Origin of the sequence: Streptomyces sp. AK08-02 (assembly GCF_033795085.1) — a bacterium.
GTDB classification, from domain to species: Bacteria; Actinomycetota; Actinomycetes; order Streptomycetales; family Streptomycetaceae; genus Streptomyces; species Streptomyces echiniscabiei.
In genome coordinates this window covers 115,343-172,439 of record NZ_JARAZV010000017.1, presented here as the reverse complement: position 1 = coordinate 172,439, position 57,097 = coordinate 115,343, and the positions used below count along the sequence as shown (strand labels likewise).

Annotated in this window: 54 protein-coding genes and 1 pseudogene (2 of these 55 cut by a window edge); 37 read left to right on the top strand and 18 right to left on the bottom strand. The window is 70.6% G+C overall.

Annotated elements, in window-relative coordinates; translation table 11 throughout:
• The 4 genes from PV734_RS33145 to PV734_RS33130 all read left to right on the top strand — a co-directional run.
• A protein-coding gene (locus PV734_RS33145; protein ID WP_319293339.1) for a TraR/DksA C4-type zinc finger protein crosses the window boundary here: on the top strand, positions 1-496 show its 3' portion. It extends 338 nt beyond the left edge of the window; only the last 496 of its 834 coding nucleotides appear in the window; its start codon lies off the left edge, out of view; the stop codon is at positions 494-496.
• Between the two features lie 99 nt (positions 497-595).
• Positions 596-1,168 carry a signal peptidase II gene (gene lspA, locus PV734_RS33140; protein WP_319093578.1) on the top strand — a complete coding sequence of 191 codons (573 nt, stop codon included), beginning with the start codon at positions 596-598 and terminating at the stop codon, positions 1,166-1,168.
• Positions 1,169-1,235: 67 nt separating this feature from the next.
• Positions 1,236-2,180 carry an RluA family pseudouridine synthase gene (locus PV734_RS33135; RefSeq protein WP_319093579.1) on the top strand — a complete coding sequence of 315 codons (945 nt, stop codon included), beginning with the start codon at positions 1,236-1,238 and terminating at the stop codon, positions 2,178-2,180.
• Positions 2,177-2,647: a GNAT family N-acetyltransferase gene (locus PV734_RS33130; protein WP_319293337.1), complete on the top strand. Its 471-nt coding sequence runs from the start codon at positions 2,177-2,179 to the stop codon at positions 2,645-2,647. The genes PV734_RS33135 and PV734_RS33130 overlap by 4 nt, the downstream gene beginning before the upstream one ends.
• 108 nt (positions 2,648-2,755) lie before the next feature.
• Here PV734_RS33130 and PV734_RS33125 read toward each other — a convergent pair whose 3' ends face one another.
• The gene (locus tag PV734_RS33125; RefSeq protein ID WP_319093581.1) at positions 2,756-3,871 is read right to left on the bottom strand and encodes a mechanosensitive ion channel family protein; all 1,116 of its coding nucleotides are present in this window, start codon (positions 3,869-3,871) and stop codon (positions 2,756-2,758) included.
• A gap of 126 nt (positions 3,872-3,997) precedes the next feature.
• Between PV734_RS33125 and PV734_RS33120 the strand changes: the two genes are divergently transcribed.
• On the top strand, positions 3,998-4,567 hold the full coding sequence (locus PV734_RS33120) for a dienelactone hydrolase family protein (RefSeq protein ID WP_319093582.1): 570 nt from the start codon (positions 3,998-4,000) through the stop codon (positions 4,565-4,567).
• A gap of 43 nt (positions 4,568-4,610) precedes the next feature.
• Here the strand turns inward: PV734_RS33120 and PV734_RS33115 are convergent, their stop codons facing one another.
• The 4 genes from PV734_RS33115 to PV734_RS33100 form a co-directional block, all read right to left on the bottom strand.
• On the bottom strand, positions 4,611-6,284 hold the full coding sequence (locus PV734_RS33115; RefSeq protein WP_319093583.1) for an alkaline phosphatase D family protein: 1,674 nt from the start codon (positions 6,282-6,284) through the stop codon (positions 4,611-4,613).
• Between the two features lie 136 nt (positions 6,285-6,420).
• A complete protein-coding gene (locus PV734_RS33110; protein WP_319293335.1) occupies positions 6,421-7,269 on the bottom strand; it encodes a thioredoxin domain-containing protein in 849 nt (282 codons plus the stop codon).
• A gap of 112 nt (positions 7,270-7,381) precedes the next feature.
• Positions 7,382-8,083 carry a hypothetical protein gene (locus PV734_RS33105; protein WP_319293333.1) on the bottom strand — a complete coding sequence of 234 codons (702 nt, stop codon included), beginning with the start codon at positions 8,081-8,083 and terminating at the stop codon, positions 7,382-7,384.
• Positions 8,084-8,190: 107 nt separating this feature from the next.
• Positions 8,191-9,516: a DUF2252 domain-containing protein gene (locus PV734_RS33100; RefSeq protein WP_319093586.1), complete on the bottom strand. Its 1,326-nt coding sequence runs from the start codon at positions 9,514-9,516 to the stop codon at positions 8,191-8,193.
• A 237-nt stretch (positions 9,517-9,753) separates the two neighbouring features.
• Here PV734_RS33100 and dnaE point away from each other — a divergent pair, with 237 nt between their 5' ends.
• Positions 9,754-13,293 carry a DNA polymerase III subunit alpha gene (gene dnaE / locus PV734_RS33095; RefSeq protein ID WP_319293331.1) on the top strand — a complete coding sequence of 1,180 codons (3,540 nt, stop codon included), beginning with the start codon at positions 9,754-9,756 and terminating at the stop codon, positions 13,291-13,293.
• A 104-nt stretch (positions 13,294-13,397) separates the two neighbouring features.
• Here dnaE and PV734_RS33090 read toward each other — a convergent pair whose 3' ends face one another.
• The gene (locus tag PV734_RS33090) at positions 13,398-13,571 is read right to left on the bottom strand and encodes a hypothetical protein (RefSeq protein ID WP_006383047.1); all 174 of its coding nucleotides are present in this window, start codon (positions 13,569-13,571) and stop codon (positions 13,398-13,400) included.
• 237 nt (positions 13,572-13,808) lie between these two features.
• Between PV734_RS33090 and PV734_RS33085 the strand changes: the two genes are divergently transcribed.
• The 4 genes from PV734_RS33085 to PV734_RS33070 all read left to right on the top strand — a co-directional run bounded on the left by PV734_RS33085 (position 13,809) and on the right by PV734_RS33070 (position 17,818).
• Positions 13,809-15,029, top strand: coding sequence for an NYN domain-containing protein (locus PV734_RS33085; protein WP_319293329.1), 1,221 nt, complete (start codon positions 13,809-13,811; stop codon positions 15,027-15,029).
• A 120-nt stretch (positions 15,030-15,149) separates the two neighbouring features.
• Complete coding sequence (locus PV734_RS33080) at positions 15,150-16,121, top strand: ABC transporter ATP-binding protein (RefSeq protein WP_319093895.1); 972 nt, start codon at positions 15,150-15,152, stop codon at positions 16,119-16,121.
• Positions 16,122-16,242: 121 nt separating this feature from the next.
• A complete protein-coding gene (locus tag PV734_RS33075) occupies positions 16,243-17,067 on the top strand; it encodes an ABC transporter permease (protein WP_319293327.1) in 825 nt (274 codons plus the stop codon).
• Positions 17,068-17,101: 34 nt separating this feature from the next.
• Positions 17,102-17,818 carry a hypothetical protein gene (locus tag PV734_RS33070; RefSeq protein ID WP_319293325.1) on the top strand — a complete coding sequence of 239 codons (717 nt, stop codon included), beginning with the start codon at positions 17,102-17,104 and terminating at the stop codon, positions 17,816-17,818.
• A 199-nt stretch (positions 17,819-18,017) separates the two neighbouring features.
• Here the strand turns inward: PV734_RS33070 and ybaK are convergent, their stop codons facing one another.
• From ybaK to PV734_RS33050, 4 genes are all read right to left on the bottom strand, one after another.
• A complete protein-coding gene (gene ybaK, locus PV734_RS33065) occupies positions 18,018-18,518 on the bottom strand; it encodes a Cys-tRNA(Pro) deacylase (RefSeq protein ID WP_319093591.1) in 501 nt (166 codons plus the stop codon).
• Between the two features lie 13 nt (positions 18,519-18,531).
• Complete coding sequence (locus PV734_RS33060; protein WP_319093592.1) at positions 18,532-19,272, bottom strand: LON peptidase substrate-binding domain-containing protein; 741 nt, start codon at positions 19,270-19,272, stop codon at positions 18,532-18,534.
• Between the two features lie 11 nt (positions 19,273-19,283).
• Positions 19,284-20,360, bottom strand: a complete 1,077-nt coding sequence (locus PV734_RS33055; protein WP_319293377.1) for a hypothetical protein — start codon at positions 20,358-20,360, stop codon at positions 19,284-19,286.
• A 119-nt stretch (positions 20,361-20,479) separates the two neighbouring features.
• On the bottom strand, positions 20,480-22,078 hold the full coding sequence (locus PV734_RS33050; RefSeq protein WP_319093593.1) for an oxidoreductase: 1,599 nt from the start codon (positions 22,076-22,078) through the stop codon (positions 20,480-20,482).
• Between the two features lie 206 nt (positions 22,079-22,284).
• On the opposite strand from PV734_RS33050, the gene hisD reads away from it, so the two are divergent.
• Genes hisD through hisF form a run of 8 tightly spaced genes read left to right on the top strand, consistent with a single transcriptional unit; the run spans position 22,285 to position 27,998 of the window.
• The gene (hisD, locus tag PV734_RS33045) at positions 22,285-23,610 is read left to right on the top strand and encodes a histidinol dehydrogenase (RefSeq protein WP_319093594.1); all 1,326 of its coding nucleotides are present in this window, start codon (positions 22,285-22,287) and stop codon (positions 23,608-23,610) included.
• Positions 23,607-24,716 carry a histidinol-phosphate transaminase gene (locus PV734_RS33040; RefSeq protein WP_319093595.1) on the top strand — a complete coding sequence of 370 codons (1,110 nt, stop codon included), beginning with the start codon at positions 23,607-23,609 and terminating at the stop codon, positions 24,714-24,716. Before hisD ends, PV734_RS33040 begins: the two co-directional genes overlap by 4 nt.
• Positions 24,713-25,306 carry an imidazoleglycerol-phosphate dehydratase HisB gene (gene hisB / locus PV734_RS33035; RefSeq protein WP_006377508.1) on the top strand — a complete coding sequence of 198 codons (594 nt, stop codon included), beginning with the start codon at positions 24,713-24,715 and terminating at the stop codon, positions 25,304-25,306. The genes PV734_RS33040 and hisB overlap by 4 nt, the downstream gene beginning before the upstream one ends.
• 4 nt (positions 25,307-25,310) lie before the next feature.
• Positions 25,311-25,475 carry a hypothetical protein gene (locus PV734_RS33030; RefSeq protein WP_006377507.1) on the top strand — a complete coding sequence of 55 codons (165 nt, stop codon included), beginning with the start codon at positions 25,311-25,313 and terminating at the stop codon, positions 25,473-25,475.
• A complete protein-coding gene (gene hisH, locus PV734_RS33025; protein ID WP_319093596.1) occupies positions 25,466-26,122 on the top strand; it encodes an imidazole glycerol phosphate synthase subunit HisH in 657 nt (218 codons plus the stop codon). Before PV734_RS33030 ends, hisH begins: the two co-directional genes overlap by 10 nt.
• A gap of 3 nt (positions 26,123-26,125) precedes the next feature.
• Positions 26,126-26,851, top strand: a complete 726-nt coding sequence (gene priA, locus PV734_RS33020; protein ID WP_319093597.1) for a bifunctional 1-(5-phosphoribosyl)-5-((5-phosphoribosylamino)methylideneamino)imidazole-4-carboxamide isomerase/phosphoribosylanthranilate isomerase PriA — start codon at positions 26,126-26,128, stop codon at positions 26,849-26,851.
• Positions 26,848-27,246, top strand: coding sequence for a RidA family protein (locus tag PV734_RS33015; protein WP_319093599.1), 399 nt, complete (start codon positions 26,848-26,850; stop codon positions 27,244-27,246). Before priA ends, PV734_RS33015 begins: the two co-directional genes overlap by 4 nt.
• On the top strand, positions 27,243-27,998 hold the full coding sequence (hisF, locus tag PV734_RS33010; protein ID WP_319093600.1) for an imidazole glycerol phosphate synthase subunit HisF: 756 nt from the start codon (positions 27,243-27,245) through the stop codon (positions 27,996-27,998). Before PV734_RS33015 ends, hisF begins: the two co-directional genes overlap by 4 nt.
• Before the next feature lie 97 nt (positions 27,999-28,095).
• Here the strand turns inward: hisF and PV734_RS33005 are convergent, their stop codons facing one another.
• Positions 28,096-28,731: a TIGR03085 family metal-binding protein gene (locus PV734_RS33005; RefSeq protein WP_319093601.1), complete on the bottom strand. Its 636-nt coding sequence runs from the start codon at positions 28,729-28,731 to the stop codon at positions 28,096-28,098.
• A gap of 83 nt (positions 28,732-28,814) precedes the next feature.
• Between PV734_RS33005 and hisI the strand changes: the two genes are divergently transcribed.
• From hisI to lgt, 11 genes are all read left to right on the top strand, one after another.
• Positions 28,815-29,240, top strand: coding sequence for a phosphoribosyl-AMP cyclohydrolase (gene hisI, locus PV734_RS33000; protein ID WP_319093602.1), 426 nt, complete (start codon positions 28,815-28,817; stop codon positions 29,238-29,240).
• 11 nt (positions 29,241-29,251) lie between these two features.
• The gene (locus PV734_RS32995; RefSeq protein ID WP_319093603.1) at positions 29,252-30,730 is read left to right on the top strand and encodes an anthranilate synthase component I; all 1,479 of its coding nucleotides are present in this window, start codon (positions 29,252-29,254) and stop codon (positions 30,728-30,730) included.
• Between the two features lie 127 nt (positions 30,731-30,857).
• Entirely contained in the window at positions 30,858-31,505 is a 648-nt protein-coding gene (locus PV734_RS32990; protein ID WP_319093604.1) for a TIGR02234 family membrane protein, read from the top strand.
• A 153-nt stretch (positions 31,506-31,658) separates the two neighbouring features.
• On the top strand, positions 31,659-31,913 hold the full coding sequence (locus PV734_RS32985; RefSeq protein WP_319093605.1) for an HGxxPAAW family protein: 255 nt from the start codon (positions 31,659-31,661) through the stop codon (positions 31,911-31,913).
• 93 nt (positions 31,914-32,006) lie between these two features.
• A complete protein-coding gene (locus tag PV734_RS32980; RefSeq protein WP_319093606.1) occupies positions 32,007-32,456 on the top strand; it encodes a DUF2752 domain-containing protein in 450 nt (149 codons plus the stop codon).
• Between the two features lie 165 nt (positions 32,457-32,621).
• Positions 32,622-33,431: an indole-3-glycerol phosphate synthase TrpC gene (gene trpC / locus PV734_RS32975; RefSeq protein WP_319093607.1), complete on the top strand. Its 810-nt coding sequence runs from the start codon at positions 32,622-32,624 to the stop codon at positions 33,429-33,431.
• A gap of 22 nt (positions 33,432-33,453) precedes the next feature.
• Complete coding sequence (trpM, locus tag PV734_RS45930) at positions 33,454-33,627, top strand: tryptophan biosynthesis modulator TrpM (protein WP_415924305.1); 174 nt, start codon at positions 33,454-33,456, stop codon at positions 33,625-33,627.
• Positions 33,628-33,811: 184 nt separating this feature from the next.
• Positions 33,812-35,095, top strand: coding sequence for a tryptophan synthase subunit beta (gene trpB / locus PV734_RS32970; RefSeq protein WP_319293323.1), 1,284 nt, complete (start codon positions 33,812-33,814; stop codon positions 35,093-35,095).
• Positions 35,092-35,910 (top strand): tryptophan synthase subunit alpha, encoded by an 819-nt coding sequence (gene trpA, locus PV734_RS32965; RefSeq protein WP_319093609.1) that lies wholly within the window; start codon positions 35,092-35,094, stop codon positions 35,908-35,910. The genes trpB and trpA overlap by 4 nt, the downstream gene beginning before the upstream one ends.
• Positions 35,911-35,999: 89 nt before the next feature.
• Positions 36,000-36,776, top strand: coding sequence for a DsbA family protein (locus PV734_RS32960; protein WP_319293321.1), 777 nt, complete (start codon positions 36,000-36,002; stop codon positions 36,774-36,776).
• 136 nt (positions 36,777-36,912) lie between these two features.
• Complete coding sequence (gene lgt, locus PV734_RS32955) at positions 36,913-37,905, top strand: prolipoprotein diacylglyceryl transferase (RefSeq protein ID WP_319293319.1); 993 nt, start codon at positions 36,913-36,915, stop codon at positions 37,903-37,905.
• A 64-nt stretch (positions 37,906-37,969) separates the two neighbouring features.
• Here the strand turns inward: lgt and PV734_RS32950 are convergent, their stop codons facing one another.
• The 6 genes and pseudogenes from PV734_RS32950 to PV734_RS32925 all read right to left on the bottom strand — a co-directional run bounded on the left by PV734_RS32950 (position 37,970) and on the right by PV734_RS32925 (position 45,013).
• Complete coding sequence (locus PV734_RS32950; RefSeq protein WP_319093612.1) at positions 37,970-38,824, bottom strand: CoA ester lyase; 855 nt, start codon at positions 38,822-38,824, stop codon at positions 37,970-37,972.
• Entirely contained in the window at positions 38,821-40,068 is a 1,248-nt protein-coding gene (locus PV734_RS32945) for a CoA transferase (RefSeq protein ID WP_319293317.1), read from the bottom strand. Before PV734_RS32945 ends, PV734_RS32950 begins: the two co-directional genes overlap by 4 nt.
• Entirely contained in the window at positions 40,065-41,477 is a 1,413-nt protein-coding gene (locus PV734_RS32940; RefSeq protein ID WP_319293316.1) for an ADP-ribosylglycohydrolase family protein, read from the bottom strand. The genes PV734_RS32945 and PV734_RS32940 overlap by 4 nt, the downstream gene beginning before the upstream one ends.
• Positions 41,465-42,640, bottom strand: a complete 1,176-nt coding sequence (locus tag PV734_RS32935) for an ADP-ribosylglycohydrolase family protein (protein WP_319293314.1) — start codon at positions 42,638-42,640, stop codon at positions 41,465-41,467. Before PV734_RS32935 ends, PV734_RS32940 begins: the two co-directional genes overlap by 13 nt.
• 8 nt (positions 42,641-42,648) lie before the next feature.
• Positions 42,649-43,827, bottom strand: a pseudogene (locus PV734_RS32930) (ADP-ribosylglycohydrolase family protein); the annotation flags it as partial.
• Positions 43,828-43,921: 94 nt separating this feature from the next.
• Positions 43,922-45,013: an ADP-ribosylglycohydrolase family protein gene (locus PV734_RS32925; protein ID WP_319093617.1), complete on the bottom strand. Its 1,092-nt coding sequence runs from the start codon at positions 45,011-45,013 to the stop codon at positions 43,922-43,924.
• 282 nt (positions 45,014-45,295) lie between these two features.
• On the opposite strand from PV734_RS32925, the gene PV734_RS32920 reads away from it, so the two are divergent.
• The 3 genes from PV734_RS32920 to PV734_RS32910 all read left to right on the top strand — a co-directional run bounded on the left by PV734_RS32920 (position 45,296) and on the right by PV734_RS32910 (position 52,466).
• Complete coding sequence (locus PV734_RS32920; protein WP_319093619.1) at positions 45,296-46,027, top strand: VIT1/CCC1 transporter family protein; 732 nt, start codon at positions 45,296-45,298, stop codon at positions 46,025-46,027.
• 363 nt (positions 46,028-46,390) lie between these two features.
• The gene (gltB, locus tag PV734_RS32915; protein WP_319293310.1) at positions 46,391-51,013 is read left to right on the top strand and encodes a glutamate synthase large subunit; all 4,623 of its coding nucleotides are present in this window, start codon (positions 46,391-46,393) and stop codon (positions 51,011-51,013) included.
• The gene (locus PV734_RS32910) at positions 51,006-52,466 is read left to right on the top strand and encodes a glutamate synthase subunit beta (protein WP_319093621.1); all 1,461 of its coding nucleotides are present in this window, start codon (positions 51,006-51,008) and stop codon (positions 52,464-52,466) included. The genes gltB and PV734_RS32910 overlap by 8 nt, the downstream gene beginning before the upstream one ends.
• Positions 52,467-52,605: 139 nt before the next feature.
• Here the strand turns inward: PV734_RS32910 and PV734_RS32905 are convergent, their stop codons facing one another.
• On the bottom strand, positions 52,606-53,445 hold the full coding sequence (locus PV734_RS32905) for a chitosanase (RefSeq protein ID WP_319093623.1): 840 nt from the start codon (positions 53,443-53,445) through the stop codon (positions 52,606-52,608).
• A gap of 90 nt (positions 53,446-53,535) precedes the next feature.
• On the opposite strand from PV734_RS32905, the gene PV734_RS32900 reads away from it, so the two are divergent.
• The 5 genes from PV734_RS32900 to PV734_RS32880 all read left to right on the top strand — a co-directional run.
• Positions 53,536-54,255, top strand: coding sequence for a VWA domain-containing protein (locus PV734_RS32900; RefSeq protein ID WP_319293308.1), 720 nt, complete (start codon positions 53,536-53,538; stop codon positions 54,253-54,255).
• Positions 54,256-54,326: 71 nt separating this feature from the next.
• Complete coding sequence (locus PV734_RS32895) at positions 54,327-55,112, top strand: SDR family oxidoreductase (protein WP_319093625.1); 786 nt, start codon at positions 54,327-54,329, stop codon at positions 55,110-55,112.
• A gap of 16 nt (positions 55,113-55,128) precedes the next feature.
• A complete protein-coding gene (locus tag PV734_RS32890; RefSeq protein WP_319093626.1) occupies positions 55,129-55,743 on the top strand; it encodes a TetR/AcrR family transcriptional regulator in 615 nt (204 codons plus the stop codon).
• A gap of 51 nt (positions 55,744-55,794) precedes the next feature.
• Positions 55,795-56,952: an acetyl-CoA C-acetyltransferase gene (locus PV734_RS32885; protein ID WP_319293306.1), complete on the top strand. Its 1,158-nt coding sequence runs from the start codon at positions 55,795-55,797 to the stop codon at positions 56,950-56,952.
• Between the two features lie 116 nt (positions 56,953-57,068).
• Positions 57,069-57,097 carry the beginning of an SDR family oxidoreductase gene (locus PV734_RS32880; protein ID WP_319198788.1) on the top strand. 721 nt of this gene lie beyond the right edge of the window, so only the first 29 of its 750 coding nucleotides appear in the window; the start codon lies at positions 57,069-57,071; its stop codon lies beyond the right edge, outside the window.

The following is a 57,097-nucleotide window of genomic DNA, read 5'->3' as shown; positions in this document are numbered from 1 at the left end:
AGCCACGACGGTGGTTGCGAAGAAGACTCCTGGCACGGCCACGGCGGCGAAGAAGGCCGGCACGGTGCCCAAGGCGCGGATCGTCGCGGCGGTGGAGCCGGGTGAGCTCGCCGTACGCCCCGGTGAGGAGCCATGGACCCCGGCGGAGGTGGCGGAGGCGCGCGCCGAGCTGCAGTCCGAGGTGCTGCGGCTGCGCGCCGAGATCACGACGTCCGAGGAGTCGCTCGTGGGTCTGATGCGGGACTCCGGGGACGGCGCGGGTGACGACCAGGCCGACACCGGCACCAAGAACATCACGCGCGAGCACGAGATGGCGCTGGCGGCCAGCGCGCGCGAGAGGCTCGTCCAGGACGAGCGGGCCCTGGAGCGGCTGGACACGGGCACCTACGGCCTGTGCGAGAACTGCGGCAACGCGATCGGCAAGGCGCGGATGCAGGCCTTCCCGCGCGCGACGCTGTGCGTCGAGTGCAAGCAGAAGCAGGAGCGGCGCTACTGACCCCTGGCGGATCCGCGCCGTGCACCTCCTGCGCTGCGGTGTGCCAGGAGGCGTGTCGTACTCTCGTCCTCAGTCAGGAACCTAGGTTGAGGGACTCACGTGGCAGAGGCGGAGCGCATCATCGGTACGCCGGACATCCCAGACGCGGCGGGAGCCGAGCCGGAGACGCCGGACGGGCGGCCCCGGGGCAAGCGCCGGATCCTCGTGCTGTTCACCGTCGCCACGCTGGCGTACGCGCTGGACCTCGTCAGCAAGATGATCGTGGTCGCCAAGCTGGAGCACCACGCGCCGATCGAGATCATCGGGGACTGGCTGAAGTTCGAGGCGATCCGCAACGCGGGTGCCGCCTTCGGTATGGGTGAGGCCTTCACCGTGATCTTCACGGTCATCGCGGCTTCGGTGATCGTCGTGATCGCCCGGCTGGCCCGCAAGCTCTACAGCCTGCCCTGGGCGATCGCGCTCGGGTTGCTGCTCGGTGGCGCGCTGGGCAACCTGACCGACCGGATCTTCCGCTCCCCGAGCGTCTTCAAGGGCGCGGTCGTCGACTTCATCGCGCCCAAGCACTTCGCGGTCTTCAACCTGGCCGACTCGGCGATCGTCTGCGGCGGCATCCTGATCGTCCTGCTGTCCTTCAAGGGGCTCGACCCGGACGGCACCGTCCACAAGGACTGAGGGGTCCGAGGGCGGTTTGTCCACAGGCCCGGTCGGGGGTACCGGGCCGGTCCGGCATACTCGACGGGTGAGTACGATTCCCGAGATCCGCAACCTGCCCGTGCCGGACGGCCTGGAGGGTGAGCGTGTCGACGCCGCCATCTCCCGGATGTTCGGCTTCTCCCGTACGAAGGCCGCCGAGCTGGCCGCGGCGGGGAAGGTCACGGTCGACGGCTCGGTGGTCGGCAAGTCGGAGCGGGTGCACGGCGGGGCCTGGCTCGAGGTCGAGATGCCGCAGGCGCCCGCCCCCGTGCAGGTCGTGGCCGAGCCGGTCGAGGGCATGGTGATCGTGCACGACGACGACGACATCGTCGTGATCGTCAAGCCCGTCGGCGTGGCCGCGCACCCGTCGCCCGGCTGGACGGGGACGACCGTCATCGGCGGGCTCGCCGCCGCCGGATACCGCATCTCGACCTCGGGTGCCGCCGAACGCCAGGGCATCGTGCACCGGCTCGACGTCGGCACGTCCGGTCTGATGGCGGTCGCCAAGTCGGAGCGCGCGTACACGTCGCTCAAGCGCCAGTTCAAGGAGCGCACGGTCGACAAGCGCTACCACACGCTGGTCCAGGGCCACCCCGACCCGATGAGCGGCACGATCGACGCGCCCATCGGCCGGCACCCGACCCACGACTACAAGTGGGCGGTCACGGCCGAGGGCAAGCCCTCCGTCACGCACTACGACCTCATCGAGGCGTTCCGCGCGGCCTCCCTGCTCGATGTGAAGCTGGAGACCGGCCGCACCCATCAGATCCGCGTCCACATGGCCGCCCACCGGCACCCCTGCGTCGGCGACCTGACGTACGGGGCGGATCCGACGCTCGCCAAGCGGCTCGGCCTGACCCGCCAGTGGCTGCACGCCGTGCGCCTCGGCTTCGAGCACCCCGGGGACGGGACATGGGTCGAGTTCGAGAGCGGCTACCCGGACGACCTTGCCGACGCCCTGGAGCGGGTGCGCGAGGAGACGTACGCGTGACCTCGTCGGCGTACGTGGTGCGCGTCGTCGAGGACCCTGCCGACCGCGAGGCCTGTTTCGCGGTGCGCAAGGAGGTCTTCGTCGTGGAGCAGCGGGTGCCCGAGGACCTGGAGTACGACGAGTTCGACGCGGGCGCGCTGCATGTGCTGGCCGTCCGGGAGGACGGTGTGGCCCTCGGCGCGGGGCGGTTGCTGTACGGGGCGGCCGCCGCCGGCCGGACCGGGGGCGATGCCTCCGTCGGGTCGCTCGGACGGCTCGCGGTGCGGAAGGAGGCCCGGGGACTGGGGGTCGGGGTCGCGCTCGTGCGGGGGATCGAGGCGGCGGCTCGGGAGCTGGGGCTTGCCGCGGTGGATCTGCATGCGCAGACCTCCGCGTCGGGGTTCTACGAGCGGCTCGGGTATGCGGGGTACGGGGACGAGTTCGTCGAGGCGGGGATCGCGCATCTTGCGATGCGCCGCTCTCTTTGAGTTTTTCCTCCCGCCCGCGCACCGCCCGTTTCCAGTCCGATGAGAAGTGGGACTCGCCTGTGGGGGGGGGTGCGCTTCGTGGGCGGCTTTCCGCCCACGAATGGGCTTTTAGGCTCGGCCCGCCGGGCGGGGGGTGTCGTGGGCCCTGCGAGGGGGTCCGTCCTGGAAGCGGCGGGCCGTTTCCGTGCCCGGGGGTAGGGACGCGTCCGCCGTGTTGACCCGGGGGAGGGCGTACGGGTGCTGCTCGGCCAGCCAGCGGATCATGCCCTCGCGGACGTGTACGCGGACCTTCCAGACGTCGTCCGCGTCCTTCGCCGTCACCAGGGCGCGTACCTCCATGGTGCTCGGTGTGGCGTCCGTGACGGACAGGTCGCAGGCGCGGCCGTCCCAGGCCGGGCACTCCCGCAGGAGGTCGCGGAGCTTCTCGCGCATGGCCTCCATGGGCGCACTGTGGTCGAGGTGCCAGAAGACGATGCCGGTCATCTGGGCGCCGCCCCGCGACCAGTTCTCGAAGGGCTTCGAGGTGAAGTAGGACACGGGCATCGTGATGCGCCGCTCGTCCCAGGTGCGCACGCTCAGGAACGTCAGCGTGATCTCGTCGACCGTGCCCCACTCGCCGTCCACCACGACGGTGTCGCCCATGCGCACCATGTCGCCGAAGGCGATCTGGAACCCCGCGAACATGTTGCTCAGCGTCGACTGGGCCGCCACACCGGCGACGATGCCCAGCACGCCGGCCGAGGCCAGCAGTGAGGCGCCGGCCGCGCGCATCGCCGGGAACGTCAGCAGCATCGCCGCCACGGCCACCACGCCCACGACCGCGGCGACCACCCGTGTGATCAACGACACCTGGGTGCGGACCCGGCGGACCCGAGCCGGGTCGCGGTGGGCGCGGGCGTACCGGGTGTAAGAGGTGTCCACGATCGCCGCCGTGATGCGGACGATCAGCCAGGCCGTCGAGCCGATCAGGACCAGTGTCAGGGCCCGGCCGACGGCGACCTCGTGCCCGTGGAGCAGGTGGGCCTGGTCGTAGGACCCTCTGAGCAGCGCCGTGCACAGGACGAGCTGGTAGGGCACACGGCCCCGGCGCAGCAGTCCCCACAGCGGAGTGTCGGTCTGCCGTTCGTCAGCCTTGCGCAGCAAGCGGTCCGTGGCCCAGCCGATCAGCAGCGTGAGCACGACCGAGCCGCCGAGGACGATCAGCGGGCGCAGTACGTTCTCCATGCGGGAGAACGTAACCGTAGAAGGGCGGTCCTGAACATCTGACCCCGGGTGTGCTGGCACACATGGTGATGGCGTCGGTGCTGATCTCCGGCGGGTGTTGTCAGTGGTGCCTGGCACGATGTCCTCATGAACGTCATGCTCTTTCACTCGACCTACGGGCTTCGCCCCGCCGTGCACGCTGCGGCGGACCGGCTGCGGGCGGCCGGACACGAGGTGTGGACCCCCGACCTCTTCGGCGGGCGCACCTTCGAGACCGTCGAGGAAGGCATGGCCTTCAAGGACGCCGTGGGCAAGGACGAGCTGCTCAGACGGGCGATCCTGGCCGCGGCCCCCTATTCCGGACGGGGCCTGGTGTACGCGGGGTTCTCGTTCGGTGCCGCGACCGCGCAGACACTCGCGCTCGGCGACGACAAGGCACGCGGCCTCTTGCTGCTGCACGGCACGTCGGACATCGCCGAGACGGCGTCGGTGGACGAGCTGCCCGTCCAGCTGCACGTGGCCGAGCCGGACGCGTTCGAGACCGACGACTGGCTGGGGTCCTGGTATCTCCAGATGGGCAAGGCGGGCGCCGACGTGGAGGTCTACCGGTATGCCGGAGCCGGTCACCTCTACACCGACCCGGATCTGCCGGACTACGACGAGGAGGCGGCCGAGGCCACCTGGCGGGTGGCGCTCGGCTTCCTCGACAGCCTGTAGGGACGGCAGCCTGTGGGGACAGCGGTGACCGGCCTGCCGGGGGCTACACCGGGTCGTACGTCCGTTCAACCTTCTGGGTGCCGGTGAGCGTGCGGTACGAGCGCCACCAGGTCGACGTCGCGTTCGGCTTCGTGCGGTCGGACAGCACGTAGTAGTCCATCTGCGCGCGGCCGGCTGTGATGTCCAGGACGCCGTAGCCGTGGCGGTCGGTGTCGACCCATTGGACGTGCCGGTTGGCCGCTCTGATGATCGGCGCGGCGAGCGCGGTGACGGTGCCCTCGGGCACCTTGACGAGGTCGTCGAGGTTGTCGGAGGTGACCGACGTGACGATGAACTCCGTGGCGGCCGAGGGCGACAGCGGGTAGGTGCCGGCGTCCACGGGCACGTCGTTGGCCCAGGCCATGTGGATGTCTCCGGTCAGGAAGACGGTGTTGCGGATCGCGTTGGAGCGAAGGTGGGCTAGGAGTTCACGGCGGTCGTCCGTGTAGCCGTCCCACTGGTCGGTGATGAGGCCGAGGCCGTCCCTGGGCAGGCCGAGCAGTTCGGCGAGCGGCTTGAGCAGGTCGGCGGTGAGGGAGCCGATGACGAACGGCGAGATCATCACCGAGTTCCCGACCAGCCGCCAGGTGGTGTCCGAGGCCTTCAACCCGGCCTTCAGCCAGTCTAGTTGGGCCCGGCCGGTGATCGTACGCTCCGGGTCGTCGACCGATCCGTTGCCCACGGCCACCTGCTGGGAGCGGAACGAGCGCAGATCGAGGAGGGAGAGGTCGGCGAGCTTGCCGAAGCGCAGGCGCCGGTAGGTGGTGCCCGCGATCGCCGGGCGGACCGGCATCCACTCGAAGTAGGCCTGCTTCGCGGCGGCCTGCCGGGCCGACCAGGTGCCCTCGGCGCCCTCGGTGTGGTTCTCCGCGCCGCCCGACCAGGCGTCGTTGGCGAACTCGTGGTCGTCCCAGATCGCGATGACGGGGGCTGCCGCGTGCAGGGCCTGCAGATCAGCGTCGGTCTTGTAACGCCCGTGCCGTACGCGGTAGTCGGCGAGCGTGAGGATCTCGTGAGCGGGGGAGTGCGGGCGTACGACGGTGCCGCGGGTGCCGTACGCGCCGGTGCCGTACTCGTAGATGTAGTCGCCGAGGTGCAGCCAGCCGTCCAGGTCGCCGCGGGCCGCGAGGTGGCGGTACGAGGAGAAGTAGCCGGCCTCCCAGTTGGCGCAGGAGACCACGCCGAAGCGCAGCCCCGTCACGACCGCGTCCGCGGCGGGCGCGGTGCGGGTGCGGGCGGCGGGGGAGTCCGTGCCGCCGGACGAGAAGCGGAACCAGTAGTCCGTGGCGGGTGCGAGGCCCCGGATGTCCGCCTTGACCGTGTGGTCGGCGGCGGCCGTGGCGGTGGTCGAGCCCTTGGAGACGACGTTCGTGAACGCCTTGTCGAGGGCGACGGTCCAGCTCACCTCGGTGTCCGGGCCCAGCCCGGAGCCGGGTATCGCCTCGGCGGTGGGCGTCACGCGCGTCCACAGCAGGACGCCGTCGGGCAGCGGATCGCCGGAGGCGACCCCGTGCAGGAAGGCGGGGGCCTCGGCAGCCGCGCTCGCCGGGAGCGCGGCGGTCAGCGGGCCGGCCAGTACGACGGTGGCCGCGGCGGCCTTGACGACCGTACGGCGGCGTGGGGCGAGGGAGTTGGCCCGGGCGCCCGTGGACTCGGAGGAACTGCTTCGACTCGTCACGGGCGCTGAGATTACTGACCAGTAAGCCGGTTGAGCGGGCGAACTTCCAAAGTTCGCCCGCTCTTCGGCTGATCGTCCACCGGGGCCGAGCGGCGGACCGTACGGCAGGCGCTCCAAACGCGTCCGAACCCGCTGTTCAGGCCTTCAGTGCCGCCGTGATCGCGGTGGTGAAGTCGGCGACCGTCATGGGCGCGTTCTGACTGTTCGGGGCCGTGAGCTTCTTGCCGTCCATCACCAGACTCGGAGTGCCGTTGACGCCGTCCTTGTTGGTGTTGAACGTCTCGGACATCGCAAGCGCCCAGGCGTCGTACGTGCCGTTCTTGACCGCGGTCTGGAACTTGGTGTTGTTCTTGAGCGCGGCGACGGTGTTCGCGACCTTGATCAGGTAGTCGTCGCTCTTGAACTTGTCGTCCGCCTCGTCGGGGTGGTACTTCGCCGTGTAGAGGGCGGTCTTGTACTCAAGGAACGCCTCCGGGCTCACGTTCAGCGCGGCGCCCATGGCACTCATCGCGTTCTTGGAACCCTCGCCGCGAGACCCGATCTGGATCTTCCCGTTGTCGTCGGTGTCACCGTCGAGGAAGGTGCCGCCGATGTACTGGATCTTGAACTTGCCCGCGTCGAAGTCCGCCTTCAACGTCGACCCGACGGTCTGTTCGAACTGGGCGCAGATCGGGCAGCGCGGGTCCTCGTACAGCTTGAGGGTCTTCTTGGCGGTGCTCTTGCCGAGGATCACGGTCGTGCCGTTGGTGCCCGCGGTGTTGGCCGGCGCGACGACCTTCTCGTCCTTCGCCGCGTCCCAGTAGCCGGGCTTGTTGTTCTGTACGACCGCGTAGCCGATACCGCCGGCTATCGCGAGGACGGCGACGACGGCGCCAGCCACGATGACCTGCCGCTTGGCCTTGTCGCGCTTGGCCTGGCGCTCGCGCTCCTCGCGCAGTCGTTCACGGGCCGCGCTCTTGGACGCCTGGCTGTTCCGCTTGCTCATGCTGGTGATCTCCCTGGAGGACGCGTACACGCCGTGGACGCCGTACGCGGAAGTGAAATGAGGTGCTTGCCGGTGCGCGTTGCTCCGCGCCCTCGCTCTGGCCGGTTGTCGCTCAGGCGAAGGAGAGGGCGAGCGGGCGCGGGCTCGGCGGTCCTCGTCGTCCCAGGGAGTGCACGAGCAGGCGCGTGTGCGGAGTGGCGACGCGCTGAGCCGGTCGCGGCATGCGGCGTACCGCCGGGGCGGACCGGACCGTCACCGAGGCGACGGCCAGCAGCAGCGGGCGGAAGGTGGAGGTGGTGAGCGCGGCCAGCAGCTGGGCGAGGGCCCGCTCACCCCGGCGCAGCCAGGCGGCGGCCAGCAGGCCCACGCCGACATGCGCGGCCAGCAGCAGCCAGGCGGCCTGTGGGCCGGAGTGGGCCAGCAGCGACGCGACCCGGTCGGTGTCGGCGCCCGCCACCCGGGCCAGCGGGGTGCCCACGCCGTCGCCGGCGCACAGCACGTCGAAGCCGACCGAGCGCAGCGGGCCGGCGACCGGGCCGCCCGCCCGGCCGTAACAGACCGTCTGGCCGGTGGTGAAGACCGTGTCGGCGGCCAGCTCCAGGGGGATCAGCAGGGCCGCGATCCGGGCGAAGCCGCGTTCGCGGCCGGCCAGCGCGTACGCGACGACGAAGACGGCGGCCGCGATCACGGCCACCGTCCCCATCGGCAGCGGGACCCGGGACAGCAGCACGTGCGACGCGCTGCTGAGCGTCACGACGAGTGCCGTGAACAGTGCCGCGCGTACGGCTCTGAGGTGGGTCCCGGATATGTCCATAGCGGAGGAGAGTGTGTCACGGACTCCTGTAAGAGGTCCCTAAAAGGTCCCTGTGAGCCTGTGCACTGTCCAAAGGGGCTGTTCGGAGGGACTGGCCGGGGGCCGGCCTAGAGGCCCGGGATCCGGCCGTTGCGGAACAGGTCCACGAAGACCTGGTGGTCGGCGCGCGCGCGTGCGCCGTACTCGTGGGCGAAGTCCACCAGGACGTCCGCGAAGCCCGCCTCGTCGGCCGCGATCACCGCGTCGATGGCCCGCTCCGTGGAGAAGGGCACCAGGGACTCGCCGGACTGGTCGTCGGCCGCCGCGTGCATCGTGGCCGTCGCCCGGCCCAGGTCGGCGACGACGGCCGCGATCTCCTCCGGGTCGTCGATGTCGCCCCAGTCCAGGTCCACGGCGTACGGCGACACCTCGGCGACCAGCTGACCGCGGCCGTCCAGCTCGGTCCAGCCGAGCCACGGGTCGGCGTGGTCCTGGAGGGCGCGCTGCGAGATCACCGTGCGGTGGCCCTCGTGCTGGAAGTAGCCGCGGATCGCCGGGTCGGTGATGTGCCGGGAGACGGCCGGGGTCTGGGCCTGCTTGATGTAGATCACCACATCGTTCTCCAGGGCGTCCGTGGCGCCCTCCAGGAGGATGTTGTACGAGGGCAGCCCGGCCGAGCCGATGCCGATGCCGCGCCGGCCGACCACGTCCTTCACCCGGTACGAGTCCGGGCGGGTCAGCGACGACTCCGGCAGCGTCTCCAGGTAGCCGTCGAAAGCGGCCAGCACCTTGTAACGGGTGGCGGCGTCCAGTTCGATGGAGCCGCCGCCCGGCGCGAAGCGGCGCTCGAAGTCACGGATCTCCGTCATCGAGTCGAGCAGCCCGAACCGGGTCAGCGAGCGCGCGTCGCGCAGCGCGTCCAGCAGCGAACCCTGGGCGGTGTCCAGGGTGAACGGCGGCACCTCGTCGCTCTTCGCGCCGGTCGCGAGGGCGCGGATGCGCTCGCGGTACGCGCCCGCGTACGTCCGCACGAGCTCGGTGATCTGCTCGTCGGAGAGCGCCTTCGCATACCCGATGAGGGCCAGCGAGGCGGCGAGGCGCTTGAGGTCCCAGGTGAAGGGCCCGACGTACGCCTCGTCGAAGTCGTTGACGTTGAAGATCAGCCGGCCCTGCGCGTCCATGTACGTGCCGAAGTTCTCCGCGTGCAGGTCGCCGTGGATCCACACGCGCGAGGTGCGCTCGTCCAGGTAGGGTCCGCCCCGGCGTTCCGCCTCCAGGTCGTGGTAGAAGAGGCACGCCGTACCCCGGTAGAACGCGAACGCGGAGGCCGCCATCTTGCGGAACTTCACGCGGAACGCGGCCGGGTCGGCGGCCAGGAGCTCGCCGAACGCGGTGTCGAAGACGGTGAGGATCTCCTCGCCGCGGTGCTCGGCGCTGAGCTGCGGAACCGACATCGCTTGGTGCCTCCTGGTGCAGGTGATGCAAGACGAATGGGGCCGGACGGGCCGACCGGGGAGACGAATGACTCCGTCGTCCCTCCAACGTCCGAGGGTATGCCGGAGTGCCCACGACCCGCCCACGAAGGTACGGGGGAGACGCCTCCCGCTGTCAGTGCCGAGGCTTAGACTTCGTCGCTGTCCCCCCAGACTGCCCGTAGCCCGTCGCCAAGTGTTTTCCATGGAGGCCACGCCGTGTCAAAACCGCCGTTCACGCACCTGCACGTCCACACCCAGTACTCGCTGCTGGACGGTGCCGCGCGGCTCAAGGACATGTTCAACGCGTGCAACGAGATGGGCATGACCCATATCGCCATGTCCGACCACGGCAACCTCCATGGGGCGTACGACTTCTTCCACACCGCCAAGAAGGCGGGCGTCACGCCGATCATCGGCATCGAGGCGTATGTGGCGCCCGAGTCGCGGCGCAACAAGCGCAAGATCAAGTGGGGCCAGCCGCACCAGAAGCGCGACGACGTGTCCGGTTCGGGCGGTTACACCCACAAGACGATCTGGGCGGCCAACGCGACGGGCCTGCACAACCTCTTCCGGCTGTCCTCCGACGCGTACGCGGAGGGCTGGCTGCAGAAGTGGCCGCGTATGGACAAGGAGACCATCTCCCAGTGGTCCGAGGGGCTCATCGCCTCCACCGGCTGCCCGTCGGGGGAACTCCAGACCCGGCTGCGCCTCGGCCAGAAGGAGGAGGCGCTCAAGGCGGCCGCCGAGTACCAGGACATCTTCGGCAAGGACCGGTACTTCCTGGAGCTGATGGACCACGGCATCGAGATCGAGAGCCGGGTCCGCGACGGCCTGCTGGAGATCGGCAAGAAGCTCGGCATCCCGCCTCTGGTGACGAACGACTCGCACTACACGTACCCGCACGAGGCGGGCGCGCACGACGCGCTGCTGTGCATCCAGACCGGCAAGAACGTCTCCGACCCGGACCGCTTCAAGTTCGACGGCACCGGCTACTACCTGAAGTCCACGGACGAGATGTACGCCATCGACTCCTCCGACGCCTGGCAGGAGGGCTGCGCCAACACCCTCCTGGTCGCCGAACAGATCGACACCTCCGGCATGTTCGAGGCGAAGAACCTCATGCCGAAGTTCGACATCCCGGACGGCTTCACCGAGATCACCTGGTTCCAGGAGGAGGTCCGGCTCGGCATGAACCGCCGCTTCAACGGCAACGTCCCGGACGACCGCCAGAAGCAGGCCGAGTACGAGATGGACGTCATCATCCAGATGGGGTTCCCGGGGTACTTCCTCGTCGTCGCCGACTTCATCATGTGGGCGAAGAAGCAGGGCATCGCGGTCGGCCCCGGCCGTGGTTCGGCGGCGGGTTCGATCGTCGCGTACGCCATGGGCATCACCGACCTCGACCCGATCCCGCACGGTCTGATCTTCGAGCGGTTCCTCAACCCCGAGCGCGTCTCCATGCCCGACGTCGACATCGACTTCGACGAACGCCGGCGCGTCGAGGTGATCAGGTACGTGACCGAGAAGTACGGCGCCGACAAGGTCGCCATGATCGGCACGTACGGCAAGATCAAGGCGAAGAACGCCATCAAGGACTCCGCGCGCGTGCTGGGCTACCCGTACGCCATGGGCGACCGGCTCACCAAGGCCATGCCCGCCGACGTACTCGGCAAGGGCATCGACCTCAACGGCATCACCGACCCCACGCACCCGCGGTACAGCGAGGCCGGCGAGATCCGGGCGATGTACGAGAACGAGCCGGACGTGAAGAAGGTCATCGACACCGCGAAGGGCGTCGAGGGCCTGGTCCGGCAGATGGGTGTGCACGCGGCCGGCGTCATCATGTCCAGCGAGCCGATCGTCGACCACGCCCCCGTCTGGGTGCGGCACACGGACGGCGTGACCATCACACAGTGGGACTACCCGCAGTGCGAGTCGCTCGGCCTGCTCAAGATGGACTTCCTGGGCCTGCGCAACCTGACCATCATGGACGACGCCGTCAAGATGGTGAAGGCCAACAAGGGCGTCGACCTCGACCTGCTGGCCCTGCCGCTCGACGACCCGACGACGTTCGAACTGCTCCAGCGCGGTGAGACCCTCGGTGTCTTCCAGTTCGACGGCGGCCCCATGCGTTCGCTGCTGCGGCTGATGAAGCCCGACAACTTCGAGGACATCTCCGCCGTCTCGGCGCTCTACCGTCCCGGCCCGATGGGCATGGACTCGCACACCAACTACGCGCTGCGCAAGAACAAGCTCCAGGAGATCACCCCGATCCACAAGGAGCTGGAGGAGCCTCTCCAGGAGGTCCTCGCGGTCACCTACGGTCTGATCGTCTACCAGGAGCAGGTGCAGAAGGCCGCCCAGATCATCGCCGGGTACTCCCTCGGCGAGGCCGACATCCTGCGCCGCGTGATGGGCAAGAAGAAGCCCGACGAACTGGCCAAGAACTTCACCATCTTCCAGGCCGGCGCCAAGAAGAACGGCTACAGCGACGAGGCGATCCAGGCTCTGTGGGACGTCCTGGTCCCCTTCGCCGGATACGCCTTCAACAAGGCCCACTCGGCCGCGTACGGCCTGGTCTCCTACTGGACCGCCTATCTGAAGGCCAACTACCCGGCCGAGTACATGGCTGGTCTGCTCACCTCGGTCAAGGACGACAAGGACAAGTCCGCGATCTATCTGAACGAGTGCCGGCGCATGGGCATCAAGGTGCTCCCGCCCAACGTCAACGAGTCGATGTCCAACTTCGCCGCCCAGGGCGACGACGTGATCCTCTTCGGCCTGTCCGCGGTGCGCAACGTCGGGACGAACGTCGTCGAGTCGATCATCAAGTCCCGCAACGCCAAGGGGAAGTACGGCTCCTTCCCCGACTACCTCGACAAGGTCGAGGCGGTCGTCTGCAACAAGCGGACCACGGAGTCCCTGATCAAGGCCGGCGCGTTCGACAGCATGGGGCACACCCGTAAGGGCCTCACCGCGCACTTCGAGCCGATGATCGACAACGTGGTGGCGGTGAAGAGAAAAGAGGCCGAGGGGCAGTTCGACCTCTTCGGCGGCATGGGCGAGGAGGACACCAGCGAGCCCGGCTTCGGTCTCGACGTCGAGTTCACCACCGACGAGTGGGACAAGGCCTATCTGCTCGCCCAGGAGCGGGAGATGCTCGGCCTGTACGTCTCCGACCACCCGCTCTTCGGTTTGGAGCACGTCCTCTCCGACAAGGCCGACGCGGGCATCTCCCAGCTCACCGGAGGTGAGCACGCGGACGGCGCGGTCGTCACCATCGGCGGCATCATCTCCGGCCTCCAGCGCAAGATGACCAAACAGGGCAACGCCTGGGCCATCGCCACCGTCGAGGACCTCGCCGGTTCCATCGAGTGCATGTTCTTCCCGGCGACCTACCAGCTGGTGTCGACCCAGCTCGTCGAGGACGCCGTCGTGTTCGTCAAGGGACGCCTCGACAAGCGCGAGGACGTGCCGCGCCTGGTGGCGATGGAACTCCAGGTCCCCGACCTGTCGAACGCGGGCACCAACGCGCCCGTCATCCTCACCATCCCCGCGCTGAAGATCACTCCGCCGATGATCAGCCGGCTCGGCGAGATCCTCAGCCACCACAAGGGCGAGAGCGAGGTCCGCATCAGACTCCAGGGACCGAGCAAGACGACGGTGCTGCGACTCGACCGGCACCGGGTGAAGCCCGACCCGGCCCTCTTCGGTGACCTGAAGGTGCTGCTCGGACCGTCCTGCCTGGCCGGCTGAGCAACTGACGTGAGTGAGGGGCGCGCCCTGCCCGGGCGCGCCCCTCACTGTGTGTGGGCTTCGACAGCCCGCTGTTCAGACGTCCGTCGTGCTCGGCGCCGGGCTCAGTTGTGGCCGAAGCGCTTCTGCCGGCCCTTGCGCGCCATGTCGCCGGGAGTGACCTGGTTGATGCGCTGCTCGGTCTGCGACTCCATCGAGGAGGACTTCGCCTGCTCGGTACCGCGCTCGGCCTGTGACGCCTGTTCGTGCGGGCGGCTCTGCTTCTTGTTCTTGGCCATGGTGATCTTCCTCCTGAAGGGGATCTAGGGGCCAAATCCGGAACCAGATTCACATGACCCGACAAAGCGCGCATGTCGGAGTATCACCGTGCGTAATAGGCTCAAGTCGTGCGGCGGGGCCCCGGGCAGTCGCGGGAAACGCCACGCCGAAGATCGAGTTCGGGCCGTTAACCTCCGCACGGTCGGGCAGACTCGAAGCAAGCCCGAAGCAAACCTCCCGGAAAGAGGGTGGATCGCGTGGACCGCTGCATCGTCCTGGTGGACGCCGGGTATCTGCTGGGGGCCGCCGCGAGTCTTCTCGCCGGAGAGCCCTCGCGGTCCCGGATCACCGTCGACCACGCCGCTCTCATCCAGGGCCTGCGAGAACGTGCCGAGTCGGACACCGAACGGCCACTGCTGCGTATCTACTGGTTCGACGGCGCCCCCGACCGGGTGCCCCAGCCCGAGCACCGCAGGCTCCGCGTGATGCCCCGGGTCACCGTCCGGCTCGGCGCCCTGACCCGCAGCGACGGACGGTGGGCCCAGAAGGGCGTCGACGCCGCCATGCACGCCGAGCTGACCGAACTGGCCCGCAACCGCGCCTGCTCCGACATCGTCCTCGTCACCGGCGACGGCGATCTGCTGCCGGGCATGATGGCGGCCAAGGAACACGGAGTCGCCGTACACCTGTGGGCGGTGCAGGCCGCCGACGGCGACTACAACCAGTCCGAGGACCTGGTCGCCGAGGCCGACGAACGGCGCGTCCTCGACCGTACGTGGATCACCAAGGCCGTACGGGCCAAGGAACTCGGCGGGATCTGCGCGCCGCAGCCCGCGCCCCGCCCCGAGATCGCCGCGATCCTGTCCGCGCCGCTGCCCGAGTCGTCGCACGCGCAGGCCTCGGACCGGGTCGCCGACGAGCAGCAGGAGCACCCCACGACGTCCGCCGAGCAGAACGGGGCGCAGGAGCGCGTACCCGCTCCCAAGGGCGTACCGACCCCCAAGGACCTGGCCGCGCTCCGGGCACCCGGCGCCCAGTCCGCCCAGCCTCCCGCCAACGCGACCCTGCGCTGGTCCTCCGACAAGGGCTGGGTCGACCGGCCGGGCGTGGCCGCGGAGCCCCCCGAGATCGCCTCCATGCCGACGCTGGCCCAGCTCACCTCGGCCGAGCAGCGCTGGGCGGACCGTGAAGAGGACATCACTACGGTCGGCGGTGATCCGTACGAGGTCGGACAGGTGTTCGCGCGCCGCTGGATGGAGCGCCTCCCCGACCCCGCCCAGCTGCCGAAACTGTCCACGATGTACCCCCGCATCCCGCACCGCATCGACGGCGAGCTGCTGCGCTACGCCGCCCGTTTCGGCCTGCTCGCCCACAAGGACGACCAGATCGACGAGCACGACCGGTACGCGATCAGGGCCGGCTTCTGGCGTGAGATCGACGTCCGTACCGCCGCGGAACAGGTGCCCGCCGGGGAATGAGCGGCCCCCGCGGGGCAGCGGCACGGCGGGGGTTGGATTTCAGGCGGAGTCGGGCACCCCGTACTCTCGTTCTTCGTGAGTACGCGCACGGCACACGCAGCCCGACACGGTGACGATGTCGTGTGCGCGGTGCGCGATCTCACCAAGACCTATCGCGCGGTACGCGGTCGCCGCGGCGCCCCTGGAACACCCGAGGTACAGGCCACCGACGCCGTGGAGCTGGACGTCCGGCGCGGTGAGATCTTCGGCCTGCTCGGGCCGAACGGCGCCGGCAAGTCGACCCTCGTCCGGCAGATCACCGGTCTGATGCGTCCCGACCGGGGCAGTGTCGAGATCCTCGGCCACGACATCGTGCGCCATCCGGAGCGGGCCGCACGCATCCTCGCCTACCTCGGCCAGGAGTCCAGCGCCCTCGACGAACTGACCGTCTCGCTCGCCGTCGAGACCACCGCGCGGCTGCGCGGGCTGGAGGTACGGCGGGCGCGGGCGGAACGGGACGCGGTGCTGGAGGAACTCGGCCTCACGGCGCTGGCCGCCCGGCCCATCCGCAAGCTGTCCGGCGGGCAACGGCGGCTCGCGTGCTTCGCGACCGCCCTCGTCGGGGAACGCCCGCTGCTCGTCCTCGACGAGCCGACGACCGGGATGGATCCGGTGGCGCGGCGGGCGGTGTGGTCGGCGGTCGACCGGCGGCGCGCCGAGCGCGGTACGACGGTGCTGCTGGTGACGCACAACGTGATCGAGGCCGAGACGGTGCTCGACCGGGTGGCCGTGCTCGACCGGGGGCGCGTGATCGCGTGTGACACGCCCGCCGGACTGAAGGCGCAGGTCGCGGGCGAGGTCCGGGTCGACCTGGTCTGGCGCGAGTCGGCGCCGCTGCACGTGCCCGAGGTGGCCGCGCTGCGGGACCGGGCCGTCGAGTCGGGGCGCAGGTGGACCCTGCGGCTGGCTCCGGAGGAGGCCCGCGCGGCCGTCGCCACGGTCACCGGCGGGGCCGCCTTCACCGCGCTCGACGACTTCACACTGGCCACGCCGAGCCTGGAGGACGTGTATCTGGCGCTCGGCGGAAACACGCAGGGGCTGGTGAAGGCGTGAACGGCGGCCACGGGTCGACGGACGTGAGTGCGGGGGGCCTCGGATCCGTACGGGTAGGTGTGCGGGCGTCGGCGGGGGAGAGGGCGGCTGTCGTGACCGGGACGAAGAGGAGCAGCTCGACGTGAGTGTCGTACCCGCCGAGGTGCTGCCGGGCAGCGCTGTGGCCGCAACGAAGCCCGCGCGCGGGGCGATGGCCGAGCTCGGGCCCCGCGTACGGCTCTGGCCCGCGCTGGTCGCGGTGTACCGGGCGCAGCTGTCCCGGGCCCGGGTCGCCCGGATTCCGCTGCTGTTCGTGGCGACCTTCCAGTCCGTCGGGATCATGATCCTGATGCGGGGGGTCGTTGACGGGGGCGGCGAGGCGAGGGCCGTGGTGGCCGGGGCCTCGGTGCTTGTCGTGGCTTTTGTCGCGCTGAATCTGCTCTCTCAGTACTTCGGGCAGCTACGGGCCAGCGGCGGGCTCGATCACTACGCGACCCTGCCGGTGCCGCCCGCTGCCGTGGTGCTGGGGGCCGCGGGGGCGTACGCCTCCTTCACCGTGCCGGGGACCGTGGTGACGGCGGTGTTCGGGTGCGTGCTGTTCGGGCTGCCGTTGACGCATCTGTGGGTGCTCGCGCTGGTGATCCCGCTCGCGGGGGCCGCGCTCGCCGGGCTCGGCGCCGCGTTCGGGCTGCTCGCGCCGCGGCCGGAACTGGCCACGTTGCTCGGGCAGTTGGGTATGTCGGCGGCGCTGTTGCTGGGGGTGCTGCCGGCGGACCGGATGCCGGAGGTTGTGCGGTTCGCGCGGGATCTGCTGCCTTCGACGTACGGCGTGGAGGCCTTCGCCCGGACCTTCGGGCCCGACCCGGACTGGGCCTTCGTCTTCGGTGACCTGGCCGTGTGCGCGGGGGTCGGGGTGGTCTCGCTGGCCGTCGCGACCTGGGCGTACCGCCGGGCGGCCGTCCGGTGACGCGCCGCGCGGACGGGCCTGGCACGATGTCAGGGTGACCGCACCGCTGACTCCGCCTCCGCCGCCGCATCATGAGCCCTCGCACGACCGTGAAGAGGGTTCGCAGTCCCACCAGCCCTTGCAGCAACAGCCTTCGCTCCAGGGGGCTGCGGACGGGCGGTCCTGGCAGTTCTGGCCGGAGCCGTCCGGGGGAAGTGGGTTCGCGCCTGCCTACGGACAGGACGGGCCCGGTCTGAAGACCGAACTGCGGGAGGCCGCCGTCGTCACGGTGGTGACGGCGGTCGGTGGGGTGCTGCTCGGGTTGCTGTGGTGGTGGCTGGCGCCGAACGTCGCGTTGGTCGGGGAGATCGTCAACAACCGGTGGACCGTGTTCGTCAAGGACAGCGAGGGCGAGCAGGCCATCGGGGTCGACGGAACGTTTACTCTCCTGGCGTTGGCCCTGGGGGCGCTGAGTGCGCTGGGGGTGTTCCTCTGGCGGCGGCGTGGGGGTGTGCCGCTGGTGGTGGGGCTGACGGTCGGGGGGTTGCTCGGGTCGGTGCTGGCCTGGCGGTTGGGGGTGTGGCTCGGGCCCGCCCAGGATGTGATCGCTCACTCGAAGGCTGTGGGCAAGGGGGTTACGTTCTCGGCGCCGTTGAAGTTGGGGGCGAAGGGGGTGCTGATGGTGTGGTCCGTGGCTGCGCTGGTGGTGCATCTGGGGTTGACGGGGTTGTTCGGGCCGCGGGATCCGGAGGGGGTGGCTCCGCCGGTCTAGGTGGGGTTGTTCTCGCCCCCGCCGCCCCTACCCGGCCCATCCTGTTCCTGGGGGCTGCGCCCCCAGACCCCCGCTCCGGCCCTGAACGGGCCTTGTCCTCAAGCGCCGGACGGGCTGATGGTGCGGGCCGGGGCTGGAGAGGTACGGCCGGGGCTGGAAATGCCGGCCGGTGCTGGGTGGGGGAGGCTCGGGGGTCTCTTTACGGTCGGGCGATCGGGGCCCTTACCGCCTGGGTGAGGGTTGTGAGGTCTTCGGGGGACAGTTCGACCTCCAGGCCTCGGCGGCCCGCCGAGACGCAGATCGTGGTGTGGGTGTTCGCCGAGGTGTCCAGGACCGTTCGGAGTTTCCTGCGCTGGCCCAGGGGGGAGATGCCGCCCCTGACATAGCCCGTCGTGCGTTCCGCCAGGGTGGGGTCCGCCATGGACGCCCGTTTGCCCGACACCGCCGTCGCCAGTGCCTTCAGGTCCAGTTGGCCCGCCACGGGCACCACCGCGACCGTCAGCACTCCGTCCACGTCCGCCACCAGCGTCTTGAAGACGCGCTCAGGTGACACTCCCATCGCCTCGGCGGCCTCCTCGCCGTACGAGGGATGCGCGGGGTCGTGCTCGTACGCGTGCACCTTGTAGGTGACGCCTGCCGCCGTCAGGGCCACCGTCGCCGGTGTTCCGCCCGACTGCTGTTGCTGCTTCTTCTTCGCCATGTCCGCTCCCCGGTCAGTTGAGGCTTGTCGGGCTGCGCGTCAGTTCCGAGGCCGGCAGCGAGGGGAGGTTGCGGATGATCGCCGTCTCCGTGCGCAGCAGTGTCAGTTCCTCACGGAGACGGGACGCCGTGTCCGGGGCTTCGAGAAGGCGCTGTTTCGACGGGGTGTCGAGCATCGTCGCCGCCGCCACCAGATACGACACCACCGCCGGCTCGTCGGGCAGGTCGGCGCCCGTCGACAGGGACCGCTCCCGCGCTCCCGCCAGGCGTTTCTGGTACTGGCGGAAGGCTCTGAGGACACCCTCCGCCAGCGTGCCCGCCTCGTCGCCGGGGGACTCCTCCAGCTCCTCCAGCTCCGCCGTCAGGAAGGGGCCCGACGCGTCGACCGACACCAGTCGCACCCGGGTCGTACCGGTGGCCAGGACCTCGTACGTGCCGTCCTCGCGTTCCCTGATGGTCGCCGCGTCCGCCACGCACCCCACGGCGTGGAACGCCTTGATCGGGTCGTCGCCGAAGCCTGCCGTGGGCCCGCGTTCGGTCACCGCCGTCCGGTCGGGGAGGCCCTGTGCGCTGGGCGCCACCTCATGGCCGTCGCGGATCGTCACGACGGCGAACCGGCGCGGTTCGTCCTCGGGGGTCTTCAGAAGTTCGCGCATCATGGCGCGATATCGCTCCTCGAAGATGTTCAGCGGGAGTACGAGTCCCGGGAACAGCACCGAGTTCAGCGGAAAGAGCGGCAGCCGGACGATGGTCACGACGGGAGAGCCTAATGGTCGCCGGAGTGTGCGCGTCCGCCGTGCTCACTCCGTGACGGACCGGCGCAGACCGCGCAACGGGCGGCGGGCGCGTTCCGGCGGACCTCCTCGCGCGCTTCGAGGAAGCGGCCGAGGGGGTCGTCCGAGAACCGGTCCCAGGGGAAGGAGGTGGTGTACGGGCCGGTCAGGCGCAGTTGGAGCAGGGCGTCCTGCCAGCGGTCGAGTCCCACCAGGACGTACGTCAGCAGGTTGCGCAGCTCGGCCGGCCAGGGAGCTGCCGCCGGGTAGGTCGCCGACAGGGCGATCGCCGTGTCCGCCGCCGCGTCCAGGCGGCTGCGGCCCACCACCGCGCCGCCGTCGCCCTCGGTCAGACAGGCGAAGGCCGCGTGCAGGGGCAGCGCCTGGACGAGGGAGCCGGGCAGGGCGTCCTGGGCGGCCCGCTCGGCGAAGTCGAAGCACTCGCGGTGCGAGCCGTGTCCGCCCGGGGACAGGAAGGGGCTCGTGGACAGGTACTGGAGCGCGGCGACATGGCAGCCGTAGTGGTGCGGGGAGCGGCGTACGGCCTCGCCCCACAGCCGCTCGAACTCACCCTGGTCCGCGTCGCTGCCCCGGGCCCGGTCCAGGGCGATGCGCCAGGGCACCGGGTCGCGCGGGTCGCCCGCCGCGGCGGCCTCGACCAACGGGCCGGTCTGGTGGAGGAGTTCGGCCCGGGCGGGGGAGGCCCAGGCGCGAGTCACCGCCAGCTCGGCGCCGATCAGCAGCATGTCCGGGTCCTGCGGGGCGGCGGAGCGCCAGGACGTGAACCACTCCGCTCGGGAGTGCGCGAACGCGGCCAGCCGGACCACGTACCGGTCGCGGTTCTCCCACTCGCTCGTGGCCCGGGTGGCGGCCAGCAGCTCGGCAGCGGGACCGTACTCGTCCCGGCCCGCCGCGACGAGCGCGGGGCCGAGACGGGCGTCGGGCGCGTCGAGCAGTACCTCGTCATCGGCGGTCAGTCCGGCAGTGGCGAGGAGCGGAGACGGCGGAGTGTTCCGTTCCGCCCTGGTGGCACGGAGGAACGCACGCAGCGAAGCCATGGTGCCGACCATTGAAAGGCGCAGGTCGAGGCCGCGCCAGCCCAAACACCCAACCTGTTTTTAGTTGTACGGCGAGAGGTCAAGGAATGGCAAAAGATGAACGTGGTTCATGTCCGTCCGTCCGGCCCCGCTCAGCTTCTGCGCAGTGTCCGGGTCGCGCCCGCCGCCACCGTGGTGGCCAGGATCCAGCCCATCATGATGATCGCGGCGGCCAGCCACTGCCAGCCGCCGCGCAGTTGCCAGAAGCCGACCTGGCCCAGGTCGATCACCGGGAGAAGGAGATCGAGAGCGAAGAGGGAGGGGTTCCACGGCGGGTGCTCGCCGCCCTTCAGCGGCGGATGGCTCGCGTGTGCGAACGCCACCGAACTCGCCGCCCACAGCACCGCCATCCACACGGCGGCCCGGCCGGGCCGGTAGCCGTAGGCGACCGTCCAGTCCTGCACGTACCCCCACAGCTTCGCCGCCGGCGGCAGGGTCTCCCGGCGCCGGCGCTGCTTGGCGAGCAGCACCTCGCGCGCGTCCTCGTCCTCGCCGCCGTTGCGCAGCACGGTGGCCAGCCGCTCGTACGGCTCCGGGCTGTACTCGGCGGTCGCCGCCGCCACCCACGCCAGCCGCTCCGCCGGCGGGAACGGCCCCTGCGGTACGAGGTTCTCGTACCCGAAGCCGCCCATGTGCAGGTTGCCCGGTCCCGGCCAACTGCTCGCCCGGTCCATGAGGTTGACGACCTTCGCGCCCGACAGCACCACCTTGCCGCGCTCCGGCCGCTCCCCGAGGAAGCGCAGCTCGGGGGTCTGCACCCGGCGCAGCGACAGCTCCTGGTCGTCGGTGAAGGTGAGCCTGGCGCCCTCCAGGTCGACGGCGTCGCCGAACCGGCCGTCGTCGAGCCGGATGCCGCCCTCGCACTCGAAACGCTGGATGCGTGTCCCGCGCGCGGGGGTCGTGCCGCTGGTCAGGATCGGGTTCCAGACGCCCGCGGGGGTCAGATACAGGGTGCGGCCCACGGTCAGCTGGGGGGCGTTGAGTGCGAGTCGCCCGTACGGGTTGGTGAGCCGGCTGCCGCGCAGGCTCAGCGAGACCCCGATCGTCGCACCGCGCAGGCTGAACTCGCCGTGCGACTCCAGCATCTCGGCCTGGAGGTCCTGGCCGACGCTCATGCCGTCCGCGACGATCGAGCGCCCGCGCCGGTCCCGGTAGACGACGGCCTGGTTGAGCAGCAGATCCGTCCCGATCTGCGCGTCGGTGAGCCGGGCGCCGTTGTGGAACCGGCAGCGGGGGAGGTGCAGATCGCCCTCGGTGTGCACCCGGGCCGCCTCCAGCCGCGGTACCGAGCAGTCCACCATCCGTACGGTCGTGAAGTGCGCCTCCGGCAGGAGGATCTCCTTCTCGAAGCGGCAGCCCTTCAGCTCGACGTACGGCACGACCGTGCCGCCCGCCAGATCCAGCGTGCCGCTGATCTGCACGCCGGTGAGCTTGAGGGACGACACACGCCCGGCGAGCGCGGGCGGGCCGTCGAGGAGCAGCCAGCACACGATGCGGGCCCGCACGGTGCGTTCCGCACCCCACGGATGGCCGCCGTGCGGATCGTCGACGACGCTGTCGCCGCTCCTCAGGTCGTACACACTGCCGTTGCGGAAGGCCAGCCACATGCCCAGCTCGGCGGCGCTCAGGTCGTCCGGCGGTTCCCCCGTGTTCCTCGAGTCCCCCGGGCGGATGCCGGCACCCTCTGTCACGACTTTTCCCACTCCTCCCCGCGTAATCAAGCGTCACCAGCGGGTTTCGTACAACCGTTCTGCCCGCTCGGTAACCCTCTGAACTCAAGACGTGAAGGTGATCTTCCGAGTTCCCGGGCGAGCCCCGCGGAATGACGCGCAACGCTCTGTATCAGCCACTGATACACGCGAACGGCACCCGATCGACGTCTGAGAGAATTGTCCGCGTGATCTCTCGAATCGATCTGCGCGGCGACGCCCTCCCTGAGGGACCTGCCCTGCGCGACCTGCTGCCCCGAGCCGACTTCGACGTCTCGGCCGCCCTGGAGAAGGTGCGTCCGATCTGCGAGGCCGTGCACCATCGGGGCGACGCGGCGCTGATCGACTTCGCCGAGAAGTTCGACGGAGTCCGGCTGGAATCCGTGCGCGTGCCCGCGAAGGCCATCGCCGACGCCCTGGAGCAGCTCGACCCGGCCGTCCGCGCGGCCCTGGAGGAGTCCATCCGGCGCGCCCGCCTCGTCCACCGCGAGCAGCGCCGTACGACGCACACGACCCAGGTCGTGCCCGGCGGCTCGGTCACCGAGAAGTGGGTGCCCGTGGACCGGGTCGGGCTGTACGCGCCCGGTGGACGTGCGGTGTACCCGTCCTCCGTGATCATGAACGTGGTGCCCGCGCAGGAAGCGCGTGTCGAGTCGATCGCCCTCGCCTCCCCGGCCCAGGCCGACTTCGGCGGGCTGCCGCACCCCACCATCCTCGCCGCCTGCGCCCTCCTCGGCGTCGACGAGGTCTACGCGGCCGGTGGCGCCACCGCCGTCGCGATGTTCGCGTACGGCACCGAGTCCTGCGCGCCCGCCAACATGGTGACCGGCCCCGGCAACATCTGGGTCGCCGCCGCCAAGCGGTACTTCGCGGGGAAGATCGGCATCGACACCGAGGCCGGCCCCACCGAGATCGCGATCCTCGCCGACGACACCGCCGACCCGGTGCACGTCGCCGCCGACCTGATCAGCCAGGCCGAGCACGACCCGCTGGCCGCCGCCGTACTCGTCACGGACTCCGTGGCGCTCGCGGACGCGGTCGAGAAGGAGCTGGAGCCGCAGGTCGCGGCCACCAAGCACATCGAGGACCGGGTCGCCCCGGCGCTGGCCGGCCGGCAGTCCGCCATCGTCGTCGTCGACGGTGTGGAGGAGGGGCTGCGGGTCGTCGACGCCTACGGCGCCGAGCACCTGGAGATCCAGACCGCGAACGCGGCGGCCGTGGCCGACCGGGTGCGCAACGCCGGCGCGATCTTCGTCGGGCCCTGGTCGCCCGTCTCGCTCGGCGACTACGCGGCCGGGTCCAACCACGTCCTGCCGACCGGCGGCTGCGCCTGCCACTCCTCCGGCCTCTCCGTCCAGTCCTTCCTGCGTGGCATCCACATCGTCGACTACACGCGGGACGCACTGGCCGACGTCGCCCATCACGTGGTGACGCTGGCGGAGGCGGAGGACCTGCCGGCCCACGGCGCGGCGGTCAAGGCTCGGTTCGGGTGGAAGGTACCTGAAGGCAAGTGACTGGCATCGACGATCTCCCCGTACGCGACGAACTGCGCGGCAAGTCGCCCTATGGCGCGCCCCAACTCGACGTCCCCGTGCGGCTGAACACCAACGAGAACCCCTACCCGCTGCCCGACGCGCTCGTCGAGCGGATCGCGGAGCGGGTGCGCGAGGCCGCCCGGGACCTCAACCGCTACCCCGACCGTGACGCCGTGGAGCTGCGTACGCGGCTCGCCGGGTACCTGACGGACACCTCGGGCCACGAGGTCGGCCTGGCCAACGTGTGGGCCGCCAACGGCTCCAACGAGGTCATCCAGCAGCTGCTCCAGACCTTCGGCGGCCCCGGCCGTACCGCGATCGGCTTCGAGCCGTCGTACTCGATGCACGGGCTCATCGCGCGCGGGACGGGCACCGGATGGATCTCCGGCCCCCGCAACGAGGACTTCACCATCGATCTCGCGGCGGCCGAGAAGGCCATCGCCGAGCACCGGCCCGACGTCGTCTTCGTCACGACCCCCAACAACCCCACCGGAAACGCGGTCCCGCGCGAGACCGTCCTCGCGCTCTACGAGGCCGCGCAGGCCGCCAGGCCCTCAATGGTGGTGGTCGACGAGGCGTACGTCGAGTTCAGCCACGGCGACTCGCTGCTGCCGCTGATCGAAGGACGGCCGAATCTCGTCGTCTCGCGGACCATGTCGAAGGCGTTCGGCGCGGCGGGCCTGCGCCTCGGCTACCTCGCCGCGCACCCCGCCGTCGTCGACGCCGTACAGCTCGTACGACTGCCCTACCACCTGTCGGCCGTGGCGCAGGCGACCGCCCTGGCCGCCCTGGAGCACACCGACACGCTGCTCGGGTACGTCGAGCAGCTGAAGGCCGAGCGGGACCGTCTGGTCACCGAGCTGCGCGCCATCGGGTTCGACGTCACCGAGTCCGACGCCAACTTCGTGCAGTTCGGCACCTTCACCGACTCCCACGAGGCCTGGCGGACGATCCTCGACCGGGGCGTCCTGGTCCGGGACAACGGCGTCCCGGGATGGCTGCGGGTCACCGCCGGAACTCCCGCCGAAAACGACGCGTTCCTCGACGCGGTACGTGAACTGAAGAAAGTGCAGGACGAGTCATGAGCCGCGTCGGACGCGTGGAGCGCACCACCAAGGAGACATCGGTCCTCGTCGAGATCGATCTCGACGGCACCGGCAAGGTCGAGGTGTCGACGGGCGTCGGCTTCTACGACCACATGCTCGACCAGCTCGGCCGGCACGGTCTGTTCGACCTCACCGTGAAGACCGAGGGCGACCTCCACATCGACTCGCACCACACCATCGAGGACACCGCCCTCGCCCTCGGCGCCGCCTTCAAGCAGGCACTCGGCGACAAGGTGGGCATCTACCGCTTCGGCAACTGCACGGTCCCCCTGGACGAGTCCCTCGCCCAGGTGACGGTCGACCTGAGCGGCCGCCCCTACCTCGTGCACACCGAGCCCGAGAAGATGGCGCCGATGATCGGCGAGTACGACACCACGATGACCCGGCACATCCTGGAGTCCTTCGTCGCCCAGGCCCAGATCGCGCTGCACGTGCACGTGCCCTACGGGCGTAACGCGCACCACATCGTGGAGTGCCAGTTCAAGGCCCTCGCGCGGGCACTGCGCTACGCCTCCGAGCGCGACCCGCGCGCGGCGGGCATCCTCCCCTCCACGAAGGGCGCCCTGTAAAGCCATGAGCGGCCTCTCCACCGTCCTGATCGTCGTCGGACTCTTCCTGCTCGGCGGGATCTACTCCTTCGTCAAGCAGAAGATGCCGATGAGCCTCATCGTGCTGCTCTCGATAGGCGCCGCGATGTGTCTGGTCGCCGGCGTCATGAGGCTGGAGGTATGGAATTGAGCGCGTCCCAGGCGTCCAAGAAGGTCGTCGTGTTCGACTACGGCTTCGGGAACGTGAGGTCGGCGGAACGCGCTCTCGCGCGCGCGGGCGCCGACGTCGAGATAACACGTGACTTCGACACGGCCATGAACGCGGACGGACTGCTCGTACCGGGCGTCGGCGCCTTCGCCGCCTGTATGCAGGGCCTCAAGGAGGCGCGCGGCGACTGGATCGTCGGGCGCCGGCTGTCCGGCGGGCGGCCCGTGATGGGCATCTGCGTGGGCATGCAGATCCTCTTCGCGCGCGGCATCGAACACGGCGTCGAGACCGAGGGCCTCGACGAGTGGCCCGGCTCCGTGGAGCCGCTCCAGGCCGACATCGTGCCCCACATGGGCTGGAACACCGTCGAGGCCCCGGCCGACTCCCAGCTCTTCGCGGGCCTGGACGCCGACGCGCGCTTCTACTTCGTCCACTCGTACGCCGTCCACGACTGGGCCCTGGAGACCGCGAACCCGGTGATGCGGGCCCCCAAGGTCACCTGGTCGACGCACGGCGAGCCCTTCGTGGCGGCCGTCGAGAACGGCGCCCTGTGGGCCACCCAGTTCCACCCCGAGAAGTCCGGCGACGCCGGAGCGCAGCTGCTCACCAACTGGATCGGAACCCTGTAGACCATGGCGAAGCTCGAACTCCTCCCCGCCGTCGACGTCCGCGACGGCCAGGCCGTCCGCCTCGTGCACGGCGAGTCCGGTACGGAGACCTCGTACGGCTCCCCTCTGGAGGCCGCCCTCGCCTGGCAGCGCTCCGGCGCCGAATGGCTGCACCTGGTCGACCTGGACGCGGCCTTCGGTACCGGTGACAACCGCAAGCTGATCGCCGAGGTCGCCGGGGCGATGGACATCAAGGTGGAGCTGTCCGGCGGTATCCGCGACGACGACACGCTGGCCGCCGCCCTCGCCACCGGCTGCACCCGGGTGAATCTCGGCACGGCCGCCCTGGAGACCCCGGAGTGGGTCGCCAAGGTCATCGCCGAGCACGGCGACAAGATCGCGGTCGGTCTGGACGTCCGGGGCACGACCCTCCGCGGACGCGGCTGGACCCGCGACGGCGGCGACCTCTACGAGACGCTGGAGCGACTCAACTCCGAGGGCTGCGCCCGGTATGTCGTGACCGACATCGCCAAGGACGGCACCCTCCAGGGCCCGAACCTGGAGCTGCTGAGGAACGTCTGCGCGGCGACCGACCGCCCGGTCGTGGCCTCCGGTGGCGTGTCGTCCCTGGACGACCTGCGGGCCATCGCCGAACTGGTGCCGCTCGGTGTCGAGGGCTCCATCGTCGGGAAGGCCCTGTACGCGAAGGCGTTCACCCTGGAAGAGGCCCTGGAGGCGGTGGCTCAGTGAGCGACGTACGGCGTGTCACGACCGGTGCGCCCTGGGAGGAGACCTTCGGGTACTCCCGCGCGGTGGAACTGCCGAACGGCCTGGTGCTGGTCTCCGGCTGCACCTCGATCGTGGACGGCGAGATCGCCGGAGGCGGTCCGTACGAGCAGACGGTCAACGCCTTCAACGTCGCGTTCGCGGCGCTGCAGCAGTTGGGTCTCGGCAGCGGCGATGTCGTGCGCACGCGCATGTACATCACCCACGCGCGGGACGTGGACGACGTCGGGCGCGCCCACAAGGAGCTGTTCGACTCCGTGCGACCCGCCGCGTCCATGATCATCGTCTCCGGCCTCGTGGACCCCAGTCTGGTCGTCGAGGTCGAGGTGGAGGCGTTCCGAGGGGAGCCCACGGCATGACCCTGGCCGTACGAGTCATCCCCTGCCTGGACGTGGACAACGGCCGGGTCGTCAAGGGCGTCAACTTCCAGAACCTCCGCGACGCGGGCGACCCCGTCGAGATGGCCAAGGTGTACGACGCCGAGGGCGCCGACGAACTGACGTTCCTGGACATCACCGCCTCCTCGGGCAACCGCGAGACCACCTACGACGTGGTGCGCCGCACCGCCGAACAGGTGTTCATTCCGCTCACCGTGGGCGGCGGGGTGCGCGCGGCCGAGGACGTCGACAAGCTGCTGCGCGCCGGAGCCGACAAGGTGGGCGTCAACACGGCCGCCATCGCGCGTCCCGACCTGATCCGCGAGATCGCCGAGCGGTTCGGCCGACAGGTGCTCGTGCTGTCCGTGGACGCCCGCCGCACCGACTCCGGGTCCTTCGAGGTCACCACCCACGGTGGCAGGCGCGGCACCGGCATCGACGCCGTCGAGTGGGCCCACCAGGCCGCCGAACTGGGCGCCGGGGAGATCCTGCTCAACTCGATGGACGCGGACGGCACGAAGGACGGCTACGACATCGAGATGATCGAGGCCGTACGCAAGCATGTGCGCGTGCCGCTGATCGCCAGTGGGGGTGCGGGGCGGCTGGCCGACTTCGCGCCGGCCGTCGCGGCGGGTGCGGATGCCGTGCTGGCCGCCTCCGTGTTCCATTTCGGGGATCTTCGGATCGGGCAGGTCAAGGATGCGCTGCGTGTGGCGGGGCATCCTGTTCGCTGAGTGCCGTTTTTCGCTGCGGGTTCGTTGTGGCTGGTCGCGCAGTTCCCCGCGCCCCTGTGTCCGCGCCCCTTCGGCGGCGCGGACACAGGGGTCCTCCTCAGATGCCCAGCTGCTTTGATTCGTGCAGCTTGGCGATCGCGTCCTTGTCGCCCTCCAGCTCCACGTCGGCGACGTTCTGGCGGCCGTAGACGAACAGCAGCAGCTCGGACGGCTCGCCGGTCACCGTGACCACGGGGAGGCCGCGGTGGGCGACCGCCGTGCGGCCGTCCGGGCGGCGCAGGACCAGGCCCGTCGGAGCGCTGCGGCCCGTGAGACGCGCGGTGCGCTCCAGGCGGGACCACAGGGCGTCCTGGAAGACCGGGTCCAGCTCGCGGGGCGTCCAGTCCGGCCGTGCCCTGCGGACGTCCTCCGTGTGGATGTAGAACTCGACCGTGTTCGACGCTTCGTCGATCTGCTTCAGCGAGAACGGCGAGAAACGCGGCGGGCCGGTGCGGATCAGCTGGATCAGCTCCGCGTACGGCTTGTCGGCGAACTCCGCCATCACCCGGTCGAGACGGGACCCGAGCTGCTTGATCAGCAGTCCCCCGGCGGCGTCCGGACGGCGCTCGCGCACCACCACATGGGCGGCGAGATCCCGGGCCCGCCAGCCCTCGCACAGCGTCGGGGCGTCGGGACCCTCGGTCTCCAACAGGTCGGCGAGAAGAAGTCGTTCACGCTTCGCGTAGGTAGACATGACAGCAACCCTACGGCCGCCCCCACGGTCCGCCCAATGGACATACCGGCGGGAGTGTCAGTGGGGCGCGGCACAATGGCCCCATGACCAGCAGCACGCCCCCGCCCAGCACGACCGGCGCCCCCAGCCCCCTGGCCCCGGAGATCGCCGCGCGCCTCAAGCGCGGCCCCGACGGGCTCGTCCCCGCAGTCGCCCAGCAGTACGACACCGGTGAGGTGCTCATGCTCGGCTGGATGGACGACGAGGCGCTGCACCGCACCCTGACCACGGGCCGCTGCACCTACTGGTCGCGCAGCCGTCAGGAGTACTGGGTCAAGGGCGACACCTCCGGCCACTTCCAGCACGTGAAGTCCGTCGCCCTCGACTGCGACGCCGACACCGTGCTCGTCAAGGTCGACCAGGTCGGCGCCGCCTGCCACACCGGCGCGCGCAACTGTTTCGACGCCGACGTCCTGCTCGACGTGTCGTTCGGCGACGCCGATTCCGGCGCACTGCCACAGGGTCAGTAAGGTCAGCCGCCATGGACCTCGAGACCTTCCGCAAGCTGGCCACCGACCGGCGCGTCATCCCCGTCACCCGCAAGCTCCTCGCCGACGGCGACACCCCGGTCGCGCTCTACCGCAAGCTCGCCGCCGAGCGCCCCGGCACCTTCCTGCTGGAGTCCGCGGAGAACGGTCGGTCCTGGTCCCGCTACTCCTTCGTCGGCGTCCGCTCCAGCGCCACCCTCACGGCCCACGACGGCCAGGCCCACTGGCTGGGCACCCCGCCCGTCGGCGTGCCCACGGACGGCGACCCGCTCGCCGCCCTCCGGGCCACCATCGAGACCCTCCACACGCCCCACGAGGAGGGCCTGCCGCCCTTCACCGGCGGCATGGTCGGCTACCTCGGGTACGACATCGTGCGCCGTCTGGAGAAGATCGGCCCCGGCGAGCGCGACGACCTCGGACTGCCCGAGCTGACCATGCTGCTCACCAGCGACCTGGCCGTCATGGACCACTGGGAGGGCTCGGTCCTGCTGATCGCCAACGCGATCAACCACAACGACCTCGACACGGGAGTCGACGAGGCGCACGCCGACGCCGTGGCCCGCCTCGACGCCATGCAGGCCGACCTCTCGCGCGCGGTGGCCCAGCCCCCCGCCGCGCTGCCGCCCTCCGAGCTCCCCGAGTACACGGCCCTGTGGGGCGGCCCCGACTACCAGCGGGCCGTCGACGACATCAAGGAGCGCATCCGGGCCGGGGAGGCCTTCCAGGTGGTCCCCTCCCAGCGCTTCGAGACACCGTGCACGGCAAGCGCGCTCGACGTCTACCGGGTCCTGCGGGCCACCAACCCGTCCCCGTACATGTACCTGTTCCGATTCGACGGGTTCGACGTCGTCGGCTCGTCCCCCGAGGCCCTCGTCAAGGTCGAGGACGGACGCGCGATGGTCCACCCCATCGCCGGCACCCGGCACCGCGGGGCGACCCCGCAGGAGGACCAGGCCCTCGCCGACGAACTGCTCGCCGACCCCAAGGAACGCGCCGAGCACCTCATGCTCGTCGACCTCGGGCGCAACGACCTCGGCCGGGTCTGCGAGCCCGGCTCCGTCGAGGTCGTCGACTTCATGTCCGTCGAGCGGTACTCGCACGTCATGCACATCGTCTCGACCGTCACCGGCCGCGTGGCGGCGGGGCGCACCGCGTTCGACGTCCTGACGGCCTGTTTCCCGGCCGGCACGCTCTCCGGAGCGCCCAAGCCGCGCGCGATGCAGATCATCGACGAACTGGAGCCGTCCAGGCGGGGGTTGTACGGCGGCGCCGTCGGCTACCTCGACTTCGCCGGTGACTCCGACACCGCCATCGCCATCCGCACGGCCCTGCTGCGTGACGGCACGGCGTACGTCCAGGCGGGCGCCGGCGTCGTCGCGGACTCCGACCCGGTCGCGGAGGACAACGAGTGCCGCAACAAGGCGGCGGCGGTCCTGCGCGCGGTCCACACGGCGAACCGCCTCGGACAATAGGGCGTTTTCCGACGAGCCGCCGAAGGAGAGGACGGAGCGGGCGACGAACGGGGTGGTGAACGAGGCGGCGAATGGGGTGCTTCTCACGTGAGCCCCGGGTGACGCCGCGCCCGGGGTTCAGGACATAGTGGGGTACGTGACTGCCGTACCAGTACCTTCCCCCCGTTCCGAGGCGGCCCTTCCCGGCCGGGCCGGCCGCCTCAGCCTCGCCGTCGCCCTGCTGGCCGGCGCGCTCGGCGCGGCTGTCGCGCTGCTAGCCACCCGCCAGCGATGGTCGGAGGGCACCGCGACCGTCGCCGGCGGCGCCTTCCCCCTGACCGCCAGCGGCAGCGATGTCACGGGCGTGCCCGCCGCCCTCGCCATAGTGGGCCTCGCCGCGCTCGTCGCCGTCTTCGCCGTCCGCCGCTCCGGCCGTCTCCTGGTCGCCGGACTGCTCGCACTGTCCGGCGCCGGCACGATCGCCGCCGCAGTCCTCGGCGCCTCCGACAGCTCAGCCCTCGACGAGAAGGCCGCGCGGGCCACCGGCGACACCGCGGCCACAGTGAGCACCCTCAGCCACACCGCCTGGCCGTACGCGGCCGCCGTCGGCGGCGCGCTGATCCTCCTCGCCGGACTCCTCGCCCTGCGCTACGGCCGTCTGTGGCCCGCCATGTCCGGACGGTACGAGCGCGGCGGCGCCCCGCGTCCGCGCCGCCGGGCGGCGGCAGTGGACCCCGAGCGGCCCGAGGAGATCTGGAAGGCCCTCGACCGGGGCGAGGACCCGACCGGGGCGTAGGGCTGCCCCAGCCCTCCTGGGCGACTCGCTGTGTTGACCCCGGGCGTCCCCCACGCGTGCGCGTGCGTGACAATGGGCGACGAGCGTCCGGCTCACCACGTACTGCATGCAACTGCATTCAACAACCAGCAACTCAGCAACGAGGAGCAAGTCATGGCGGGCAACAGCCACGGTCACACTTTGGCCGCCTGGACCGGCGTCACCATCACCATCATCGGTTTCTGCGTATCGGGTGCCTTCATGGTGATGGCCCAGCCGGTGGGCTTCTGGGCCGGCATGGTGGTCGTGGTCCTCGGCGGTGTCGTCGGCTGGATCATGGCCGCGATGGGCCTCGGCAAGCAGAAGCCCACCACCCAGGGCCGCCAGGGCCACAAGGTCGCGGGCGAACCGGCGGGTGCCGAGAGCTGAACCCCGTAGGGGACCGGTTTTCGGACCGGCAGGGGCGGCCCGGCGAAAGTGCCGGAGCCGCCCTTCGCGCGTGTACGCGTCGCAGGGGGCAGAATGCGTGGGGTGAACACCGAACGGGCGCAACAAGACGTGTCGGCGGGCGCCGGCGCCGTCCTGGGCCGGGTGGCCGTGCCCGCCGGGGTGCTGGCGGCCGTCGTCGGGGCCTTCGCCTACGTCGGGACGGTCGACCCCAACGAACCCGGCCACTACCCCGTCTGCCCGCTCCTGCGTCTGACCGGCGTGTACTGCCCCGGCTGCGGCGGTCTGCGCAGCGCCTACGCCTTCGTCCACGGAGACCTGGTGACGGCTCTCGGGGCCAACGCGCTCGCCGTGGCGGGGTACGTGGCCTTCGCCGTCCTGTGGACCGTCTGGGTGGTCCACGCGGCGCGCGGACGCCCGTTGCGGATCGACCTCGGGCCGGTGCGGCTTTGGAGTCTTGGAGCATTGCTGCTGGTCTTCACGGTTGTCCGGAACCTGCCGTTCGGTGGCTGGCTCCACCCTTGATCAAATGGTGGATGTCCAGGTAGTGGGACCGGTGTCAACCGGATGTGAGGGCCACGCCCTCCTCCGGATACCATCGGACTGACCAGCTTTGACAGTTTGTGCAGCTTCTGTGGTGTGAATGGCTTGAACAGCCAATCGCCTACCGTCTGAAAGGGGGCCGCTCGCGTGAGTGTGCTCGACGAGATCATCGACGGAGTCCGTGCCGACCTCGCGGAGCGGCAGGCGCGCGTCAGCCTCGACGAGCTCAAGGAGCGCGCGGCGAAGGCTCCCGCGGCCAAGGACGGGGTCGCCGCACTGCGCGGCGAGGGCGTCAAGGTCATCTGCGAGGTCAAGCGGTCCAGCCCCTCCAAGGGCGCGCTGGCGGCCATCGCCGACCCGGCGGGCCTCGCGTCGGACTACGAGGCGGGTGGCGCCGCGGTCATCTCCGTCCTCACCGAACAGCGTCGCTTCGGCGGCTCGCTCGCGGACCTGGAGGCGGTGCGCGCCCAGGTGGACATCCCGGTGCTGCGCAAGGACTTCATCGTGACGTCCTACCAGCTGTGGGAGGCGCGGGCGTACGGGGCCGATCTGGCCCTGCTGATCGTCTCCGCCCTCGACCAGTCGGCCCTGGAGTCCCTCATCGAGCGCGCCGAGTCCATCGGACTCACCCCGCTCGTCGAGGTGCACGACGAGGACGAGGTCGAGCGGGCGGTGGACGCGGGGGCCCGGATCATCGGTGTCAACGCGCGCAACCTGAAGACCCTGGAGGTCGACCGCACCACGTTCGAGCGAGTCGCCCCCGAGATCCCCGACAGCATCGTCAAGATCGCCGAGTCCGGTGTCCGCGGCCCGCACGATCTGATCGCGTACGCCAACGCGGGCGCCGACGCGGTGCTGGTCGGAGAGTCCCTGGTCACCGGGCGCGATCCCAGGTCGGCGGTGTCCGACCTGGTGGCGGCGGGGGAGCACCCCGCGCTGCGGCACGGGCGCGGCTGATCTCCCGCTAGAGTTGGCCCCGATGACACTCACCCTGACCCCCATGGACCGGTACGCCCGCCTCGCGCGCGGCTGCCGTCCCCGTGGCTGCCGGGCGCCTGCGCGGCGCGTGCACGGGCGGCGGGTCCGGTATGTCATCGGGGATGAGCCTGGACAGGTCAACGGGATGCGATGGCCCTGCGGGGCTCGGCAGTAGGGTGCGGTCCGTCTGATTTCGGGCTGCGCCCTGGCTTTGCGCTTCGCGAGGGGTGCGTTTTCGACCGCGGGTTCGTTGTGGCTGGTCGCGCAGTTCCCCGCGCCCCTGTGGGGCGCGTCCCTCTCCCGTTTCCCCTGTCCAGCTCGAATGCCGGGGCATCGCGTTGCCCCTGTGAGGTAGTCGTATGTCCAGTGAGTTCTTCATTCCTGATCCGGTCGGTCAGGTTCCCAGCGTCGACGGGTACTTCGGTGCCTTTGGCGGCAAGTTCATTCCGGAGGCGCTCGTCGCCGCCGTGGACGAGGTCGCCGTCGAGTACGACAAGGCGAAGTCCGACCCGGAGTTCGCCCGTGAGCTCGACGATCTGCTCGTCCACTACACCGGGCGGCCCAGCTCTCTCACCGAGGTGCCCCGGTTCGCCGAGCACGCCGGTGGCGCCCGGGTCTTCCTCAAGCGGGAGGACCTGAACCACACCGGGTCCCACAAGATCAACAACGTGCTCGGGCAGGCCCTCCTCACCAGGAGGATGGGCAAGACCCGGGTCATCGCCGAGACCGGGGCCGGTCAGCACGGGGTAGCCACCGCGACCGCCTGTGCCCTGTTCGGGCTCGAATGCACCATCTACATGGGCGAGATCGACACCCAGCGCCAGGCGCTCAACGTCGCCCGGATGCGCATGCTCGGCGCTGAGGTCATCGCCGTGAAGTCCGGGTCGCGCACCCTCAAGGACGCCATCAACGAGGCGTTCCGCGACTGGGTCGCCAACGTGGACCGCACGCACTACCTGTTCGGGACCGTGGCCGGCCCGCACCCCTTCCCCGCCATGGTGCGCGACTTCCACCGGGTGATCGGTGTCGAGGCCCGGAGGCAGATCCTGGAGCGGGCCGGGCGGCTGCCCGACGCCGCCGTCGCCTGTGTGGGCGGCGGGTCCAACGCCATCGGGCTCTTCCACGCCTTCATCCCCGACGCCGACGTCCGGCTCATCGGGTGCGAGCCCGCCGGACACGGTGTCGAGACCGGTGAGCACGCCGCCACCCTCACCGCCGGTGAGCCCGGCATCCTGCACGGTTCGCGGTCGTACGTCCTGCAGGACGAGGAGGGGCAGATCACCGAGCCCTACTCGATCTCCGCCGGACTCGACTACCCGGGCATCGGGCCCGAGCACTCCTACCTCAAGGACAGCGGTCGCGCCGAGTACCGCGCGGTCACCGACGACGCCGCCATGCAGGCGCTGCGCCTGCTGTCCCGTACCGAGGGCATCATTCCGGCCATCGAGAGCGCGCACGCGCTGGCCGGGGCGCTCGAGGTCGGCAAGGAGCTGGGCAAGGACGGGCTGATCGTCATCAACCTCTCCGGGCGCGGCGACAAGGACATGGACACCGCCGCCCGGTACTTCGACCTGTACGACACCGACGCCGAGGTCGCCGCGAACGCGGCCGACACCGCCGAGATCGAGGGGGACGCCAAGTGAGCGGGAACATCCAGCTGCTGTCGGACACCCTCGCCGGTGCCAGGGCCGAGGGCCGGGCCGCGCTCATCGCGTACCTCCCCGCCGGGTTCCCGACCGTCGACGGCGGGATCGACGCCATCAAGGCCGTGTTCGACGGCGGTGCCGACATCGTCGAGGTCGGGCTGCCGCACAGCGACCCGGTGCTCGACGGGCCCGTCATCCAGACCGCCGACGACATCGCCCTGCGCGGCGGGGTCAAGATCGCGGACGTGATGCGCACGGTCCGGGAGGCGTACGAGGCCACCGGGAAGCCGGTGCTCGTCATGACGTACTGGAACCCGATCGACCGCTACGGCGTGGAGCGCTTCACCGCCGAGCTCGCGGAGGCGGGCGGCGCGGGGTGCATCCTGCCCGACCTGCCCGTGCAGGAGTCGGCGCTGTGGAGGGAGCACGCCGAGAAGCACGGCCTCGCCACCGTGTTCGTCGTCGCGCCCAGCAGCAGGGACGCGCGGCTCGCCGAGATCACGGCGGCCGGCAGCGGGTTCGTGTACGCCGCCTCGCTCATGGGTGTCACGGGGACCAGGGCGTCGGTGGGCGCCCAGGCGGAGGATCTGGTTCGGCGCACTCGTGGCGCCGGCACCGACCTGCCCGTCTGTGTCGGACTCGGCGTCTCCGACGCGGCGCAGGCCGCTGAGGTCGCCGGCTTCGCCGACGGGGTGATCGTCGGGTCGGCCTTCGTGAAGCGGATGCTCGACGCGCCGGACCACGCGGCCGGTGTCGAGGCGGTGCGGGAACTCGCCGCCGACCTCGCGAAGGGCGTACGCGGCACGGCGTAGGCGGGCAGGACATTTCGCACAGGTCGCCCGAACGGGTGGACCTGGGGCCGGGGAGGCGCAATGCGTCTCCCCGGTTCGTTCTGCGGGGTGTGAGCGAGAAGAATCGTGACGGAAAGCGCACCGCCCGCGAGCGGCTGGCGGTCGAGCGTGAGAAGCAGAAGTCCGCGGAGAAGCGGCGGCGGGCGTTGATCGTGGGCGCCAGTGTCGTCTGCGTGCTCGGCCTGGCGGCGGTGATCGGTGTCGTCGCCGCGAACACCGGAAAGGACAGCAAGAGCGAGAGCGCCGGCCCGGTCGTGGCGCCCTCGGGCGCGCAGGGCAAGGACAGCCTCGCGATCCCCGTGGGCGAGGAGAGCGCCAAGTCGTCTCTCACGGTGTGGGAGGACTTCCGCTGTCCGGCCTGCCAGTCCTTCGAGACCAACTACCGCTCGACCATTCATGAGTTGACGGCCGCGGGCAAGCTGAAGGTGGATTACCACCTGGCGACGATCATCGACGGCAACATGAGCGGCAGCGGCTCCCGCCACGCGGCCAACGCCGCCGCCTGCGCTCAGGACGCCGGCAAGTTCCAGCCGTACCACGACGTGCTGTACGAGAACCAGCCGCCCGAGACCGACGACGCCTTCGCGAAGGACGGCGCACTCATCGAGCTGGCGGCCAAGGTCGACGGGCTCGACACACCCACGTTCCGGACGTGTGTCGAGGACGGTACGCACAACAGCTGGGTGGTGAAGTCGAACCAGGCCTTCCAGAGCGGCGGTTTCGGCGGCACGCCGACCGTGCTGCTCAACGGGAAGAACATCTACCAGGACCAGACGATGACCCCGGCGAAGCTGAAGCAGATGGTCGAGGCCGCCGACAAGGCGTAGGGCCTGGGGGTTGTCGGGCTCCCCGGGCGCCCCGGGTTCCGTGTCGTGAGCGGAACCCGGGGCACCTCCCGTTATGGAGCCGTTGCCCGGGGCGGCTCACATCTGCCGCGTCCGTCAAGGTAGCGTCGGGGCTGCTATGAATATCGCCTACATTCCCAGTCCGGCGCACGGGGTGTATCACCTCTTTGGGCTCATTCCGCTGCGCGGCTACGCGTTCTGCATCATCATCGGTGTCTTCGTCGCGGTCTGGCTCGGCAACAAGCGCTGGCTCGCCCGCGGTGGCCGACCCGGCACGGTGGCCGACATCGCGGTCTGGGCCGTGCCCTTCGGTCTGGTCGGTGGCCGCCTCTACCACGTGATCACGGACTACGAGCTGTACTTCAGCGAGGGCCGCGACTGGGTGGACGCCTTCAAGATCTGGGAGGGCGGCCTCGGTATCTGGGGCGCGATCGCCCTCGGCGCGGTGGGCGCGTGGATCGGCTGCCGGCGGCGGGGCATCCCGCTGCCCGCGTGGGCCGACGCACTCGCCCCCGGTATCGCCCTCGCACAGGCCTGCGGGCGGTGGGGCAACTGGTTCAACCAGGAGCTGTACGGCCGGGAGACCACCGTCCCCTGGGCCCTGCACATCACCTCCTCGACGGACGGCCGGGTCCCGGGCTACTACCACCCGACGTTCCTGTACGAGTCCCTGTGGTGCGTCGGTGTCGCGCTGCTGGTCATCTGGGCCGACCGCCGCTTCACGCTCGGGCACGGACGGGCGTTCGCGCTGTACGTCGCGACCTACTGCGTGGGCCGCTTCTGGATCGAGTACCTGCGCGTCGACGACGCCCACCACGTCCTGGGCATGCGGCTCAACAACTGGACCGCGATCTTCGTCTTCATCGCCGCGGTCGTCTACTTCGTGCTCTCGGCGAAGAAGCGGCCGGGCCGCGAGGAGGTCGTCGAGCCGGATGCCTCCGACGGTTCGGCGGGGGATGCGGTCAAGGGTGACGCGGACGATGTGGAGTCGGCGGAGGTGAAGGCCGAGGCCGAGGCCGAGGGTGATACCGACGGTAAGCCCGAGGAAGAGGGCGAGAGCGAGGCCGAGTCCGTGGACAAGGCCGAAGCAGGGCCGACCAAAAAGAGTTGAGGGTTGGCGGTACGGAGACGAGGGCGCCCCGGTTCGGCCGGGGCGCCCTCGCCCGTTGCACGGGTCAGGGGCGGTCGCGGTCGGCCAGGGACAGGGTTCTGCGGGCTGCCGCCACCACGGCCGCGTCGATGAAGCGGCCGTCGGGGAGGGCCTGGGCGCCCTCGTCCGTCGCCGCCGCCTTGACGATCCGCTCGGCGTCCTCGATCTCCTCCGGAGTGGGGAGGTAGGCGCGTTCGATCACCGGGAGCTGGCGGGGGTGGATGGCCGCCCGGCCCAGGAAGCCCAGGGCGCGGCCGTGGGCGCAGGACGCGGCCAGGGTGTCGAGGTCCCGGGTGTCCGGGTGGACCGACTGGGGCGGTGGAGCGAGCCCGGCGGCCCGTGCGGCCACGACGACCCGCGAGCGGCACCAGTCCAGGCCCGCGTCTCCACGTACCCCCAGTTCGGCCCGTAGGTCGGCCTCGCCGAGCGCGATGCCGCGCAGGGCCGGGTGGGCGGTCGCGATGGCGAAGGCGTGTTCGATACCGAGGGCGGTCTCGAGGAGGGCGTGGAGCGGGGGCCCCGCCTCGGCGGTCCCGGTCGCTGTCGCGGACGTGGATGTGCGGGTGGCCACGCTTACGACGTCCTTCGGTGCGGTCACCTTCGGGAGCCGTAGGCCACAAACGCCGGGGAGGTCTTCGACGGCCCGGAGGTCGAGGGGGGCCAGCGGGCCGTCCAGGGCGTTGATCCGGACATGGACCGGGACCGGCTGGGGGTCGGTGAGGCGTTCGGCGGTGGCCGCGCGGGCGTACTCCTTGCGGTCGGGGGCGACCGCGTCCTCCAGGTCGACGACGACCACGTCGGCGCCGGAGGCAAGGGCCTTGGACACCACCTCGGGGCGGTCGCCGGGGACGTAGAGCCAGGTCAGGGGATAGTCCTTCACAGGGCTCCCTCGGTGCGCAGGGCGTCGATCTCGCGGTTGGTCAGGCCCAGTTCGGTGAGGACGGACGCGGTGTCCGCGCCGTGTGGGCGGCCCGCCCAGCGGATCGCGCCGGGGGTCGCCGAGAGGCGGAAGAGAACGTTCTGCATACGGATCGGTCCGAGTTCGGGGTCGTCGACCGTGGTGATGGTGTCGAGGGCCTGGTACTGCGGGTCGGTCATCACCTCGCGTACGTCCTGGACCGGGGCCACCGCCGCCTCCGCCTTCTCGAAGGCCGCGACGACCTCGGAGTGGGAGTGGCGGCCGATCCACCCGCCGACCGCCTCGTCGAGGACGTCCGCGTGGCGGGCCCGGTCGGCGCCGGTGGCGAACCAGGGCTCGTCGATCAGCTCGGGGCGGCCGACCAGACGCATCACGCGCTCGGCGATCGACTGGGCCGACGTCGACACGGCGACCCAGGTGCCGTCAGCCGTGCGGTAGGTGTTGCGGGGGGCGTTGTTCTGCGAACGGTTGCCGGTGCGCGGCTGGACGTGGCCCAACTGGTCGTACCAGAGCGGTTGCGGGCCCAGGACGGTGAGGATCGGCTCGATGATCGCCATGTCGACGACCTGGCCCTCGCCGGTTCGCTCGCGCGCGGACAGTGCCGTCATGACGGCGTACGCCGTGGCCAGGCCCGCGATCGAGTCGGCGAGGCCGAAGGGCGGGAGCGTCGGGGGTGCGTCCGGCTCGCCGGTGATCGCGGCGAAGCCGCTCATCGCCTCGGCGAGGGTGCCGAAGCCGGGGCGATGGGCGTACGGGCCGAACTGGCCGAAGGCGGTGACCCGGGCGAGGACCAGGCGTGGGTTGGCGGCGGAAAGCTCCGGCCAGCCCAGGTCCCACTTCTCCAGGGTGCCCGGACGGAAGTTCTCGATGACGACATCGGCGGTGGCGGCGAGCCGGAGGAGGGTGGTCCGGCCGCCGGGGCGGGAGAGGTCGAGGGTCATCGTGCGCTTGTTGCGGCCCAGCAGCTTCCACCAGAGACCGATGCCGTCCTTGGACGGGCCGTGCCCCCGGGACGGGTCCGGTTTCACCGGATGCTCGATCTTGATCACCTCCGCGCCGAAGTCACCGAGCATGGTGGCGGCCAGCGGGCCGGCGAACAGGGTGGCCAGGTCGAGGACGCGGAGGCCAGCGAGGGGAGAGGCGGGAGAGGTCGCGCGAGGTGCGGGTGCGATCCGTTCCGGTGCGTTCGACTGAGGTGTGTTCATGACGGGTACCGGGCCTCGCTGTCGGTGCCCGCGCTCTTGCCGCCGGGGGCGTGGATGAGGGAGTGGGTCAGTCGGGCGAGGGTGTCGAAGCCGGTTCCGTTGAAGTCCGCGACAGAGGTGGCGAGTCGGTTCTTCAGGGGGCTGGTCCAGCGGTCGGGGAGGGCGGCGGGGGAGCCCGCGAGGAGGGCGGAGACGCTGCCGGCGGTCGCTCCGTTGGAGTCGGTGTCCAGGCCGCCGGACACGGCACGGCAGATGGAGCCGGTGAAGTCGCCGTCGGCGTGGGTGAGCGCGGCGGCGATCAGGGCGGTGTTGGGGACCGCGTGGACCCAGTGGTGGGTGGCCGCGTGGGTGGCGTGCAGTTCGTCCACGACGGTCGTGAAGTCACGGTGCGACCGGGCCAGTCGGATGCCGTGGCGGACGGCTTCGGCCAGGCGGGAGCGTGGGGGGACCACTGTCAGGCCGGTGCGCAGGCAGGTGTGGACGTCGTGGGTGCCGGTGGCGGCCGCGGCGATGGTGGCCGCCGTGAACATCGCCGCGTAGACCCCGTTCGCCGTGTGGGTGAGGGTGGCGTCGCGGTACACCTGTTCGGCGGCGCCGGCCGGGTCGCCGGGGTTGGTCCAGCCGTGCACGTCGGCCCGGATGAGGGCGCCGATCCATTCGCGGAACGGGTTGCGGTGGCGGGCGGTGAGTGGGGGTTCCAGGCCGGAGAGGAGGTTTCGGTAGGCGATGCGCTCGGCCGTGAAGGTGCGGCCCGCGGGGAGTTCGTCCAGCCAGAGTCGTGCCACGTCCGTGGTGGTGAAGCGCGGGCCGTGGCGTTGGAGCAACAGGATTCCCAGCAGAGGGTAGTTGAGGTCGTCGTCCTCGGGCATGCCGTCGATGTTCTCGGCGAGCGAGGTTGTCGCGGACCGGCGGTTCCAGGGGTGGGCCGCGGCGAGTTCCTCGGGGACCCCTCTGGCGGTGAACCAGGTGTTCAGGGGCCAGTTGCCGGTGGACCGGGCGAGTTGGCGGATGGCGGTGAGGGGGAGTTTCTCCACCGGTTTGCCGAGGAGACAGCCGGCCGCTCTGCCCAGCCACGCGGCTTCCAGGCGTCGCGGGGTGGGTACCGGCTGGGGTTGGGCGGGTTGGGCGGGCCAGTCGGGGCACAGGGCGCGGATCCGGGGCAGGTCCGTCGGTTCGTCGTCCGCCAACCTGCTCGGCAGGTCCGCCAGTTCATCGAGCAGATCCTCGGCCAGCAGCCGCAGATATCGGGAGACCGGACCGGACGACGCGCCCGCGGCGGCCGGGGCCGCCGGTCCGCCCGCCGCTCGCCAGCGGGCCGCGATCCTGCCGGGCTCTCGGCCGTCCTGGGCCGCCTGGCGCAGCTCGTGGCCGATCAGGTCCTCCGGCTGGACCCAGGTCAGTCGGAGCATCCCGCGCTCCTGAGCCGGGCGAACGCCCTCTCGTGGGAACGGCGTTGGCGCACGTCCCGGTCGAAGATCTCCCGGGCCACCTCGGTCAGGGTCCGGGCGGGTTCCCACAGGTCGAGGCGGCTCGCCTCCGCGACCGTCTTCGCCCAGTCGGACGGCACTTCGGAGCCCAGCGCGCCGGCGAGCGCCCCGGCCATCGTGGCGATCGAGTCGCAGTCGCGGCCGTAGTTCACCGAACCCAGCACCGCATGCCGGAAGTCGCCGCCCGACACCACCAACATGCCCAGTGCCACCGGGAGTTCCTCGATCGCGTGGAGACGGGACGGACGACGGGCGCCCAGCGACGGGCTGCGGTAGTCCGCGCCGACCGTGTCGTAGGGAGTCACCGCCTCCCGCAGGGGCCGCAGCGCCGACTCGAAGTCCGAGTAGCGGGAGGCCACTTGGCACACCGTCTCGATCGCCGCCCGGGTGCCGTCCTTCGCCAGGGAGAGGCAGGTGCCGATCACCGAGTCGGGGGTCGCGTCCGGGGCGCACGCCGCCGCCACCGCTGCCGCGAAGACCGCCGCCGCCTCCCTGCCGTACGAGGACTGGTGGGCGCCCGCGAGTTCGACGGCCTCGGCGTACGCGCCCGCCGGGTTGGCCGCGTTGACCAGGCCGACCGGGGCCATGTACATCGCCGCACCGCAGTTGACGATGTTGCCCACGCCTGCCTCGCGGGGGTCGACGTGGCCGTAGTGGAGCCGGGCCACCAGCCACTTCTCCGCCAGGAATACGCGTTGCAGGGGGAGTGCCTCGGCCTCCAGCTCCGGGATCCAGCGCGGGTTGGTCATCAGGTCGGGGACCAGGTGGTCGGCGACCGCGTACGCGTCCAGGTGGTCGCGGACCTGGGCGTACACCCGTACCAGCGCATGGGTCATCAGGGTGTCGTCGGTGACGTGGCCGTCGCCCTTGTGGTACGGGGCGATCGGGCGGGCCGTGCGCCAGGCGTCCCCGTTCCAGGGGCCGACGATGCCGTGGACGCGGCCCGAGTGGCGTTCGAGGATCTGCTCGGGCGTGTAGCCCTCGACGGGCCCCCCGAGGGCGTCGCCGACGGCCGCGCCGACCAGGGCGCCGGTGATCCGCTCTTCCAGACCAACGGCCCGGCTTTCTTGTCTTTTGGGCGTCATGTCGCGAATCATCCTCCAGAGGTGGCCCGTTGTGTGGCTTCCAGCAGTTCGGCGAGTTCCACGAGGTCGGTGCCGGTGAGCCTGGGAAGGGCGCAGCCGGAGAGGGTGCGGCAGGCGTCCCGCCAGGCCGCCGGGATCGTGGCGCCGCCGCCCAGCGCGCCGGTGAGGGCGCCCGCGAGGGCCGGGGCCGAGTCCGCGACCCGCGAAAGACAGGCGGCGGCCGGGACCGCTTCGGCGATCCGGCCCCGTGACGCGGTGGCCAGCGCGAGGGCGACCGGAACCGTCTCGGCGGCGGCGATGCCGTAGCTGTAGACGTGGTCGACGATCTGGTGCTCCAGGAGCGGGACCAGGGCGAACGCGCTCTCCGCGTCCAGTGCCAGCTTCAGCGCGTGCCGGGCGTTCCGGCCGATCTCGGTGCACTCCGGGAGCTCCGCCAGGGCCGCCGTCACACACGCCTCGACCTCCTCGCCGACCAGCGCCAGTGAGAGTGCCGCCGCCATCGCGCGGGCGCCGTGGACACCGTCGCCGTCCTGGGTGTAGCGGGCGTCGAACTCGGCCAGTTCGGCGGCGAGTCGGGGGTCGCCCGGGTGGGCCACCGCCAGCACACAGGCCCGTACGCAGGCCGCGTCGTCGAAGTAGTGCGGGTTGTCGTGGCCGGTGGCCGGTGGGCGCAGACCGGCGGCCAGGTTGCCGAGGCCGGCCCGCACGGAGATACGGGCACGCAGTGGCAGCACCGCGGACTCGACCTCGGGGGCGCGGTCGGCGGCCGCCGCCACCTCGCAGGCGACCGCGTTCCAGGACAGGTCGATGGCGGCTCGCGCCCGGCGTTCCCGGCTCAGATCGCCCAGGACCCCGTCGTCCCCGGCCCGCAGCAGGGCCTCGGCCGTGAAGGCGGCCCACTCCGCGTCGTCCGAGGGGCCCAGACGGAGCGGTTCGGGGGGCTGGTTGAGGGCGATCGGTACGGGGAGGGTGGTGGTCGCGTTCTGCTCCGCGAAGGTGTCCAGTTCGCGGGTGAGGCGGCGGGTCCACTCGGGCATCCGGGCGGCCCGGTGCCGGGCGGCGGGCCAGCCGGCGGCGTCGCCTGCGGCTAGGCCGAGCAGTAGTCCCTCGATGCGGTGGGCGTTCATGGGTGGACCTCGGCTTTGGTTCGGGTGGTGTGTTTCGCCCCCGCCGCCCCTACCCGTCCCATCCCGTTCCTGGGGGCTGCGCCCCCAGACCCCCCATCGGCCTGAACGGCCTCGTCCTCAAACGCCGGACGGGCTGAGATGCCCGGCCTTGGGCTCATGGCTGTACCTCCGGTGTGGGTGTCGCGGCGTCGTCCGGGGCCAGGACGTACGCGGTCCGGTCCGGTGTCGGCTGGGCGCCCCACTTGCCGCCCTCGCCCGGGGTCAGCAGTTCCGCGATGTCGAGGATGTGATGGCCCGCCATGGAGGGGAGGCAGGAGCCGCGGGCCGGGCCGATCGCCGCCGCCCACTCGGGCGGGATGGCCGACGCGCCCCGGGTCGCGCCTGCCAGGGCGCCCGCCACCGCTGCCGTCGTGTCCGCGTCGCGGCCCATGTTGACGGCTGTCAGCACCGATTCCTCGAAGTCGCCGTCGGCCGCTGCGTACGCGCCGAAGGCGAGGGCGACCGCCTCGGGGGCCAGGTCGGTCCAGGGGTAGCCGCCGACCACCACCGCGGAGCGGACCGCGCGTTCGCCCCGGTGGGCGACCGCGACCGCCCGGCGCAGGGAGCGTGCCGTCCAGGAGTCGTCGGGGACCACCGCCAGCGCGGAGGCCACCACGGCGATGGTCGGCGCGCCTGCCATCGCCGCCGCCACGCCCGCCGCCACCGCCTGGCCACCGTAGATGCCCTCGCCGTCGTGGCTGACCGAGCCGTCGATCGCCACCAGACGGGCGGCCTCGACCGGGCGGCCCGCCGCGAAGACGCCGAAGGGAGCCGCCCGCATGGCGAGACCGTCGCTCCAGGCGTGCCGGTGCTGGGCCGAGATGGGGGCCGCGAGACCCCGGCGCAGGTTCTCCAGGGTGCCGCGTTCGCTGAAACCGGCGCCGCGGAAGGGGCCCTCGTCGAGGTCGGCGATCCAGTGGTGCCAGGCCGCCTCCACATGCGCCGGAGTGAGGGCCGAGCCGTGCCGGGCGAGGAGGAGGCCCGAGAAGATCGCGTACTCCGTGTCGTCCGTCCCGGCGGGGTTCTCGGCCACGTAACCGGTGATGCGGCCCCAGCGGGCACGGATCTCCGAGGGCTTCATGTTCTCGGCGGGGGCGCCGAGCGCGTCCCCCACGGCCAGACCGAGCAGGGCGCCACATGCCCTGTCGCGGAGCAGGGCGGCGTCCTGGGGCGCCGGGACCGAGGGAATGCAGGCGATCGATGCCATACGCGGCCTCTCCTCCGGAGGGTTCCGGGAGCTCCCTGGCGGGGGAGCGAAACCCTTTTCGGAACTGTCCCACCGCAGGGGTTCGGGCGAGCCTCAGGCACTCCAGCGTCACCCGGTCGACATTTGTGCGACCACCCCCACGGATGAGCGAAGGCCGTGAACCTGCAGGTGAGGTCAGCCTTTCCTTGCTGGCGGGAAGGGAATCCGGGGCGTATTTTTAGCGTTGTCGAGAACTGGAATCAGTCTAATTCCGGTTCGGAGTCGAGCGAGTTGAGGGACGGCATGGCCATCATCGAGACCGAGGCGGCGCTGCACGAGGCGCACCGCGACAACCACACCCACCGGGATGTCACCGGAGGGTGGTTGCGCCCCGCCGTTTTCGGGGCGATGGACGGGCTCGTCTCCAACCTCGCCCTGATGACCGGTGTCGCCGGCGGGGCGGTCTCGCAGCAGACCGTCGTCATCACCGGCCTTGCCGGACTCGCTGCCGGCGCCTTCTCCATGGCCGCGGGCGAGTACACCTCCGTCGCCTCGCAGCGCGAACTCGTCGAGGCCGAACTCGCCGTCGAGCGGCGGGAGTTGAGGAAGCACCCCAAGGACGAGGAGCGTGAGCTCGCCGAGCTCTACGAATCCCGGGGCGTCGAGCCGAAGCTCGCCCGTGAAGTGGCCCGGCAGCTCTCGCGCGACCCCGAACAGGCGCTGGAGATACACGCCCGTGAGGAGCTGGGTATCGACCCAGGTGATCTGCCCTCGCCCGCCGTCGCCGCGGTGTCCTCCTTCGGTGCGTTCGCGCTGGGCGCGCTGCTGCCCGTACTCCCGTATCTTCTGGGGGCGTCCGCGCTGTGGCCCGCCGTGCTGGTCGCGCTCGTCGGGCTCTTCGCGTGCGGGGCCGTGGTGGCCCGGGTGACCGCCCGGAGCTGGTGGTACAGCGGCCTGCGGCAGCTCGCGCTGGGCGGCGCGGCGGCCGGTGTGACGTACGCCCTGGGCAACCTGTTCGGTGCGGCCGTAGGATAGGAGATCGTGCACTTATGCGATGGGCCGCATAAGTAGCCGTTACTCGCTGGTTTCGAACGCTTAACCACCGGGCATGAGCCGTAAGCGCTGTGGGCAATGAAGCCTGCGGCGCACCTGCGGGGAGGGCGACGACGCTCTCCTCGCCATGGGTCGAGGGACACTGATCTGTCCGCTTCGCCCCCCATTACTTCCACCGCAGCGCGGTCATCACGCCGCGCACTGCGGTGTCCGCATGTTGGTACGCGATATCCAGTTCCCGAGAATCGCCCCATCATGTAACCTGCGTGAAATTTTGCACTCCAAGAGGGCCAACGTCGTCCCTCGGCTTAATGCATATGCCACACAACGACGACGGGAGAGCCGATGCGTACGCCGCGCCAGCCGTCCCAGCATTCCGAGAATGGCCAGAAGTGGTCCTTCATGGATGCTCGCCCTGCTGCGCAGGGTATGTACGACCCCCGCAACGAGCACGACGCCTGTGGCGTCGGCTTCGTGGCCACCCTCACCGGCGAGGCGAGCCACGCGCTGGTCGAGCAGGCGCTCACGGTTCTTCGTAACCTGGAGCACCGCGGTGCCACCGGCTCTGAGCCCGACTCCGGCGACGGCGCCGGCATCCTCTCGCAGGTCCCGGACGCGTTCTTCCGTGAGGTGGCCGGATTCGAGCTGCCCGAGGCCGGCTCCTACGCGGTCGGCATCGCCTTCCTCCCGGAGGAGACGGCGACGGAGGCCGACCCGACCCTCGCCGAGGCCGTCTCACGTATCGAGACGATCGCCGCCGAAGAGGGCCTGACCGTCCTCGGCTGGCGCGACGTACCGGTCGCCCCCGGACTGCTCGGTGCCACCGCCCGCTCGACGATGCCCGCCTTCCGGCAGATCTTCGTCGCGGACAGCGCCGCGGTGCCCGCCAAGGGCATCGACCTCGACCGCAAGGCCTTCGCGCTGCGCAAGCGCGCCGAGCGCGAGGTCGGCGTCTACTTCCCCTCGCTCTCCGCGCGGACCATCGTCTACAAGGGCATGCTGACCACCGGCCAGCTGGAGCCCTTCTTCCCGGACCTGTCCGACCGCCGTTTCGCCTCCGCGATCGCGCTCGTGCACTCCCGCTTCTCCACGAACACCTTCCCGTCGTGGCCGCTCGCCCACCCGTACCGCTTCGTCGCGCACAACGGCGAGATCAACACGGTCAAGGGCAACCGCAACTGGATGGCCGCACGGGAGTCGCAGCTGGTCAGCGACCTGTTCGGCGACAAGGGGCTGGAGCGGGTCTTCCCCATCTGTACGCCGGACGCCTCCGACTCGGCGTCCTTCGACGAGGTGCTCGAACTGCTCCACCTCGGTGGGCGTTCGCTGCCGCACTCCGTGCTGATGATGATCCCGGAGGCCTGGGAGAACCACGGCACGATGGATCCCGCGCAGCGCGCCTTCTACCAGTTCCACTCCACGATGATGGAGCCCTGGGACGGCCCGGCCTGTGTCACCTTCACCGACGGCGTCCAGGTCGGCGCGGTCCTCGACCGCAACGGACTGCGCCCCGGCCGTTACTGGGTCACCGACGAGGGTCTCGTCGTCCTCGGCTCCGAGGTCGGTGTCCTCGACATCGACCCTGCGCGGGTCGTCCGCAAGGGCCGCCTCCAGCCCGGCCGCATGTTCCTCGTGGACACCGCCGAGCACCGCATCATCGAGGACGACGAGATCAAGGCCGGCCTCGCCGCCGAGAAGCCGTACGCGGAGTGGCTGGAGGCCGGCGAGATCGAGCTCTCCGACCTGCCCGAGCGCGAGCACATCGTGCACACCCACGCCTCGGTCACCCGCCGCCAGCAGACCTTCGGCTACACCGAGGAAGAGCTGCGCGTCATCATCGCGCCGATGGCCAAGACCGGCGGCGAGCCGCTCGGTTCCATGGGCACCGACTCGCCGATCGCCGCGCTGAGCGAGCGTCCGCGACTGCTCTTCGACTACTTCACCCAGCTGTTCGCGCAGGTCACCAACCCGCCGCTGGACGCCATCCGCGAGGAACTGGTCACCAGCCTGCGCTCCTCCCTCGGCCCCGCCAGCAACCTGCTGGAGCCGACCGCAGCCTCCTGTCGTAGCGTCACCCTGCCCTTCCCGGTGATCGACAACGACGAGCTGGCCAAGCTCATCCACATCAACGCCGACGGCGACATGCCCGGCATGAAGGCCGCGACCCTCTCCGGCCTCTACCGGGTCAGCGGCGGCGGCGACTCCCTCGCCGCCCGCATCGAGGAGATCTGCGCCGAGGCCGACGCGGCCATCGACAACGGCGCCCGTCTCATCGTCCTGTCGGACCGCCACTCGGACGCCGAGCACGCGCCGATCCCGTCGCTGCTGCTCACCTCCGCCGTCCACCACCACCTCATCCGCACCAAGCAGCGCACCCAGGTGGGCCTGCTGGTCGAGGCCGGGGACGTCCGCGAGGTCCACCACGTCGCCCTGCTCATCGGGTTCGGCGCCGCCGCGGTGAACCCGTACCTGGCGATGGAGTCCGTCGAGGACCTGGTCCGCGCCGGCACCTTCCTGCCCGGTAGCGAGCCCGAGCAGGCCATCCGCAACCTGATCTACGCGCTCGGCAAGGGCGTCCTCAAGGTCATGTCCAAGATGGGCATCTCGACCGTCGCCTCCTACCGGGGCGCCCAGGTCTTCGAGGCAGTCGGTCTCGACACCGCCTTCGTCGAGAAGTACTTCAACGGCACCGCCACCAAGATCGGTGGCGTCGGCATCGACGTCATCGCCAAGGAGGTCGCCGCCCGGCACGCCAAGGCGTACCCCGCCTCCGGCATCGCCCCGGCGCACCGCGCCCTCGACATAGGCGGCGAGTACCAGTGGCGCCGCGAGGGCGAGCCGCACCTGTTCGACCCGGAGACGGTCTTCCGCCTCCAGCACTCGACGCGCACCCGCCGCTACGACATCTTCAAGAAGTACACGGACCGTGTGAACGAGCAGTCCGAGCGGCTGATGACGCTGCGTGGGCTCTTCGGCTTCAAGTCGGACCGGCCCTCGATCTCCATCGACGAGGTCGAGCCGGTCAGCGAGATCGTCAAGCGGTTCTCCACCGGCGCCATGTCGTACGGCTCCATCTCCCTGGAGGCGCACGAGACCCTCGCCATCGCCATGAACCAGCTGGGCGCCAAGTCCAACACCGGTGAGGGCGGCGAGGACCCCGAGCGTCTGTACGACCCGGCGCGCCGGTCCAGCATCAAGCAGGTCGCCTCCGGCCGCTTCGGTGTGACCAGCGAGTACCTGGTCAACGCGGACGACATCCAGATCAAGATGGCTCAGGGCGCCAAGCCCGGCGAGGGCGGCCAGCTGCCCGGCCACAAGGTGTACCCGTGGGTCGCCAAGACCCGGCACAGCACCCCCGGCGTGGGCCTCATCTCGCCGCCGCCGCACCACGACATCTACTCCATCGAGGACCTCGCCCAGCTCATCCACGACCTGAAGAACGCGAACCCGCAGGCGCGGATCCACGTGAAGCTGGTCTCGGAGGTCGGCGTCGGCACGGTCGCCGCCGGTGTGTCCAAGGCCCACGCGGACGTCGTCCTCATCTCCGGCCACGACGGCGGAACGGGCGCCTCGCCGCTCACCTCGCTCAAGCACGCCGGTGGTCCCTGGGAGCTCGGCCTCGCCGAGACCCAGCAGACGCTGCTGCTCAACGGCCTGCGCGACCGCATCGTCGTGCAGACCGACGGCCAGCTCAAGACCGGTCGTGACGTCGTCATCGCCGCGCTGCTCGGCGCCGAGGAGTTCGGTTTCGCGACCGCGCCGCTCGTCGTCTCCGGCTGCGTCATGATGCGCGTCTGCCACCTCGACACCTGCCCGGTCGGCATCGCCACCCAGAACCCGGTGCTGCGCGACCGGTTCGCCGGCAAGGCCGAGTACGTCGTGAACTTCTTCCAGTTCATCGCCGAAGAGGTCCGCGAGATCCTCGCCGAGCTGGGCTTCCGCACCATCCAGGAGGCCGTCGGCCACGCCGAGTCCCTCGACGTGGAGCGGGCGATCACCCACTGGAAGGCGCAGGGCCTGGACCTGTCCCCGCTCTTCTACGTGCCCGAGCTGCCCGAGGGCACCCCGCTGCACCAGGTCATCGAGCAGGACCACGGCCTGGAGAAGGCGCTCGACAACGAGCTGATCAAGCTCGCCGCCGACGCCCTCGCCGCGAACAGCGCGACCGACGCCCAGCCGGTCCGCGCCCAGGTCGCCATCCGCAACATCAACCGCACGGTCGGCACCATGCTCGGCCACGAGGTGACGAAGAAGTTCGGCGGCGCCGGTCTGCCCGACGACACCATCGACATCACCTTCACCGGCAGCGCCGGTCAGTCCTTCGGCGCCTTCCTGCCGCGCGGTGTCACGCTGCGCCTCGAAGGAGACGCCAACGACTACGTCGGCAAGGGCCTCTCCGGCGGCCGGGTGATCGTCCGTCCCGACCGGGGCGCCGACCACCTCGCCGAGTTCTCGACGATCGCGGGCAACACCATCGCGTACGGCGCGACCGGCGGCGAGCTGTTCCTGCGCGGTCGTACGGGCGAACGGTTCTGTGTCCGCAACTCCGGCGCCACGGTGGTCTCGGAGGGCGTGGGCGACCACGGCTGCGAGTACATGACCGGCGGTCACGCGGTCGTCCTCGGCGAGACGGGCCGCAACTTCGCGGCCGGTATGTCGGGCGGCGTCGCGTACGTCATCGACCTGAAGCGCGACAACGTCAACGTCGGCAACGTGGACGCGGTCGAGGCCCTCGACGACACCGACAAGCAGTGGCTGCACGATGTCGTGCGCCGGCACCAGGAGGAGAGCGGCTCGACGGTCGCCGAGAAGCTCCTGGCCGAGTGGGATGTCGCGGTGCAGCGCTTCAGCAAGATCATCCCCAGCACCTACAAGGCAGTGCTCGCCGCCAAGGACGCCGCCGAGCGAGCCGGACTCACCGAGTCCGAGATCACCGAGAAGATGATGGAGGCGGCGACCAATGGCTGATCCCAAGGGCTTTCTGAACCACGGCCGCGAGGTCGCCAAGTCCCGCCCGGTGGACGTCCGTCTCAAGGACTGGAACGAGGTCTACGTTCCCGGCTCCCTGCTGCCGATCATCAGCAAGCAGGCAGGCCGCTGCATGGACTGCGGTATCCCGTTCTGCCACAACGGCTGTCCGCTGGGGAACCTGATCCCCGAGTGGAACGACTACGCCTACCGCGAGGACTGGACGTCGGCGTCCGAGCGCCTCCACGCCACGAACAACTTCCCGGAGTTCACCGGCCGCCTGTGCCCGGCTCCGTGCGAGTCGGCGTGTGTGCTGGGCATCAACCAGCCCGCGGTCACCATCAAGAACGTCGAGGTCTCGATCATCGACAAGGCCTGGGAGACGGGCGATGTCGCCCCCCAGTCCCCGGAGCGCCTCTCCGGCAAGACGGTCGCGGTCATCGGCTCGGGCCCGGCGGGTCTCGCCGCCGCCCAGCAGCTGACGCGGGCCGGTCACACGGTCGCGGTGTACGAGCGCGCCGACCGTATCGGCGGTCTCCTGCGCTACGGCATCCCCGAGTTCAAGATGGAGAAGCGGCACATCAACCGCCGTATCGAGCAGATGCGCGCGGAGGGCACCCGCTTCCGTACCGGTATCGAGATCGGCCGCGACCTCAAGGCGACGGACCTGCGCAAGCGGTACGACGCCGTCGTGATCGCCGCCGGTGCGACGACCGCCCGTGACCTTCCCGTCCCCGGCCGGGAACTCAAGGGCGTCTACCAGGCGATGGAGTACCTGCCCCTGGCGAACAAGGTGCAGGAGGGCGACTTCGTGGCCCCGCCGGTCACCGCCGAGGGCAAGCACGTCGTGGTCATCGGCGGCGGCGACACGGGCGCGGACTGCGTGGGCACCGCCCACCGCCAGGGCGCGGCCTCCGTCACGCAGCTGGAGATCATGCCCCGCCCGGGCGAGGAGCGGAACCCGGGGCAGCCCTGGCCGACCTTCCCGATGCTCTACAAGGTCACCTCGGCGCACGAGGAGGGCGGCGAGCGCGTCTACTCCGTCTCGACGACCCACTTCGAGGGCGACGAGCACGGCAACGTGCAGTGGCTGCACCTCACCGAGGTCGAGTTCGTCGACGGCAAGCTGACGCAGAAGCCGGGCACGGAGCGCAGGATCCCCGCCCAGCTGGTCACCCTCGCCATGGGCTTCACCGGCACCGACCGCGACAACGGCCTCGTCGACCAGTTCGGCCTGGACCTCGACGAGCGAGGCAACATCGCCCGCGACGCCGACTTCCAGACCAACGTCCCCGGCGTGTACGTCGCCGGTGACGCCGGCCGCGGCCAGTCGCTCATCGTGTGGGCCATCGCCGAGGGCCGCTCGGCCGCTCGCGGAGTCGACCGCTTCCTCACGGGCGCGAGCGACCTCCCGGCCCCGATCCGCCCGACGGACCGCTCCCTGATGGTCTGACGGTGACGGGGCCGAAAGGCCCCCACAGACGTCCCGTACAAAGGCGTACGGAACGAACAAACCACGGCGCTCGCCACAGTCCCCGACCGGACAACGGCGGGCGCCGCGGCGCGTCCCGGACCGGCTTACAGGCTTGGCCCTACGGCACCTTGTACGTGTCCCCGTACACCTTCCACTCCAGCGGTGTACGAAGGTCGAGGTTCCCCTCGTCGAGGAAGCGCCGCTGGGCCGTGTCCACGCGGCTGGTGTTCACGCCGGGCCTCTTGGTCAGCATCGCCGTGCGGCGGGCGTCGAGAAACGCGTTCAGATACGCCTTCTCGTCGCCGCCCTCCGCCGGACTGGCGGCCGCGCGCAGGGCGGCGGCGCGGATCCCGCCCAGGCTGAACCGGTCGCTGCCCGGGCCGTGGTAGACCATCGCGTCGTAGTAGACGAACTGCCCCAGCAGGCCCAGCCCGTCGCGGACGGCGAGACGCAGCGCCGGTGCGAAGTAGCCGTCGTCCCGCTTCTCGTCCTGGGCGTCGCGGAAGGCGGCGACCTTCGACTCCTGCTTCCAGGCCGCCGGGAACCCCGGATCCAGCCCCTCGTGCGAGTCTGTACCGTCGACCTCGCGCAGCGCGGGCAGGTAGGGCGCGAGAGCGTTGTCCGGGTGCTTCCTCGTGTAGTCCTCGACGAGGGTGAGCAGGTCGTGGGTGCCCGTGCAGAAACCGATGACGCCGGCCGTGTAGCCCTGCCCGTCGCCGATGTCCTCGACATAGCCGTACGCACTGCGCCAGTCGAGCGTCCCGTTCTCGGCGCTCGCCACGATCTGCTGGGCCAGCTCCTTCTTCGCCGGGTCGGCGAGCGTGACCTCCGCGTCCAGCGGGCCGGCCCCCACCCGCCCGACGTCGGGGCCGCGGGAGTCGTCCGACGCGACGGACAGACACGCGGTCGCCGCCAGCAGCGGCGCAACGGCGAGCAGGAGAACGCCGGTTCGTTTCATGGGGCTCAGGCTACGGTGGGCTCTCGCTCGTCCGGGTGACGTACTCTCATCATTTGCGTCAGTACGGCACATTCCGGTAAGGAGCCACGCGTGGCCGCGATCAGTCTCACCAAGGTGGAGAAGAGCGCTCCCGCGCTGGTCAGCCTCTACAAGAGCGCCGGGGCGGCCGTGGACCGGCACGGGCTCGGCGGCGAGAGGGTCGCTGTGTATCTGGTGGTCGACCACTCCGGCTCGATGAAGCCGTACTACCAGGACGGCAGCGTGCAGGCGCTCGCCGACCGGGTGCTGGGGCTGGCCGCCCACTTCGACGACGACGGGACGGTTCCCGTGGTCTTCTTCTCCACCGACGTCGACGCCGTCACGGGTATCGCGCTCGACGATCACGCGGGGAGCGTCGACCGGATCGTGGCCGGGCTCGGGCACATGGGCAAGACCAGCTATCACCTCGCCATGGACGCCGTCATCGACCACTACCTCGACAGCGGATCGACCGTCCCCGCGCTCGTCGTCTTCCAGACCGACGGTGGCCCGATCAACAAGGTCGCCGCCGAAAGGTACGTGTGCAAGTCGGCGCGGCTGCCGCTGTTCTGGCAGTTCATCGGCTTCGGGGACGCCGGCAGCAAACAGTTCGACTTCCTGCGCAAGCTCGACGAACTGGCGGTGCCGCAGCGGCGGGTCGTCGACAACGCCGGGTTCTTCCACGCCGGTTCGGACCCGCGCACCGTGTCCGACGACGAGTTGTACGACCGGCTGGTGGGCGAGTTCCCGAAGTGGCTGGTCGCCGCCCGGGCCGAGGGAATCGTCGGCTGAGACGCGTACGGACTCTCTTCCCTGAACCGACCCCTCTTCCCTAACAAGTGTTTGGTAGGTACTGTGGGTCCATGGGAGACGTCGACAGTCCGGCGTACGTGGCCGGACACGGGCTGCTGAAGGGCCGCACCGCCGTCATCACGGCGGCCGCGGGCGCGGGGATCGGCGGGGCCACCGCGCGCCGCTTCCTGGAAGAGGGCGCGCGCGTGCTGATCAGCGACGCGCACGCCCGGCGGCTCAAGGAGTACGAGGGGGAGCTGGCCGGGGAGTTCGAGGGCGTCGACTCGCTGCCCTGCGACGTCACCGACGAACGTCAGGTGCGGGCCCTCTTCGAGACGGCCGTGCGCGTGCACGGACGCCTCGACATAGTCGTCAACAACGCCGGGCTCGGAGGTACTTCGACCCTCGTCGACATGACGGACGAACAGTGGTCGAAGGTGCTGGACGTGACGCTGGGAGGCACGTTCCGGTGCGTACGGGCCGCGTTGCGGGCCTTTCGCGAGAGCGGGTCCGGAGGTGTGATCGTCAACAACGCGTCCGTCGTCGGCTGGCGGGCCCAGGCCGGGCAGGCGCACTACGCCGCCGCGAAGGCGGGCGTGATGGCGTTGACCCGGAGCGCGGCGATCGAGGCCGCGGAGTACGGGGTCCGGGTCAACGCGGTGTCACCGAGCCTCGCCATGCATCCCCACCTCGTGAAAGTGACCACCCCCGAACTGCTGGCCGAACTGACGGCCCGTGAGGCCTTCGGGCGGTACGCGGAGCCCTGGGAGGTGGCCAACGTGATCGTGTTCCTGGCGTCCGGCTACTCCTCGTACCTGACCGGAGAGGTCGTCTCCGTCAGCAGCCAGCACCCCTAGGACCAACAATGGAACCGTGCCTCCTACGAAGAAGAAGCTCCAGGTGACCGCCGCGCCGGCCCGCCGCCGCGAACTCCTCGACACCGCCGCCGAGGTGTTCGCCGAACAGGGCTACAACGCCACCACCGTACGCAAGATCGCGGACCACGCCGGCATGCTCGCGGGCAGCCTCTACTACCACTTCGACTCCAAGGAATCGATGCTGGAGGAGATCCTGCGCACGTTCCTCGACGAGCTGTGGGCCGGGTACGACACCGTCCTCGACGCCGAGTCCGGGCCGCGCGAAACACTGGAGGCGCTGGTCACCGAGTCGTTCCGGGAGATCGACCGGCACCGCGCCGCCGTCGCGATCTACCAGAAGGAGTCCAGACAACTCGTCGCGCAGGAGCGGTTCGCGTTCCTCGCCGACTCGCAGCGCAGGTTCGAGAAGGCATGGCTGTCCACGCTGGAACGCGGAGTCGCCGCCGACGTCTTCCGCGCGGACCTCGACATCCGCCTCACCTACCGCTTCGTGCGCGACACCGTGTGGGTCGCCGCGTCCTGGTACCGGCCAGGCGGACAGCACAGCCCGGAGGAGATCGCCCGCCAGTATCTGTCGATGGTGCTGGACGGGATCGCGGTACGTGAGTAGCCGAATGTGAACAGCCCTATGTGAACAGCCCTTTCCTGTGAGGGAGTTGCCATGGCCGAGGCCTACATCGTCGAAGCGGTTCGGACGCCCGTCGGGCGGCGCGGAGGTGGTCTGAGCGGTGTCCATCCGGCGGACCTGGGCGCGCACGCGCTGTCGGCGCTCATGACGCGGTCCGGGGTGGACCCGGCCGCCGTGGAGGACGTCGTCTTCGGGTGCCTGGACACGGTGGGGCCGCAGGCCGGTGACATCGCCCGTACCTCCTGGCTGGCCGCCGGACTGCCCGAGGAGGTGCCGGGAGTGACCGTCGACCGCCAGTGCGGTTCCTCCCAGCAGGCCGTGCACTTCGCCGCGCAGGCGGTGCTGTCCGGCACCCAGGACCTGGTCGTCGCGGGCGGCGTCCAGAACATGTCGCTGATCCCGATCGCCTTCGCCTCCCGCCAGGCGGCTCTGCCCCTGGGGCTCACCGAGGGCCCCTTCGCGGGCAGCTCGGGCTGGCGGGCGCGGTACGGGGAACGACCGGTGAACCAGTTCGCCGGCGCCGAGATGATCGCCGCCAAGTGGGGCATCAGCAGGCAGGACCAGGAGGAGTACGCGCTGCGTTCGCACGAGCGGGCGGTGCGAGCCATCGACGAGGGGCGGTTCGCCCGCGAGACCGTGGCCTACGAGACGGTGACGGTCGACGAGGGCCCGCGTCGGGACACCTCGCTGGCGAAGATGGCCGGCCTGAAGCCCGTCATCGACGGCGGCACCATCACCGCCGCGGTCTCCTCCCAGGTGTCCGACGGCGCCGCCGCGATGCTGATCGCCTCCGAGCGGGCGGTTCGCGAACACGGGCTGCGGCCCCGGGCCCGCATCCACCACCTGTCCGTACGGGGCGAGGACCCGATCCGGATGCTGACGGCGCCGATCCCGGCCACCGCTCACGCCCTCAAGAAGACCGGCCTGTCCATCGACGACATCGCCCTCGTCGAGATCAACGAGGCCTTCGCCCCGGTCGTCCTGGCCTGGCTGAAGGAGACGGGCGCCGATCCGGCCAGGGTCAACGTCAATGGCGGCGCGATAGCCCTCGGTCATCCCCTCGGCGCGACCGGCGTCAAGCTGATGACGACACTGCTGCACGAACTGGAGCGTACGGGCGGGCGGTTCGGCCTCCAGACGATGTGCGAGGGCGGGGGACAGGCGAACGTCACGATCATCGAACGGCTTTGAACAGCCCGGGGGACAGGACGGTGAACGGCACAGGAGACGTTGCCGGGGGTGGCGCGGGAGATGGTGCCGGAGGCGGCACTGGGGGCGGCACCGGAGACGGCGTATGGAAGGACACCGTGAGTGGTCGTCTGCGCGGGCGGGTCGC

Bases quoted from the DNA above. Each gene is read 5' to 3' on its own strand.
- PV734_RS33030 (WP_006377507.1), top strand. From the start codon at position 25,311: ATGAGCGGCCTCTCCACCGTCCTGATCGTCGTCGGACTCTTCCTGCTC.
- hisF (WP_319093600.1), top strand. From the start codon at position 27,243: ATGACCCTGGCCGTACGAGTCATCCCCTGCCTGGACGTGGACAACGGC.
- PV734_RS32945 (WP_319293317.1), bottom strand. From the start codon at position 40,068: ATGAACACACCTCAGTCGAACGCACCGGAACGGATCGCACCCGCACCT.
- PV734_RS32980 (WP_319093606.1), top strand. From the start codon at position 32,007: ATGCGTGGGGTGAACACCGAACGGGCGCAACAAGACGTGTCGGCGGGC.
- PV734_RS33105 (WP_319293333.1), bottom strand. From the start codon at position 8,083: ATGGACATATCCGGGACCCACCTCAGAGCCGTACGCGCGGCACTGTTC.
- lgt (WP_319293319.1), top strand. From the start codon at position 36,913: ATGAATATCGCCTACATTCCCAGTCCGGCGCACGGGGTGTATCACCTC.
- PV734_RS33055 (WP_319293377.1), bottom strand. From the start codon at position 20,360: ATGGTCGGCACCATGGCTTCGCTGCGTGCGTTCCTCCGTGCCACCAGG.
- hisB (WP_006377508.1), top strand. From the start codon at position 24,713: ATGAGCCGCGTCGGACGCGTGGAGCGCACCACCAAGGAGACATCGGTC.
- PV734_RS32985 (WP_319093605.1), top strand. From the start codon at position 31,659: ATGGCGGGCAACAGCCACGGTCACACTTTGGCCGCCTGGACCGGCGTC.
- PV734_RS33005 (WP_319093601.1), bottom strand. From the start codon at position 28,731: ATGTCTACCTACGCGAAGCGTGAACGACTTCTTCTCGCCGACCTGTTG.
- PV734_RS32920 (WP_319093619.1), top strand. From the start codon at position 45,296: ATGGCCATCATCGAGACCGAGGCGGCGCTGCACGAGGCGCACCGCGAC.
- hisI (WP_319093602.1), top strand. From the start codon at position 28,815: ATGACCAGCAGCACGCCCCCGCCCAGCACGACCGGCGCCCCCAGCCCC.
- PV734_RS32925 (WP_319093617.1), bottom strand. From the start codon at position 45,013: ATGGCATCGATCGCCTGCATTCCCTCGGTCCCGGCGCCCCAGGACGCC.
- PV734_RS33100 (WP_319093586.1), bottom strand. From the start codon at position 9,516: ATGTCGGTTCCGCAGCTCAGCGCCGAGCACCGCGGCGAGGAGATCCTC.
- PV734_RS32910 (WP_319093621.1), top strand. From the start codon at position 51,006: ATGGCTGATCCCAAGGGCTTTCTGAACCACGGCCGCGAGGTCGCCAAG.
- PV734_RS32995 (WP_319093603.1), top strand. From the start codon at position 29,252: ATGGACCTCGAGACCTTCCGCAAGCTGGCCACCGACCGGCGCGTCATC.
- PV734_RS33110 (WP_319293335.1), bottom strand. From the start codon at position 7,269: ATGAGCAAGCGGAACAGCCAGGCGTCCAAGAGCGCGGCCCGTGAACGA.
- hisH (WP_319093596.1), top strand. From the start codon at position 25,466: ATGGAATTGAGCGCGTCCCAGGCGTCCAAGAAGGTCGTCGTGTTCGAC.
- PV734_RS32905 (WP_319093623.1), bottom strand. From the start codon at position 53,445: ATGAAACGAACCGGCGTTCTCCTGCTCGCCGTTGCGCCGCTGCTGGCG.
- PV734_RS33120 (WP_319093582.1), top strand. From the start codon at position 3,998: ATGAACGTCATGCTCTTTCACTCGACCTACGGGCTTCGCCCCGCCGTG.
- trpB (WP_319293323.1), top strand. From the start codon at position 33,812: ATGTCCAGTGAGTTCTTCATTCCTGATCCGGTCGGTCAGGTTCCCAGC.
- trpM (WP_415924305.1), top strand. From the start codon at position 33,454: ATGACACTCACCCTGACCCCCATGGACCGGTACGCCCGCCTCGCGCGC.
- PV734_RS32935 (WP_319293314.1), bottom strand. From the start codon at position 42,640: ATGACGCCCAAAAGACAAGAAAGCCGGGCCGTTGGTCTGGAAGAGCGG.
- PV734_RS32940 (WP_319293316.1), bottom strand. From the start codon at position 41,477: ATGCTCCGACTGACCTGGGTCCAGCCGGAGGACCTGATCGGCCACGAG.
- priA (WP_319093597.1), top strand. From the start codon at position 26,126: ATGGCGAAGCTCGAACTCCTCCCCGCCGTCGACGTCCGCGACGGCCAG.
- PV734_RS32885 (WP_319293306.1), top strand. From the start codon at position 55,795: ATGGCCGAGGCCTACATCGTCGAAGCGGTTCGGACGCCCGTCGGGCGG.
- PV734_RS32895 (WP_319093625.1), top strand. From the start codon at position 54,327: ATGGGAGACGTCGACAGTCCGGCGTACGTGGCCGGACACGGGCTGCTG.
- gltB (WP_319293310.1), top strand. From the start codon at position 46,391: ATGCGTACGCCGCGCCAGCCGTCCCAGCATTCCGAGAATGGCCAGAAG.
- PV734_RS33090 (WP_006383047.1), bottom strand. From the start codon at position 13,571: ATGGCCAAGAACAAGAAGCAGAGCCGCCCGCACGAACAGGCGTCACAG.
- PV734_RS33125 (WP_319093581.1), bottom strand. From the start codon at position 3,871: ATGGAGAACGTACTGCGCCCGCTGATCGTCCTCGGCGGCTCGGTCGTG.
- ybaK (WP_319093591.1), bottom strand. From the start codon at position 18,518: ATGGCGAAGAAGAAGCAGCAACAGCAGTCGGGCGGAACACCGGCGACG.